The 55,082-nt window shown below is 70.4% G+C and carries 46 protein-coding genes and 5 pseudogenes; 19 read left to right on the top strand and 32 right to left on the bottom strand.

Annotated features, from left to right (window positions below; all coding sequences use genetic code 11):
* Positions 1–131 precede the first annotated feature (131 nt).
* Together D7231_RS37805 and D7231_RS24720 are read left to right on the top strand one after the other, a co-directional pair.
* The gene (locus D7231_RS37805) at positions 132–386 is read left to right on the top strand and encodes a hypothetical protein (protein WP_241999905.1); all 255 of its coding nucleotides are present in this window, start codon (positions 132–134) and stop codon (positions 384–386) included.
* Between the two features lie 531 nt (positions 387–917).
* A complete protein-coding gene (locus tag D7231_RS24720; protein ID WP_120757716.1) occupies positions 918–1,127 on the top strand; it encodes a DUF6243 family protein in 210 nt (69 codons plus the stop codon).
* Between the two features lie 371 nt (positions 1,128–1,498).
* Here the strand turns inward: D7231_RS24720 and D7231_RS24715 are convergent, their stop codons facing one another.
* Positions 1,499–1,888: a peptidoglycan-binding domain-containing protein gene (locus D7231_RS24715; RefSeq protein WP_120757715.1), complete on the bottom strand. Its 390-nt coding sequence runs from the start codon at positions 1,886–1,888 to the stop codon at positions 1,499–1,501.
* Between the two features lie 348 nt (positions 1,889–2,236).
* Between D7231_RS24715 and D7231_RS24710 the strand changes: the two genes are divergently transcribed.
* Positions 2,237–2,713, top strand: a complete 477-nt coding sequence (locus D7231_RS24710; RefSeq protein WP_120757714.1) for a hypothetical protein — start codon at positions 2,237–2,239, stop codon at positions 2,711–2,713.
* A gap of 75 nt (positions 2,714–2,788) precedes the next feature.
* On the opposite strand, the gene D7231_RS37800 is transcribed toward D7231_RS24710, so the two are convergent.
* The 4 genes and pseudogenes from D7231_RS37800 to D7231_RS24695 form a co-directional block, all read right to left on the bottom strand.
* Positions 2,789–3,157, bottom strand: a complete 369-nt coding sequence (locus D7231_RS37800; RefSeq protein ID WP_241999904.1) for a hypothetical protein — start codon at positions 3,155–3,157, stop codon at positions 2,789–2,791.
* Positions 3,158–3,229: 72 nt separating this feature from the next.
* A pseudogene (locus tag D7231_RS38565) lies at positions 3,230–3,349 on the bottom strand (hypothetical protein); the annotation flags it as partial.
* A 43-nt stretch (positions 3,350–3,392) separates the two neighbouring features.
* Positions 3,393–4,298 (bottom strand): annotated as a pseudogene (locus D7231_RS24700) (beta-ketoacyl [acyl carrier protein] synthase domain-containing protein); the annotation flags it as partial.
* A gap of 124 nt (positions 4,299–4,422) precedes the next feature.
* Positions 4,423–8,583 (bottom strand): annotated as a pseudogene (locus D7231_RS24695) (beta-ketoacyl synthase N-terminal-like domain-containing protein); the annotation flags it as partial.
* A gap of 416 nt (positions 8,584–8,999) precedes the next feature.
* Between D7231_RS24695 and D7231_RS24690 the strand changes: the two are divergent.
* Positions 9,000–10,115 carry a serine/threonine protein kinase gene (locus tag D7231_RS24690; RefSeq protein ID WP_120757713.1) on the top strand — a complete coding sequence of 372 codons (1,116 nt, stop codon included), beginning with the start codon at positions 9,000–9,002 and terminating at the stop codon, positions 10,113–10,115.
* A gap of 30 nt (positions 10,116–10,145) precedes the next feature.
* On the opposite strand, the gene D7231_RS24685 is transcribed toward D7231_RS24690, so the two are convergent.
* Both D7231_RS24685 and D7231_RS24680 read right to left on the bottom strand, forming a co-directional pair.
* Complete coding sequence (locus D7231_RS24685; RefSeq protein ID WP_158673819.1) at positions 10,146–11,612, bottom strand: MFS transporter; 1,467 nt, start codon at positions 11,610–11,612, stop codon at positions 10,146–10,148.
* A gap of 26 nt (positions 11,613–11,638) precedes the next feature.
* A complete protein-coding gene (locus tag D7231_RS24680) occupies positions 11,639–13,054 on the bottom strand; it encodes an FAD-dependent monooxygenase (protein WP_120757712.1) in 1,416 nt (471 codons plus the stop codon).
* A 207-nt stretch (positions 13,055–13,261) separates the two neighbouring features.
* Here D7231_RS24680 and D7231_RS24675 point away from each other — a divergent pair, with 207 nt between their 5' ends.
* Both D7231_RS24675 and D7231_RS24670 read left to right on the top strand, forming a co-directional pair.
* The gene (locus D7231_RS24675; protein ID WP_120757711.1) at positions 13,262–14,149 is read left to right on the top strand and encodes a tunnelling fold family protein; all 888 of its coding nucleotides are present in this window, start codon (positions 13,262–13,264) and stop codon (positions 14,147–14,149) included.
* Positions 14,146–14,745, top strand: a complete 600-nt coding sequence (locus tag D7231_RS24670) for a hypothetical protein (protein ID WP_120757710.1) — start codon at positions 14,146–14,148, stop codon at positions 14,743–14,745. The genes D7231_RS24675 and D7231_RS24670 overlap by 4 nt, the downstream gene beginning before the upstream one ends.
* Before the next feature lie 138 nt (positions 14,746–14,883).
* Here D7231_RS24670 and D7231_RS24665 read toward each other — a convergent pair whose 3' ends face one another.
* Complete coding sequence (locus D7231_RS24665; protein WP_241999903.1) at positions 14,884–16,584, bottom strand: IucA/IucC family protein; 1,701 nt, start codon at positions 16,582–16,584, stop codon at positions 14,884–14,886.
* Entirely contained in the window at positions 16,581–17,786 is a 1,206-nt protein-coding gene (locus D7231_RS24660) for an ATP-grasp domain-containing protein (protein WP_120757709.1), read from the bottom strand. Before D7231_RS24660 ends, D7231_RS24665 begins: the two co-directional genes overlap by 4 nt.
* A gap of 181 nt (positions 17,787–17,967) precedes the next feature.
* On the opposite strand from D7231_RS24660, the gene D7231_RS24655 reads away from it, so the two are divergent.
* The 4 genes from D7231_RS24655 (at position 17,968) to D7231_RS38165 (ending at position 21,057) form a co-directional block, all read left to right on the top strand.
* Positions 17,968–18,390, top strand: a complete 423-nt coding sequence (locus D7231_RS24655) for a hypothetical protein (protein WP_120757708.1) — start codon at positions 17,968–17,970, stop codon at positions 18,388–18,390.
* Positions 18,391–18,791: 401 nt separating this feature from the next.
* The gene (locus D7231_RS24650; RefSeq protein ID WP_120757707.1) at positions 18,792–19,670 is read left to right on the top strand and encodes a TauD/TfdA family dioxygenase; all 879 of its coding nucleotides are present in this window, start codon (positions 18,792–18,794) and stop codon (positions 19,668–19,670) included.
* Positions 19,671–20,120: 450 nt separating this feature from the next.
* Positions 20,121–20,597 carry a hypothetical protein gene (locus D7231_RS37795; RefSeq protein ID WP_324197004.1) on the top strand — a complete coding sequence of 159 codons (477 nt, stop codon included), beginning with the start codon at positions 20,121–20,123 and terminating at the stop codon, positions 20,595–20,597.
* 13 nt (positions 20,598–20,610) lie between these two features.
* Positions 20,611–21,057 carry a hypothetical protein gene (locus D7231_RS38165; RefSeq protein WP_277875639.1) on the top strand — a complete coding sequence of 149 codons (447 nt, stop codon included), beginning with the start codon at positions 20,611–20,613 and terminating at the stop codon, positions 21,055–21,057.
* Positions 21,058–21,300: 243 nt separating this feature from the next.
* Here the strand turns inward: D7231_RS38165 and D7231_RS37785 are convergent, their stop codons facing one another.
* From D7231_RS37785 to D7231_RS38560, 6 genes are all read right to left on the bottom strand, one after another.
* A complete protein-coding gene (locus tag D7231_RS37785; protein ID WP_422396757.1) occupies positions 21,301–21,606 on the bottom strand; it encodes an HIT family protein in 306 nt (101 codons plus the stop codon).
* Between the two features lie 119 nt (positions 21,607–21,725).
* Entirely contained in the window at positions 21,726–21,995 is a 270-nt protein-coding gene (locus tag D7231_RS37780; RefSeq protein ID WP_241999901.1) for a glycosyltransferase family protein, read from the bottom strand.
* A gap of 42 nt (positions 21,996–22,037) precedes the next feature.
* Positions 22,038–23,414, bottom strand: coding sequence for a glycosyltransferase (locus D7231_RS24635; RefSeq protein WP_120757705.1), 1,377 nt, complete (start codon positions 23,412–23,414; stop codon positions 22,038–22,040).
* A gap of 314 nt (positions 23,415–23,728) precedes the next feature.
* Positions 23,729–25,795: a hypothetical protein gene (locus tag D7231_RS24630; RefSeq protein WP_120757704.1), complete on the bottom strand. Its 2,067-nt coding sequence runs from the start codon at positions 25,793–25,795 to the stop codon at positions 23,729–23,731.
* A gap of 38 nt (positions 25,796–25,833) precedes the next feature.
* Positions 25,834–26,922, bottom strand: a complete 1,089-nt coding sequence (locus D7231_RS24625) for a decaprenyl-phosphate phosphoribosyltransferase (protein ID WP_120757703.1) — start codon at positions 26,920–26,922, stop codon at positions 25,834–25,836.
* A gap of 342 nt (positions 26,923–27,264) precedes the next feature.
* Positions 27,265–27,615 (bottom strand): hypothetical protein, encoded by a 351-nt coding sequence (locus tag D7231_RS38560; RefSeq protein WP_422396755.1) that lies wholly within the window; start codon positions 27,613–27,615, stop codon positions 27,265–27,267.
* Positions 27,616–27,992: 377 nt separating this feature from the next.
* Here D7231_RS38560 and D7231_RS24610 point away from each other — a divergent pair, with 377 nt between their 5' ends.
* The gene (locus D7231_RS24610; RefSeq protein ID WP_199739445.1) at positions 27,993–28,202 is read left to right on the top strand and encodes a helix-turn-helix domain-containing protein; all 210 of its coding nucleotides are present in this window, start codon (positions 27,993–27,995) and stop codon (positions 28,200–28,202) included.
* Between the two features lie 44 nt (positions 28,203–28,246).
* On the opposite strand, the gene D7231_RS36595 is transcribed toward D7231_RS24610, so the two are convergent.
* From D7231_RS36595 to D7231_RS24595, 4 genes are all read right to left on the bottom strand, one after another.
* A complete protein-coding gene (locus D7231_RS36595; RefSeq protein ID WP_158673818.1) occupies positions 28,247–28,414 on the bottom strand; it encodes an RICIN domain-containing protein in 168 nt (55 codons plus the stop codon).
* Positions 28,408–28,860, bottom strand: a complete 453-nt coding sequence (locus D7231_RS24605; RefSeq protein ID WP_147449802.1) for a hypothetical protein — start codon at positions 28,858–28,860, stop codon at positions 28,408–28,410. Before D7231_RS24605 ends, D7231_RS36595 begins: the two co-directional genes overlap by 7 nt.
* Positions 28,861–29,162: 302 nt before the next feature.
* A complete protein-coding gene (locus D7231_RS24600) occupies positions 29,163–29,573 on the bottom strand; it encodes a VOC family protein (protein WP_120757701.1) in 411 nt (136 codons plus the stop codon).
* 22 nt (positions 29,574–29,595) lie between these two features.
* Positions 29,596–30,306, bottom strand: coding sequence for an NADPH-dependent F420 reductase (locus D7231_RS24595; RefSeq protein ID WP_120757700.1), 711 nt, complete (start codon positions 30,304–30,306; stop codon positions 29,596–29,598).
* 91 nt (positions 30,307–30,397) lie between these two features.
* Here D7231_RS24595 and D7231_RS24590 point away from each other — a divergent pair, with 91 nt between their 5' ends.
* Together D7231_RS24590 and D7231_RS24580 are read left to right on the top strand one after the other, a co-directional pair.
* The gene (locus D7231_RS24590; protein WP_120757699.1) at positions 30,398–31,357 is read left to right on the top strand and encodes a helix-turn-helix transcriptional regulator; all 960 of its coding nucleotides are present in this window, start codon (positions 30,398–30,400) and stop codon (positions 31,355–31,357) included.
* A gap of 581 nt (positions 31,358–31,938) precedes the next feature.
* On the top strand, positions 31,939–33,006 hold the full coding sequence (locus D7231_RS24580; protein WP_120757698.1) for an LLM class flavin-dependent oxidoreductase: 1,068 nt from the start codon (positions 31,939–31,941) through the stop codon (positions 33,004–33,006).
* On the opposite strand, the gene D7231_RS38555 is transcribed toward D7231_RS24580, so the two are convergent.
* On the bottom strand, positions 32,999–33,349 hold the full coding sequence (locus tag D7231_RS38555; protein ID WP_158673817.1) for an NUDIX domain-containing protein: 351 nt from the start codon (positions 33,347–33,349) through the stop codon (positions 32,999–33,001). The two genes, D7231_RS24580 and D7231_RS38555, sit on opposite strands and share 8 nt — an antisense overlap.
* Here D7231_RS38555 and D7231_RS24570 point away from each other — a divergent pair.
* Complete coding sequence (locus tag D7231_RS24570; protein WP_422396756.1) at positions 33,265–34,404, top strand: DUF4334 domain-containing protein; 1,140 nt, start codon at positions 33,265–33,267, stop codon at positions 34,402–34,404. The two genes, D7231_RS38555 and D7231_RS24570, sit on opposite strands and share 85 nt — an antisense overlap.
* A gap of 67 nt (positions 34,405–34,471) precedes the next feature.
* On the opposite strand, the gene D7231_RS24565 is transcribed toward D7231_RS24570, so the two are convergent.
* The 5 genes from D7231_RS24565 to D7231_RS24545 form a co-directional block, all read right to left on the bottom strand.
* Positions 34,472–34,816 carry an EthD domain-containing protein gene (locus D7231_RS24565; RefSeq protein WP_120757696.1) on the bottom strand — a complete coding sequence of 115 codons (345 nt, stop codon included), beginning with the start codon at positions 34,814–34,816 and terminating at the stop codon, positions 34,472–34,474.
* A 120-nt stretch (positions 34,817–34,936) separates the two neighbouring features.
* Entirely contained in the window at positions 34,937–35,806 is an 870-nt protein-coding gene (locus tag D7231_RS24560) for a hypothetical protein (RefSeq protein ID WP_241999899.1), read from the bottom strand.
* Positions 35,803–37,668 carry a GMC family oxidoreductase gene (locus D7231_RS24555; RefSeq protein WP_120757695.1) on the bottom strand — a complete coding sequence of 622 codons (1,866 nt, stop codon included), beginning with the start codon at positions 37,666–37,668 and terminating at the stop codon, positions 35,803–35,805. Before D7231_RS24555 ends, D7231_RS24560 begins: the two co-directional genes overlap by 4 nt.
* Positions 37,665–38,075 (bottom strand): hypothetical protein, encoded by a 411-nt coding sequence (locus D7231_RS24550; protein WP_120757694.1) that lies wholly within the window; start codon positions 38,073–38,075, stop codon positions 37,665–37,667. The genes D7231_RS24555 and D7231_RS24550 overlap by 4 nt, the downstream gene beginning before the upstream one ends.
* A gap of 214 nt (positions 38,076–38,289) precedes the next feature.
* On the bottom strand, positions 38,290–38,661 hold the full coding sequence (locus tag D7231_RS24545) for a winged helix-turn-helix transcriptional regulator (protein WP_120757693.1): 372 nt from the start codon (positions 38,659–38,661) through the stop codon (positions 38,290–38,292).
* A 98-nt stretch (positions 38,662–38,759) separates the two neighbouring features.
* Between D7231_RS24545 and D7231_RS24540 the strand changes: the two genes are divergently transcribed.
* The 3 genes and pseudogenes from D7231_RS24540 (at position 38,760) to D7231_RS24525 (ending at position 41,831) form a co-directional block, all read left to right on the top strand.
* A complete protein-coding gene (locus D7231_RS24540) occupies positions 38,760–39,599 on the top strand; it encodes an SDR family oxidoreductase (protein WP_120757692.1) in 840 nt (279 codons plus the stop codon).
* Between the two features lie 282 nt (positions 39,600–39,881).
* A pseudogene (locus D7231_RS24535) lies at positions 39,882–40,481 on the top strand (DUF5946 family protein); the annotation flags it as partial.
* A gap of 192 nt (positions 40,482–40,673) precedes the next feature.
* Positions 40,674–41,831: an aminotransferase class V-fold PLP-dependent enzyme gene (locus tag D7231_RS24525; RefSeq protein ID WP_120757691.1), complete on the top strand. Its 1,158-nt coding sequence runs from the start codon at positions 40,674–40,676 to the stop codon at positions 41,829–41,831.
* A 437-nt stretch (positions 41,832–42,268) separates the two neighbouring features.
* Here the strand turns inward: D7231_RS24525 and D7231_RS24520 are convergent, their stop codons facing one another.
* The 7 genes and pseudogenes from D7231_RS24520 to D7231_RS24495 form a co-directional block, all read right to left on the bottom strand.
* A complete protein-coding gene (locus D7231_RS24520) occupies positions 42,269–42,868 on the bottom strand; it encodes a hypothetical protein (RefSeq protein WP_147449801.1) in 600 nt (199 codons plus the stop codon).
* A 14-nt stretch (positions 42,869–42,882) separates the two neighbouring features.
* Positions 42,883–45,012 (bottom strand): MMPL family transporter, encoded by a 2,130-nt coding sequence (locus D7231_RS24515; RefSeq protein ID WP_120757689.1) that lies wholly within the window; start codon positions 45,010–45,012, stop codon positions 42,883–42,885.
* Between the two features lie 41 nt (positions 45,013–45,053).
* Positions 45,054–48,371, bottom strand: coding sequence for a polyprenyl diphosphate synthase (gene uppS, locus D7231_RS37775; protein WP_241999898.1), 3,318 nt, complete (start codon positions 48,369–48,371; stop codon positions 45,054–45,056).
* Entirely contained in the window at positions 48,368–49,018 is a 651-nt protein-coding gene (locus D7231_RS24505; RefSeq protein WP_147449800.1) for a hypothetical protein, read from the bottom strand. The genes uppS and D7231_RS24505 overlap by 4 nt, the downstream gene beginning before the upstream one ends.
* Before the next feature lie 475 nt (positions 49,019–49,493).
* Complete coding sequence (locus D7231_RS37770; RefSeq protein ID WP_241999897.1) at positions 49,494–50,000, bottom strand: Tn3 family transposase; 507 nt, start codon at positions 49,998–50,000, stop codon at positions 49,494–49,496.
* A 63-nt stretch (positions 50,001–50,063) separates the two neighbouring features.
* Positions 50,064–52,089: pseudogene (locus tag D7231_RS24500) on the bottom strand (Tn3 family transposase); the annotation flags it as partial.
* Positions 52,090–52,344: 255 nt separating this feature from the next.
* Positions 52,345–53,130 (bottom strand): SDR family oxidoreductase, encoded by a 786-nt coding sequence (locus D7231_RS24495; RefSeq protein ID WP_120757738.1) that lies wholly within the window; start codon positions 53,128–53,130, stop codon positions 52,345–52,347.
* A 108-nt stretch (positions 53,131–53,238) separates the two neighbouring features.
* On the opposite strand from D7231_RS24495, the gene D7231_RS24490 reads away from it, so the two are divergent.
* Both D7231_RS24490 and D7231_RS24485 read left to right on the top strand, forming a co-directional pair.
* Positions 53,239–53,748, top strand: a complete 510-nt coding sequence (locus D7231_RS24490) for a winged helix-turn-helix transcriptional regulator (protein WP_199739443.1) — start codon at positions 53,239–53,241, stop codon at positions 53,746–53,748.
* Between the two features lie 520 nt (positions 53,749–54,268).
* Positions 54,269–55,081 carry a glycerophosphodiester phosphodiesterase family protein gene (locus D7231_RS24485; RefSeq protein ID WP_199739442.1) on the top strand — a complete coding sequence of 271 codons (813 nt, stop codon included), beginning with the start codon at positions 54,269–54,271 and terminating at the stop codon, positions 55,079–55,081.
* Position 55,082 lies beyond the last annotated feature (1 nt).

Genomic DNA, 55,082 nt, shown 5'->3' with positions numbered 1-55,082 from the left:
CTTGCGCCGAAGCTCACGCACGGTCGCCATCAGCCGGGTTTCGCCGCCCGACGGGGCCGGCCAGCGGTCTCGCTCAAGCTCCTCAAGAGAGCGGTCACGATTTACGCGTCGAGTCACCGGCCGATCTAACCATGTCAGATCTCAAACGCGGTCTCAGGGCTCTCCAGGCTGAGGAGAGGCTTGTCCTGGGGGCGGCGTACGTGGTGTCCGGCTATGTGCTGGTGCACGAGTCGGGAGAAGCCTTCATGATCAAGCAACTTCGTCGGCGCGCGTACCGGCCTAGGGAGCTTCTCGGCCTCCGTCGCGTCAGGCTGTACGAAGCACGCCCGTCATGCTTCACCTTCCTGGCAAACAACGGCGTGCCGGCCCGCATCCTCGCGCGATGAGCCGGGCATGGCCTGCACGGGGTTGCGGTGGAGGGGCAGGTGTGAGCCACGCGCTCCACCAGTCGAGGGGCCCTGCGCTGGGTACCACATGGCACAGGTAGTCGATAGCGTCTCGTGCGGTCCAGATGATCCGGGCCAGGGGCGTAGGTGCAGGTCAGGGCCTTGTGGTTCGGGAGTGCCGATGCTGTTGGTGATACGTGTGTAACAGCGCGTGTGGCAGGAATGGCGCGCAGAACCCCCGCCGGCTCGCCTCCATCCGGCTGGGCTCAGCGGAGTGAGGGGGCACGGTCCGTCGGCTGACTGGAAGGAAACGACTGGCTCCGGGCCCTCGCCGAAGGCCCGGCCGACGCCGGGACGGCGAAAACTTGGTGTGCGGGGTCGACGGAACCGGGTAACGTCTTGGTCATGTTCTTCCAGACACCGATTTACGAGTGAGCGCGTGACGGGCCCCTGCTGACGTCCTTCGATGTCGCCGCGCCCGTCCCTCACCGATGAATCCGTAGACCATTTCACCTCATTCCGGGAGAACCCGTGAGCAAGAACATCAACAACCCCGTGGGCATGGGCGGCGGCCAGCGCAAGAAGCTGTCCCGCGCCGAACGGCAGAACAACGGTCCGCACCGCAACCTCGACCGCCAGGGTGCCGCCGACCAGAAGGCGGAGCTGGTGCGCAAGATGCGCGAGAAGGCAGGCGCAGCCGGGGCTGCCGGGCAGACGGGCGACGGCACCGCACAGAGCTGACGCACCGCCGCCGCAGGGCGGCACCGCACGGGGCAGGGCCCGGACCGCGACGCGCGGTCCGGGCCCTGCTGCCGTGCCGGGCATGGCCGATCCCGCTCAGCTCGCGGCCGCGCACCATCGAGTTGCCCGTGCCCAGCCCGGGCGACACCGTCAGGAAGAGCGTGCCGGGCGTCGCCCCCACGGCCGGACAGGCCTGCTGTGCGGTCACGATCTTCCGCCGCCTCAAGCGCTACGCGGCCCGGGTGGTCTTTCGCCTGGTCAAACCCCTGCGGCCATGACCCCGCCTATAGGGGCTGTGTGAGAGACGGCGAAACCCCACCGGTTGCTCCGGAACCGGAACGTACAGCCCGGCCGGGCTGTATGCGCGGTAATCATCCGGGACCGTTGACCCGGTCGCAGGCGAAGCCGGCCACTCGCCAGTGAAGGGCGTCCCGAGTGCGCGGGCCGTAGACCCCGTCGGCCGCCTGTCCCTCCTGAGACTGTGCACGCCGCAGTGCCGCCTGGGTGCCCGCCCCGAAGATCCCGTCTCGGGCGAGATCCTCCCCGTAGCATTCGTTCAGGGAAAGCTGCAGTGCCTTCACCCCATTACCGCTGTTGCCGCGCGCCAGCAGGCAGCTCACGTTGCGATTTGCGGCGGGTATCGTCGTGCTGGAACCGTGGACTGTGGTGTACGAGACACTGGTGTTGCACGTGGGTGTCGCGGCCTGAGCTGTGCCCACGTCGAGCAGTATGGGTGCGCCGGCGGCCAGGACGAGTGCCATGCCGAGCGTCCATTGGCGTGTACTCAAGTCCTTCTCCTCTGCTCAGTTGATGGTCATCAGCCAGTACCAGGCGTTGGGCCCGACGACTCCGTCGACGGAGAGGCGATACCCCGCAGCCAAGCAGCTGGAATGTCCCTGTCTGAAGGGGTGGTCCCGTACGAGGACGTACGAATGCGGGCCCCGGCCGCCGCCGGCCACGCACGTTCCGTGACCACGTACGGACTCGAACACCCTCGTACAGCGCGAGGGCTGCTGAGGCGGACCCTCATGTGGTCGCATCGGATCGTTGTCCCGCGGCGCGGTCATCGTCCATGGCGAGCCTGTGCCGATCCGTCGAAGGGAGTTCCCATGAGCGTCACAAGCAAGCTGGTTGTCGGCACCGCCCTGCTGGGGCTGACGATGGCGGGGTCGGCCATACCGGCCGCAGCGGCTGCCCGGACGGCTGCTGCCCCCTATCCCGTCTGCTACGGCTCCGAGGCGTACGTCAAGAACCAGTACGGTCAGAAGGGGGGCTACGCAAAGACCTCGTGGTGCCTGCGGGGCGACGGCTACTTCGAGACCCAGACCGGTACGAGCTCGGTCAAGGACCTGGTCCGCGGCGACGGCGTCGCAGCGAGCGTCTGGCTGTGGGGTAAGTACCAAGGCGGCGAAAACTTCAAGGTCGAGTACAAGAGGGACACCACCGCTACTCCTGGGGCGACCGGGTGGGGTTTCGACGGCTACCTGAAGCACATGTCGATCTGGGTGTGCTTGGGAAAGAGCAAGCCTGGTACCACCAACGCCTACTGCGCGGAGCTGACCCCGGCGATCCGCTATCCCTGGTGAAAGCGGTTCCTCCAGGCAATGGACATGCTGCCTGCTGCCGGCGGGTGCGTCATGCGCTGACCGCACCCACCGGCATCAGGTGAGCTGCGTACGGGCCAGTCGCGCCTCGGTTCGGGCACGCGTGGCGTCGGCGCTGTTTCCCAGCAGGTCGGCTGCGGCGGCCACCTGGTCAAGGGCCTGTGCAAGCCAGTAGAACGCGTTCAGCCGTCGCCAGATGGCGGCGGCCGCGGTGGCGCGGAGATGAGCGACGCGCGGTCGGCCGGCGGCGAGCTGAGCGTTGCCGATGTTCAGTAAAGTGGCCGCTTCCCCCCACTCGTTCGCACATTCCCGGTAGACGTGCAGACATTCCGCCAGCAGCCGGCGCCCTGCCGCCGGTCGGCCCAGCCGGACCTGCGCGTCACCGAGCCAGCACCGCGCGTGTGTCGCCGACAGCCTGTCGCCCACGCTCAGGCTCAGGCTCTCCGCCCGGGCATAGCACCGGGCGGCCGACGCGTAGTCCCCGCGGGCACGGTGAACGTGGCCCAGCGACCGCGACGCCAGCGATTCGCCGGGCTGGTAGCCGATGAGCCGGCTGAGCCGCTGACTCTCCGCATAAAGACGCTCGGCCTCCGCGAGGTCGCCACGCTCGAAGCAGATGACGCCGCTTCCGTTGATCGCGTACGTCAGGCAGTTCGCATTGTCGATCGACCGCGCCAGCTCGGCAGCGCGCTCGAAGTAGGACAGCGCGGCGCTTGAGGACCACGACGGCCGACCCCTCGCCGATGAGGAGACCGTCGGCGTGCCGGTGGAAGGGGCGGATGCGCTGGCTCGGCGAGAGGGCGCGCAACTGGCTGAAGACGCTCCACAGGGTGATGTCGTGGCAGTGGTGGACCCCGCCGGCCAGCATCACGTCGCAGCGGCCGGTGGCGAGCTCGGCGACCGCCCGGTCGACCGCCACCAGGGACGAGGCGCAGGCGGCGTCGATGGTGTAGGCCGGGCCGCGCAGGTCGAGGCGGCTCGCCGTCCGTGACGCGACGAGGTTGGGCACGAGGCCGGCCGCCGCATCCGGGCTGTCGGCGCCCAGCCGGCGGGTGAACGCGGCCCGGACGCGCTCCAGCTGACCCGGTTCCAGGTCGGGCAGCAGCTCACGGAGGGTGTGCACCAGCTGGTGGGCGAACCCCACGCGCTGGGTGAGACGGGCGAGCCCGGCCCCCATGTAATTGCCGCGGCCCAGCACCACGCCCACCCGGTTCCGGTCGGGCAGCCGCTGCTCGCCGCCCGCGTCGGCCACGGCAGCCGCCGCGACGTGCAGCGCGAGCAGCTGATCGGGCTCGGTGCCGGGCACGGCGGCGGGCATGATGCCGCACCGGGCGGCGTCCACCACGGCGAACTCGTCCACGAACCCGCCCCGCCGGCAGTAGATGCGGTCGGCCCCGCGGGCACCGGCCGGGTCGTAGTAGCGGGCGTCCCACCGCTCCGCCGGGACGTCGGTGATCGCGTCCGTGCCGGCCGTCAGGTTCCGCCAGTACGTCTCCAGACCGGGGGAGCCGGGCAGCAGCACGGCCATCCCGATGACGGCGACCGGCGGCGCCGGTGTGTGCGTCATGGTCACCGGCCCGGGGCGGTGTAGACGACGGCACCGGACCGGACGCCGCCGCGGGACGCCGCCGGCCTCCGGCACCGGCCGCCGCCGCGGGTGCGTGTCCGGCGGGGTTGCGGCGGCGATCCTCGACCGCCGCCATGCCGCCCGGCCCGTCCGCGTGCGCCCCGGCGGCCGCGTGGATCGCGTTCGCCCGCTCGGCGCTCAGGTGCAGCAGGGTGCGGGCGTCCATGACGCCCGCCGCGCAGAGTGCCACGAGTTCCCCGTAACTGTGCCCGGCCGCCATGTCGGGCCGGACGCCGGCGGTTTCGAGGAGGGTGTGCGCGGTGAGGCCGACGATGCCGAGCGCCGGTTGTGCCGCTCGGGTGTCGGTGAGGCGGGCCCGGCGTTCTGCTCGCCGCGCGTCGTCGAAGGCGGCCGGGGGGTGGAGGACGGCGGCGTGGTCACGGCCGAGGCTGAGGTGGCGCTGGAGCTCCGGGAAGGTGATGAAGAGGTCCGCGAACATGCCGGGGCGCTGACTGCCCTGGCCCGGGAAGAGGAAGGCGACCTTGCCGGGGTCCGTCCCCTCCCTCGGTTCCGGTTCCGCGATGTGGACGCCCGGCGCGGGGCCGCCGCCGGCTGCCGGTCCGTCGCCGGTCTCCAGGATCCGGCGCAGCTTGCCCGCGAGGTCGCCGAGATCGGCTGCGACCAGGGCGACCCGGACCGGTTCCCGGCCGGCGTCGGCCGTGCGGGAGGCCGTCAGGGCCAGGTCGCGGAGGTGCCGGGGCCGTCCGGCGGCGTCGTTGGCCTCGACCAGTTCCAGCATCTTCCCGGCGGTGCGGAGGGCGGCGGTCAGGTCGGTGCCGCGGAAGAGGAAGAGTTCTGCGGGCCAGGCGTCCAGGCCGTGCCGCGGGGGCATGCCTGCCGCGTGGGCGGTGAGCACCGCATGGAAGTTGGTGCCGCCGAAGCCGAAGGCGCTGAGCCCCGCGATCCGCTCGGCGGCCGGGACCGCCCACGGCCGGGCCCGGGTGTGGAAGACGAAGGGGCTGTCTCCCTCCCGCCAGCCGGGGCTGGGCCGCTCCAGCCGCGCTGCCGGCGGTGTGACGCCCGTGTACAACGCCAGGGCGGTCTTGACGAGACCGGCCAGGCCCGCGGCGCATTTGGTGTGCCCGATCTGTGCTTTGACGGATCCGAGGGCACAGCTCCCCGGCCGTGCCCCGGCCGCGGTGAACACGTCGTCGAGGGCGGTCATCTCGGTGCGGTCGCCGACGACGGTGCCCGTACCGTGGGCCTCGACCAGCCCGACGTCGGCGGGTGAGACGCCGGCGTTCCTGTAGGCCCGCTCCAGGGCGGCGCGCTGGCCCTGCGCAGACGGCGCGGTCAGGGTCCGTGCTCTGCCGTCGCTGGAGCTGCCCACCCCCTTGACCACGGCGTAGACGCGGTCGCCGTCCCGTTCGGCGTCGGCCAGCCGCTTGAGCACCACGCAGGCCACGCCCTCGCCGAGGACGGTCCCGTCGGCAGCGGTGTCGAACGGGCGGCACCGTCCTGTCGGCGAGAGTGCCTGCACGGAGGAGAAGAGGGCGTAGTCGGCGATGCTGTTGTGCAGGTCCGCACCGCCGCACAGGACGAGGTCGCTGCTGCCGGTGACCAGTTCCTTGCACGCGGAGTCGAGAGCGGCGAGGGACGAGGCGCACGCCGCGTCCACGGTGTAGTTCGCCCCGCCCAGGTCGAGGCGGTGGGCGATGCGTCCGGAGACGACGTTGGCCAGGATGCCGGGGAAGGAGTCCTCGGTGGGCGTGGGCAGTTGTTCCGCCAGGCCGGGCGGGACCGTGCCGAAGTAGGAGGGCAGGACCGCGCGCAGGGTGTAGGCGTGGGACAGCTCGCCTCCGGACTCGGCGCCGAAGATCACGGAGGCGCGGGAGCGGTCGAAGGGCCTGCCGCTGCCGCTGTCACCCTTGCCGCTGCCGGCCCGGCCGCCGTCGCCGTACCCGGCGTCTTCCAGGGCCCGGCGCGCGGCCTCCAACGCGAGCAGCTGCACCGGCTCGGTGCTGCCCAGGGACGTGGGCGGAATGCCGTAACGCAGCGGGTCGAAGGGGATGCGCGGCAGGAACCCGCCCCACTTGGAGACGGTGGCCGCGCCGTGGTGGAGGGCGGGGTCCCAGCGGTCGGCCGGCACCTCGGTGACGGCGTCGGCGCCGCTGAGCACGTTGGCCCAGAAGGCGGCCATGTCGGGTGCGCCCGGGAACATGCAGGCCATGCCGACGACGGCGACGTCCAGCGGCCGGGAGACGGCTGCCTCGGACGCCTCCCCGGACGATCCCTCCTCGGACAGGCGGCGCAACTCCTCGGCCCGCCGCTCCAAGTGGTCTGCGGCCCCTTCGGTCACGGCACGGTGCAGCGCTCCGACGGTGGTGACGCCGGAGCGCAGCGCCGCGACGTCCCCGGCCATGAACAGGCCCTCGTGGAACTGCCGGTCCTCGCCGACCGGCACCAGTTCTCCGCCGGGACTGCGTTCGACGCCCCTGCTGGCGAGCCGCAGCCGTCCGACGTTGTGCCGCTCGAGGCTCTCCCAGCGCTGCCGTGCCGGTACACCCTGCGCCTGGAGGCGCTCCTTGAGCGCGCCGAAGTCCTCCGTGACGGGGGTCGTGAGGCACCGGGTGGCGTGGCCCGGCGCCGTCTCCAGCAGGGTCGTGCGGTGCGCCCCCAGCATCTGCCGCTGGAAGAGCGGCTGCACGGCGTCGCAGGCGACGGCCTCTGCTGTGAACAGGTAGGCCGTCCCCATCAGCAGGCCCACCGCGACGCCGCGCCGGATCAACGGGGCGGCCATGGCGGCGACCATGGCGGCGGACCGTTCGTCGTGGATGCCGCCGGCGAAGAACACCTCCATGCGGCCTTCCCGCGTACCGGCTGCTTCCCGGGCGGCCCGGCCGCCATGCCCGTCCAGGAAGTCCGCGAGCACCGCTGTCTGCGCCTCCCACAGCGGGAAGCTGTTCCGCGGCCCCACATGACCGCCGCACTCCGCGCCCTCGAAGACGAACCTGCGGGCTCCGGCCCGCAGGAACTGCCGCAGCAGGCCGGGCGAGGGGACGTGCAGGAACGTGGCGATCCCGGCCTCTTCGAGGGCGGCGGCCTGGGCGGGCCGTCCACCCGCGATGACGGCATGGCTCGGGCGTACCTCCCGGATGACGTCGAGCTGGGCGCCCCGGATCTCGTCCGGGGCGAAGCCGAGCACGCCCACGCCCCAGGGCCGCCCGGCGAGGGCCGCCGCGGTGTCGAGCAACACGGCGCGCGCCCGGTCCGGCGGTGCCAGGGCGAGGGCGATGAAAGGGAGCCCGCCCTCCGCGGCCACGGCGGCGGCGAACGCGGGCCGGTCGCTCACCCTGGTCATCGGGCCCTGCGCGACGGGCAGCCGGATGCCCGACGCCCGGGCCGACACCGAACCGGGACGCAGTGCCGAGGCGGCCGTGCCGTCGTGCAAGCCGTCCTCGACCGCCTCCGTGAGGCCCCGGACGGTCCGGGCCACGGTCTGCCAGCGGTCGGCGAAGACAGAGGCCAGAAAGCCGTCCTGACCCACCGGCAGGCGCGCGGCGCGTGGATCGCGGCGCAGCAGCTCCCGGTGACCGTCGACGACGGTGGTCTCCGAACCGTCCATGGCGCGGATCTCGGCCGCCGCGCGCCCGTCGAGCCCGGACTCGGCCAGCAGGGCGAGCTGGCTGTCCAGGACGACTCCGGCCGCACCGCCGGCGACGGCCGCCGCGGCGGTCCGCGGTCCGATGCCGCCACAGGCCCATACGGGGATGGTCACTCCCGGCTCGCCGAGCACCTGCTGGAGGAGTACGAACGTGCCGACCGGGCCGACCCGGCCGCCGCTCTCACCGCCCCGCGCGATGAGGCCGTGCGCCCCGGCCCGTACGGCGGCCAGGGCTTCCTCGACGGTAGTGACCTCGACCAGCACCCGGTACGCGCCGGTCGTCTCGCGGACCGGCCAGTCCGCCCCCGTGCCGAGCACCACCGTGTGCGGTGCGGCCCCGTCCCCGGCAGGCCCCGGGACGAGATCGGCGGGCGCGAGCCGGCACCCGGCGGTGACCCGCACGCCGTACCGCCGGCCCGCGGTCCAGCGGCGAACCTGTTCCAGCTCCTCCCCGGCCCGCCGGCCCCCCGCACCGAGGTCGAGCACGCCGAGGCCGCCGGCCCGGGTGAACGCCGCGACGAGTCTGGCGTCGGGCTCGCCGAAGGGGCTGATCCCGATGAGCACGTCGCGGAAGGACGCATCGGACACGCAGACACTCCTCTGCAAGGGGAGACCCGGCATTCCATGACAGCCCCTGTGAGGCGTCTGCGGCAGAGCGCACGCAGGGTGCGCACGCGCGCATGAGGGGGCACACCTGCGTGAGCGTGCTTCTGGGTTGCGGCACGGGGCCGTGAGGCTTGGCTTACGAGCAGGCCTGCGGGTGGCGAATCCGCCCGGACCGCTCGGACTCCGACCGATCACTGCAATGAGCTTCTGCCCCGTGCTCTCATGAGTGTGGTCGCGTCGCGACGGCCGGCCCGGTGCTGATCACGGAATTCGTGGCGCCGGCGGCCTCTGCCGGCCTGAGCTCCCGCGCCGCTTCGTGAGCCCCGGCCTGCCCCCTCGTGATACGGCCGGGTGAACGCCAGACTGGCTCTCACCGCTTTCCCTCCTTTGAGGAGTGGGCTGCACAAGGCGTACACCAGGGGGGAGAGACGATGAAGGTCGTTTCCTGGAACGAGTGGGATCCGCTGAAGCACGTCGTCGTCGGCCGGGCGGACGGCACCATGGTGCAGGCGCCCGAGCCGGCTGTCGTCCGGGACTGGCCGGAAGACGGTTTTCCGCTCGGCACGTACGGGCCGCTGCCCGAGGGAATGACGGCGGCCGCCAACAAGCAGCTGGACGACTTCGCCCGCATCCTCGAAGGGCGCGGCATCCGGGTCGACCGGCCCCGGCCGCTGGATTTCAGCCGGCCGGTCGCCACCCCCGAGTGGTCGCAGAAGAGCATGTTCGGTGCCATGCCGGTCCGCGATGTCCTGGTGGTGATCGGGAATGAGCTGCTGGAGGCGACGATGTCGTTTCGCAGCCGCTGGTTCGAATACCTGGCCCACCGGCCGCTGATCGAGTCCTGGTTCCGCGCGGACCCGGGCATGCGCTGGGAGGCCGCCCCCAAGCCCCGACTGACCGAGGCGTCGTACCGGCCGGGTTTCTGGGACGAGTACGACGCTCTGCCGTACGAGCAGCGGATTGCCCGCGTCAGGGCCGGGGAGCTGGTGCTGACCGAGGCCGAACCGCTCTTCGACGCCGCCGACATCGCCCGCTGCGGCAGGGACCTGTTCGTCCAGCAGTCCCTCGCCACCAACGCGGCCGGGATCCGCTGGCTCCGGCAGCACCTGCCGGAGCACCGCGTGCACGGGGTGACGTTCGGGAACGAGCACCCCATGCACATCGACGCCACCTGGGTGCCGCTCCGCCCCGGTCTCGCCCTGCACTGCGCCGAGCGACCCGCCGAAGAAGATCTGCTGCGGTACTTCAGGGCCAACGACTGGCAGGTCGTCCAGGCCGCCGCTCCCGGGCGCACGAGCCCGCCGCCGCTGTCCGCGTGCAGCCGCTGGCTGTCGATGAACGTGCTGGTCCTGGCCCCCGGGACGGTCTGCGTGGAAGCGAGCGAGACCGCGCAGATGGAACAGCTCGACCGGCTGGGCTTCGAGGTCGTGCCCGTGCCGTTCTGGGACGTGGCCCCCTTCGGCGGCGGACTGCACTGCGCCACGCTCGACGTCCACCGCGAAGGCGTGCTGGAGGACTACTTCCCCAAGCGATCCGGCAGGTTCTGAAGGCGGAGGCCGGTGTCCGTGGCGCACGGACTAGGTGATGCGGTCACGTCCGCTCGTGTCGCCTGCTCGTCTGCTCGTCAGCGCGAAGGCCATAGCAACAGTGAGCAAACCCAGTAAAGCAAGGGCGAGTGGGGTGCCCTGTGGTGCGCCGAGCGCGTCGCAGGCCGATGTCCCGCAGGTCCGGGGAGGGTGCCCGACCAGGGCGAGTGCGGCTCCTGCCGCCGCCGGCCCCGTCGCGCCGCCGAGCATGGCGAACGTCGTCGCCGTCGCCGCCCCTCGCGCAGTGCCGTGGGGCGTGCGGCCGCGGCTGATCACGGTCATGGCGGCGCCGTTGGCCAGTCCCAGGCCGCTTCCCACGAAGGCGCACGCGCCGCTGACCAACCACAGGGGCATGGGGTGCCGCTGTCCGGAGCCGCTGATGAGCATGCCGGCCGCGACGCACAGGAGCCCGGTTCGCATGAGGGGTGCGCCGTCCCGGTGCTCACCGGTCCGCTTGACGGCCAGGCGCGCGGTGAGGACGGCGGGGGCCGCGGCGGGCAGTGCGACGAGCGCCGCCGAGAGCGGACTCAGACCGTATGCGCGGGTCAGAGTGAAGTACGTGAGGAAGGTGAAGGCGGAGTTCGCGCCGAAGAGTGCCGGCAGGACGAGCAGGGCTCGGCGCGTGACCGCCTGCCGCAGCAACCCGGCGTCCAGAGCACCCTGGGGGTGACGTCGCGTCCGGAGGACGAGAAGGCCGGTCAATGTCGCGGTCAGCAGCCCGGACGATGCCTGTACCGGTGCGGAAGCGGTGACCGTCGGAGCGGTCAGCGTGATCAGCGCGGCGACAGCGGCCCCCGTGCACAGGGCGATTCCGACGACGTCCACAGCCTGCCGGGGCGATGTCGGTGAGGGTCCGGGGCCGCCGAGCGCGTGAAGGGCGCAGCCCGCGCTGACGGTCGCGAGAAGGGTGAGGGCGCCGAAGGTCGCCCGCCAGCCCAGCAGGCTGGTGAGCAGGCCACCCAGTACCGGCCCGAGGCAGGCGGCCGCGGCGGCGGTGGAGACCCACCCCGCGACGGCATGCGGCTCGTTCTCCGTTCTCCTGCGCAGGGTGAGCAGCAGGGTGAGGCTGACGGGTGAGAGGGCGGCGCCGCCGGCGCCCTGGACCAGTCGGGCGGCGATGAGGACGGCGGTGGTGGTTGCCGCAGTCGCCAGCAGGCTTGCCGCGGCGAAGGTGACCAGGGCGACGAGCAGGATACGGCGGGCACCGTACCGATCGGCGAAGTGGCTCACCCCGAGTTGCAGAGGGCCGCAGGTGAGTTGATAGGCGGCGGCGAACCACTGGGTCTGGACTGGCTTCATCTCCAGGTCGGCCGCGACCGCGGGCACGGCCGCCGTGACGGAGGCGATGGCGAGCGCTCCGCAGAGCAGTGCCGCGTGGCAGGCGAAGGGGGCGAGACACGGTACGCGGCCGGGCGTCGCCGTCCGGGCCCGGGAGTCGTCCGGTGGGCCGGGACTCACAGATCCGGGATGCACAGATCCGGGACTCACAGATAGTGCCCGTCCGGAAGGACGATGCACGGCTGCCGGCCGGCCGCGGACCGGACGGTCACCATGGGCATCGTGATGCCGGGCGCTCGGGCATCCGGCGTGCCACGGGTGGAGGTCAGGTGCACATGACGGCCTGCTCTGAGGGCCTCGAACAGCCTGCCGGGGGCGGTGGTCGCCGCGGCCAGCAGCGGTACATCGGGGGCCGGCGCGCCGCTGCGGACGCATGTGCCGCGCCGTGCGGCGCTCCCCGGCAGGCCGGCCAGGCGAGCGGCGAGGCGTCGCCGGGGGAGGGGCGGGCGAAGGGCGGTGAGGACGACGGCGCGGAGTGCGTGCCCCCAGGGCGAGGGCAGCGCGTTGAAGTGGAGCATGGCGGCGGTGAGGCGCATGACGTGGGTGGCGGAGCGACGCCGTTCCTCGGCGTAGGCATCGAGCAGCACCTCGTGGCGGGGCTCGGTGACCGCCGCCGCGAGGCGCCATCCCAGGCTCATGGCGTCGGCCAGGCCGGTGTTGAGGCCCTGGCCGCCGGTGGGTGGGTGGACATGGGCGGCATCGCCCACCAGCACGACGCGGTGGCGCCGGTACCGGGCCGCGTGGCGGTGCTCGCAGCGATAGCGGCTGAGCCACTCGACCTCGTGCAGCGCGAGCTCGCGGCCCGCGATCCGGTACAGCAGCGCCTGGACCCGGGCCGCGTCGGGGGCGTCGGCCCGTGCGTCACCGGCCTCGGGGCGGCGGTAGGGGTAGAGGATGACGCGCCACCGTCCGTCGCCGAACGGCAGGAGCAGCACCATGCCGTCCGGCCCCCATCGGCTCCACGGCTGTTGCGGCTCGAAGTCGAGCCGTGCGTCGACCGAAATGACGTCGTAGGGGTGCACGGTGTGCGACGCGGCTATGCCCGACAGCCGGCGCACGGCACTCCGCGCGCCGTCGCACCCGGCGATGTAGTCGGCACGGATCCGCCGCACACCGCCCGCACGCCGGACGGTCAGCTCGGCGCCTTCCTCGTTCTGACTGATTCCGGTGACTTCCGCCCCGCGGGCGATGAGCGCGCCGTTCTTGAGGGCGTATTCCTCCAACAGCGCTGTGGTGCGGTGCTGAGGCAGTGCGAGCGCATAAGGAAAGGGGCTGTCCAGGGCGGCGAAATGCGCGACGGACCCTTCGGAACCCAGGGGGTAGTGCTGGTAGCGGTGCCCGTGGGCGAGAAAGGGTTCGGCGATTCCGCGCATGTCGAGGAATTCCAGGGTCCGGGAGTGCAGGACGAGTGCGCGGGTCGCCTGCGACAGCCGGGCATCCCGTTCGAGCACGACACAGCTGATTCCCCGAAGGCCCAGCTCCCCGGCCAATTGCAGACCGACGGGTCCGCCGCCGACCACGGCCACCTGAACCGCGTCGGGCAAGGGCGTGGCGTCGGCCATACAATGAATTCCTTTTGTGTGTCCTCCCGTTGACCGGTCCAGGCTGACATCCGCCACCGCACGTGTCCAGACCGGCTCGGAAAGGCCGATGGATTCACGAGCGGTAGGATTGTCCTACTTACATGTGACCCGTTGACCGACCGAGAGGCTCCTGCGAAGGTGACTCCGGCACGTTCGCGCTCTCGTCGTCCAGCCGAACGGAGAACGATGGGCCATTCCATCGGCGATCACGCCTACGGCGAATGCGGAATCGAATTCCTCCTCGTGGACCGGGCCGGCACCCGGCAGCGGGTACGCCGGTTCCGGGCAGACGTCCGCCTGCTGATGGACCACCCCGAGGTCTACAGGGACGGAGACAACACCCGTCTCATCCCCGTGAGTTCGATCAGCAACTCCGTGCTGGCGATCGGCGCCCAGCACGCGGCGTCGGAGCCCGAATCGTATGCGCTCGCGCTTGCCGAGCGCTTCCTCTCCGCGACGACGCGCGTCCGGACCGCCGATGTGCGCCTGACCTCCTCCGAGTTCTCCCCGCTCCTGTCCGACCCGCCGACAACCCCGGCCCAGCACTTCTCCGCCCCCGCCCGCCACCAGGATCACGTTCACCTCACGCTCCCGCGTCACGGCGAACCCGCCGTACGCAGCGGCCTGCTGAACATGGAACTCTTCGCGACCGGCGGCGCGACGTTCACGGGCTTCGCCCGCGACGCCTACACCACCACACAGGCCGTCACCGACCGGGTCTTCGGCGCCCGGATGAACGTGACCTGGCGGCACGCCGGGACGGGCACCGACCACCGCCAGTGCCGTGCCCGCGCCGAACAGGCCGTCGTCAAGGCCTTCGGCGAGCACACCAGCCGCTCCAGCCAGCACACCTTCCACCACTTGGGCGCCGCCGTGCTGGACGCCTGCCCGGAGGTCGCGGAGGTCCGCGTCGAGGGAGCCCACCTGACCCGCGGCCTGGTGGACCTGGCCCCGTTCGGAGTTGCCAACGAAAGCCGCGTCTACACCGCGACGGACCACCAGCAGAGCACCGTCACCGTCACCATTCACCGCACCGCACCCGAGAACCAGGGACCGAGGAAAGGGACCGTGTGAACACCACAGGACCGCGCAAACCCCACGGACTCGCCGCGGTGGTCGCCGTCATGGCGGCGACGCTCACGCCCACCGCCCAGACGGCGCATGCCGACGACCGGCCGACCGGCGCCCTCCTGACATGCGCCGGCACCGTCGCCGCCTCCTACGCACCGGGACTGACCTTCACGCCGAGAGCCACCTCCGTCACGTCCCGGGCAGTCGTCGGATGCCCTCTCTCGACGGACAGCAGGTTCACTTCCGCGACCTTCGGCGGAGACTCCACCGGCGCCTTGTCCTGCCTCCTGGGGCCCGCCGGCGGCACCCTCACCTTCCACTGGGGCAACGACGAGGGGGAGCGCAAGGGGAAGATGTCCCCCCACCACGGCGACCCCGGCGGCACGACGTCGACCGCCTCGATCCACAGCCTGGCAGCCGTACGGCCGAATGGAAACATCGTGACCGTGAGCACGGGGACCATCACCGACGGCGTTTTCAAGGGGGCGGCCGTCGTCACCGAGGTGACCCTGCTCGCCTCCCGGCAAGCCGCCTGTCTGACCCCTCAAGGCCTCACCTCCGCTTCCGGCCCCACCACGGTGACCATCACCCGGGTCTGAGCAGGAGCTCGTCCCGGAGCCCACCGGTCACCTCACGAGTCCCGCATCACCGGAACCGAGGAGGAGTTGCTGGTCAGCAGGTGGTCCGTCGTGTGTACCGCGGACTTGGACAACATGCTGTGGGCCGGGGGACGGTGGTCATGCCGTCCGCCCTGAATCGGTGGGGAGCAGGTAGTTGGGCCCGTCGACGTAGAACTTGTTGATGTCCACGGCCCCCGAGCGGTTCTTGCTGAACAGCGTTCCGGCGGTGACCATCGCCTTGATCGGCAGCCGGGGCGCCTTGAGCACCCGGGCGCGCAGCACCGCGGCCGGTCCCGCGGGAAGCCGGTCGACGGCTTCGGTGAGCCGGTCCCGGAGGAGCCCCAGCCAGGTGTCCAACGGGCCCCGGCCGCGTTCGGCCAGTTCGAAGGCGAGGGCAGCCGCACACAGATGAACGGTCACGGTCGTGAACAGGTCTGCCAGCGGGCCGTCGTCGGTGACGAGGACTCGGGGGTCGGTGAAGCCCAGCAGGCCGGCGGCTGCCGCCTCGCCGATCCGTGCGGCAAGGCACGCAGGGTGTACGCGTGGCCCGTCGTTGTCTTTGAGCAGCAGCCGCATCCGGGGGAGGCCGCCGTGGCCGTCGAGGACGATCGAGGTGTTCTGCTGGTGCGATTCCAGCGCGATGCCATAGGAGAAGAGGGTGGTGTGCCAGTCCAGCAGCAGCCGGAGGTAGGCGTCGAGCAGCGCGACCGCCGAGCCCTCATAGTGGCATTCGGCGAGCACGTCGACGACGGGACGGCCGTCGGGGCAGGTGGCCAGCAGGGCGGCGACCGGAACCACATGGGCGTCGTCGAGGCCGGGCGGGTAGCGGCGGACCAGCGCGGCGAGCAGTTCGTGGCCGGCGCCGAGGTGGGTGCGTTCATCGGTGAACAGCACGGCGTCGGCGAAGCGGGGCTCACGGGCCGCGATCTCCGCCACCAGTCGCTGCCCGCACTCGCCGCCGGGCAGGACACCCGGTTTGATGGTGCGCCGGTTGAGTAGTCCCAAGGTGGAGGTGGCCAGGGGAAGTTTGATGTGGACGCCGGGGTCGTCGACAACGGCGACGGTCCGCATGGACAGCGTGGGGACCACGGCCGGCCACGTCGTCTCGGCGAGCCGCGCGCTGCCGCCGAGGCCGGCGGCGGTGACGGCCTCGGCGAGGGGGCCCTCGGCGGTGAGCGGGTGGACGGGCAGCGCCAGGTACCCGTCGCCGGGCCGGGCCAGGCCGAGGGAGGCGGGGGCCGGCCACCAGTGCGGCAGCCGGGCCCGCCGTCCGAGGGTCAGCGCGTCACGCGGCAGAACGAGCCAGCGCAGGCCGAACACGGGCCGGAATTCCGGTGCGTATGCGAGGAGCTGACGCTCGTCGAGACCGTTGCGCACCCGACCGGTGGGGTAGACCGGATGGTCCCGGAAAGCGGCCAGCGCCTCGAATGCGAGGGAACCCCGCACCCCCGTCCACTCCTCCACGGGCCCGTGCTCCTCGGCCAGTCTCGCGACCACGCGCGACCGCTCCCGCCGCTGCAACCGGACCGTGGCCACAGCCTGGTCGCATTCGGCACGGAAGGCGTCGAAACCCGGTAGATCCCGCTCGGCCACGCCCTCGCGCAGCCGGTCCAGTACGGCGCCGAGGCCGGGGACCGGGCGAACCCGGATCTCGCACTGGAAGCCGTCGGGACGTACGGGAATGTCCGCCTCGGGAAGGACGAGCCAGTCGCCGTCGGGCCGTCGCTCGACGACCGCCCCGGGGCGCAGGTCATACGGGTCTTCCCGCAGCAGGGCGCCGAGGGCCCGGGCGAGGACTTCGTCCTCCTCCGCCGTCACACGATCTCCCAGCGATGGGCGGCGAGGAACGCTGCCACGACACGTCCGATCCGGTCCTGGTCGGGTCCGGTGGCCCGCATGACGCCGAGGTGGTCGCGGTCGGAGTGGTGAAGGGGGTGCTCCTCGCCGATCTTGCGCTGCGGTCGGTAGACCAGCCGTACCCCGTCCCGGTCCCACTCCACGGGCCCCGGTGCGGACGTGAGGGCTCCTGCGCGCTCGGCATGCACGGTCTCGATACGGAGCAGCCGCCCCGCTCGCCGTGCGCCGAGGTCGGCCGGGAGCGTGTGGCCGAGGTGGGTGCCGAGGATGTGCTCGAACAAGGGGATGTCGAGCGCCTCGGCGAGACCGAGGTCGGCCTGGTCGCCGGCGGAGCGGTAGTTGACTTCGATCACGCGGACCCGCTCGCCTTGGACCACGAACTCTGTGTGGCAGGCGCCGAACCCGACACCGAGGGCCTCGAGCCGTGCGACGACCTGCTCCACGTGCGTCCGGGGCGGCGCAGGCAGCAAATCCGCGCGCCGCAGGACGAAGTGCGGTGGCACGACATCCACTTCATGGAAGGAACCGAGGATGTGCAGGGCGCGTCCGTCCCCCAGGGTCTCCAGGGTGTGCAGCGGCCCCCGCAGGTAATCCTCGACGACCAAGGGCAGGCCGGGCCGCCGGGACCACACGTCCTGGCAGTGGCGGAGCAGTTCCGCGCGGTCCTCGACCAGCTCGGCGTCCTCACTGGCCACCCCTTCGCGGGGTTTGACCACACTTGGAAAGGGAGGCCGGACATCCTCCGCATCCCCGGGCCGGGTCAACTCCGCGCTCCATACGGTCTCCAGCCCCGCCTCGGCGAGGGCCCGCCGCATCTGCGCCTTGTTCTTGGTGAGCAGTGCGGCCCGCCAGCCCTTGCCCGGCAGGCCGAACCACTCGGCAGTGAGCGCCGCTTGCACCTGGAGGTGGTCACTGTTGGTGAACACGGCCTCCGGCCGGCGGTCGAGCGCCGCGATGCGGGCGATGACCTCGCGGAAGTCGCGTACCTCGCAGGGGACGATGTCGATCCGGGGCCACGCGTCCCCGCCGCGTCCCTCGTAGGCCCGTCGGTGTGCTTCGGGTGCGTCGGTGAGCAGCGTGACGTCAAGCCCCAGCCGGGCGGCAGCCGGGAGGTAACCCTCGATGACGGAGTCGGTTGGGGGCAGCGCCAGCAAATACAGCACGGGGGAACTGTAGAACCGGCGCCCGCCATGTCAATCCCTCTGCTCAGCCAAGTAGTTGGCCGGACGCGCGCCGCGCCGACCCGGTCCGTTCGCCCCGTAACCTCTGCCGCATCTCACCGTTAGGCGAACAGTATGAGGAGCAGATCATTCAGCTCCATATCCCGCTGCTCAAGGAGACCCCATGTCCGTACGGTCCTGGTTCGGTACCGCGGTCCTCGCCGCCGCCACGGTCCTGTCCTGCACGCAAGCCGCCTCGGCCCACGGGGAGCACGGCTCCCGCGAACCTCATACGACGCGCCTCTCCGCCCAGAACGCGAACGCCAACCTCTTCCCGCCCTCCATCGGCGCGAGGGCCTTTCTGTCCGACGCCGAGACCGGCAAGCCGCTCGGGGGCAAGCGTGTGGAGTTCACGACCCCCGACGGCAGCGAGATCTGCCGCGCCGTCACCAGCGCCGAGGGCGAAGCCGCGTGCATCGGACCTCTCCGCCTGGGTACGGCGAGCGCCGGCACTCTGACCAACGGCTACGTCGCCACCTTCCGAGGCGACGAGCAGTACGGGGCGTCGCACGCGTTCGGCACAGTGGGCCTGCTGGTCCGCCCCTGAGACGCCTGCCCTCATTCCAGCCTTCCCGTCTTCCCGGAGGAAGCACGCCCTCTCCCGGCGAGGGGCCGACGATGTCCCCCACCAGCGGAAGCAGCTGGCGGGCAAGCGGGTTGGCGGCCGCATCGCCCGCGAAGGCGTCGACTCCAGCGAACAGTTGGGGCGGCACTGTTCGGCGATCAGCGGACATCGCAAGGCCGGCGAGGAGTATCCTCTCTACCGGTCCGGCTGCGACCACCTCAGTGCCATCCCGACCACCGGGGCCGACGAGCATCGCACCGAACGCGCCGTGGCCGCCTTCCTCGCCATCCAGCGTTGGGAGATCACATGACCTCGCCCTGGCGTGTGTCTGGTCGATCTAACCGGCGGTGACAAAGGACCGAAAGACCGGAAGGAGCCCGCTGATGGACACACCGGTTGCGGCCGCGGGACCCTCCGCGTGGCAGGGCGCGACGCTGGAAGAACGGGACTGGCTGGTCCCGTTACACCCTCCGCTGCTCGCCCGGGCACCCGGGAGTGCCACCGGCGACGCGCCCTCAGGCCGGGATAGTGCCGATCCCGTGGCCCGGGCCGCGCAGTGCCTGAGCCATGGTCCCGGGCTGGCGGTGGTACGCGGCCTCGACCTTGACACGTTGACCGATGAAGAGTGCGTCGAGGTCTGCCGGCGGTTCATGGCACCGCTGGGCGACGTGCGCCCTGTGAACCCGGACCACCCGGGCGACAACCTGGTGACGGATGCGGCCCCCGCACCCGCGCCCCCGGCACGCGCGCACCACCCCGGGGAAGAGCTGACCCTGCACACCGACCGGGCGAAATTCCCCGGACCTCCACGGCTGGTGGGCATGCTGTGCATCCGCCCGGCGCGCCACGGCGGCGAATCGGTGCTGGTGAGCGGCCACGCCGTACACAACGAACTACTCAGGTCCCGACCGGATGTCCTGCCTGACCTCTACCAGGACTTCCACTTCGGCCGGGGGCCGGACTTCGAACACATCTACCCCGTCTTCCGGCGCAGCGCCGGTCGCCTGCGCGTGCAGTACAACCGATACTGGATCACCCGCGGCCAGCAAGAGCACGGAATCCCGCTGTCCACCGCTCAGGTTGCCGCTCTGGACGCCTTCGACGAGGCCCTGGCGCACCCTCGCATGGCCCTGCGCGTGCGGCTCCGCCGTGGTGACCTGCTGCTGGTGGACAACATGGCCGTCCTGCACGGCAGGACTTCATTCACCGACCCGCCCCCACCGCACGCCGGCCGCTGCCTGGTGCGGGTGTGGGCCGACTGATCCGTTCTTCAACTCCCAGTGTCGAATGCGTCTCGAACCAGGCCGCATTACCTGGACGTTCGTCGGACGTTGAGGCGACCTCCGCCCGCGGCGGCCAAGCCGACGCCGTGGAGTTTCACAGGAACAGGGCGGCGCGTAATGCCTCGCCCCTCCTCGGTGCCTGGGAATTGTGGTCAAATATCACGCCCGCATCAGCAGCGATGCGAGAGTGACAGCTGCTTCGCAGGACTCGGCGGTCTTCTCGTAGCGGGTTGCGATGCCGCACCATTGACTCCGGAGTCGTATCCCTTGTCGCCGATGACGTGGGCGGGCCGAGTCCGGGGGCGCCCACGTCATCGGCGGGGTATGCGGATCGCGTTCGTCACTTAGGTGAACTGGGTGCAGTCGTTGACGCCGTGTGCGCGGGCCGCTTCACGTACGCCGTCACGTTCTTCCTGAGCGGTTGATGCCGTGACCACTGTGATCGTCGGATCGCGTGCCAGCCGTCTGGCCAGGGCGCAGGTGCGGGAGTGGCTGGGCCCTGTGCGCGTGAGATCCCCCCACGTGAAGTTCACTCAGCGGATCATCCTCGAAGGCGGTGACGAGGACCGCCAGACCACTACGCTCGCTGCCGTCGCCGAGACAGGCGGCGGCAGCGCCTTCTCTACCAACCAGGAATCGGCCCTCCTGGAGGGCGCGGTCGACGTCATCGTGCACTCCCTCAAGGACCTGCCGACCTCCATGCCCGAGGGCCTGGCACTCCTGACCACCCCGGCCCGGCGGCAGGGCGCACGCGACGCCCTGTGCTGCAATTCCCTCGCCGATCTGCGCAAGGGGGCGCGAGTGGGCACTGGGGCGCCACGCCGGATCGGCCAGCTCCTGGCCCTTCGACCCGATCTTGAGATGGAGCCGATCCGCCCCACGGCTCGGAAGGCTCCGGGGCGCTGACGCCCTCGATGCCGTGGTCCTCGCCGCGGCCGGCCTGAACCGTCTCGGCCTCAGTAATGCCATAAGCGAGCACCTGCCCCTCGACACCTTCCCTCCGTCTCCCGGACAGGGCGCCCTGGGCGTCGAGGTCCGTGAGGGCAGCGAGGCTGCCAGGCTCCTTGCGGACACCGGCAACCACGTCCTCGACGCGGAGGTAAGAGCCGAGCGGGCCTTGCTCGCCGTGCTCCACGGCGGCTGCTCCGTCCCCATCGGGGCGTACAGCAATGCCCACCGCGACGGCACCCTGACCCTCTCCGCTCAGGTTTCCGCCGTGGACGGCAGCCGACACGTCACCGCCAACGCCTCCGGCTCGGTGCGTGACCCCGAGAAGCTCGGCTGTCGGGTCGCCGAGGAGCTCCTCGACCAGGGCGCGGAGGTGATCCTCTCCGCAGTCCGCCAGAGGCCGCCGGCGGCCCCGTAGGAGTCGACCACAGCCCCACCGCCCCGGGATCACCGGGCGCATGCCAGTCCGGGAGCGGGGGCGCCTGAAGCACTTGCTGCGCGAGCAGGGATCACCTGGCGCAGCGCAAGCTACGGGGGAGGGGGATCTTCTCTATGAGTACTTGTTCTGGTTACTAACAAGAATCCCTGATGCTCCTACGCCCGGTGCTCCGACGACTGGCGAACCGACGGCTGATAACCCGTCTTCGGTGCCCGACGAGGGCTAGGCCGATTCGAGCTGATGTCCGTACGTCACGTGAATGTGCAGGTGCTCCGACTCCTGATAGCTGCCCAGGTTGGCCGTCACACGCGCAGCGCCATGTTCCTCCTGCACCCTGGCCGCCACGTCCCGGGCGACCGTGAGCACCTTCAGGAGCAGCGCATCACCGCCTTCGCCGAGGTCGACGAGCGAGGGCGTGTGCTGCTTAGGCATAACCACAATGTGCACCGGGTGCGAGGGGTGCGTGTGCTCGAACGCCAGCACCGCATCGGTCTCCGCCACCACCGTGACGGGCGTACGGCCGCTCAGGGCCTCGTCGCAGTAGAAGTCGCTCCCGGGCGGCGCCCCGCCCTCGCCCTGGACCGCTCCGGCCGCGACGGGGGCGGCGGAGAGAGCGGCATCAGTCCGCCGCGAGGGGTGAAGCCGGCTTAGGTGTGGAGATCTGTAAGGGGCTGGTACTTGTCCTGCCAGCCGCGGGCCGCGAAGTAGGTCTCCAGGTCGTGGTCGTGGGTGAAGGAGTGGCGGACCTGGCGGCCGGCCTCGCCGGGGGCGATGACGATCGCGATCTCGCGCTCTCCGGCGGCCACGCATTCGGCGACCGCGTAGGCGAGTACCTGCCTGTCGAGGACCGGCAGCATGCACTTGTTGATCGTTTTGCCGATGTTTTGAATGGTCGCGAGGAGGGTCCGGCCGAGCAAAAAGAGAAGTGTGGCTCGTCCGGCTGACCGGTAGCTCCACCACTAGGATCGTGCGTGGCGGCGGGGCGAGTCGCCGTGGGCCCGCCGTGGGGCCGTAGACGCCCCGCTTGTAACGGGCGCCTCCACCGCACGTTCGGTCTTGGTCCAGTTCCTGCGCCGGGTGACGATCTGCCACAAGGCACGCCAACTGGCCGCGAATCCGAGGTACATGCACACCATGACGGCGGGAGACCAGCAGACCGCCTTCCAGACGGGCAGGTCGTCGGTGCGACGCCAGTAGAGCAGCGTCGAAACCAGGTAGGCGGTGAAGGGCAGCGACTGCCAGGCCAGGACGTTCAGCCACACTGCTCCGGGCACGAGGCGGGGCATTCCGGCGCTGTCCCCGTACAACGCACGCACGACCGCGTAGTGCTGGAGGATCGAGGCGGGCAGGGTGACGAGGTACGGGGTGAGCAGGTAGCCGGTGAGCTCGACGCGGCCCGGGAGGCCGACGGCGGGCCGGGTCCAGAGTTCCGGCAGGCGTCTGATGGCGCTCATGTGGCCGTGGTACCAGCGGGTGCGCTGGCGCAGCAGGCGGCGTGGGCTGGTCAGTCCCTGCTGGGAGACGAAGGCCGTGGTGGTGGAGGTGACTGCCCAGCCCCGGGCCGCGAGGCTGATGCCCAGGTCGAGGTCCTCGGTCAGGGAGTCCGACCAGGGGTACGACCCGATGCTGTCGAGAGCGGAGAGCCGGCTGAACTGGCCGTTGCCGCCCATGCTCACCGTACCGGTGGCCATCCGGCCGAACTGGGTCAGCGCGCTCAGGGTCCAGAACTCGAGGTCCTGCAACCGCAGTGCCCAGCGATCTCTGTCCCGGATGCGCACCGCCAGCTGGGCCCCGCCCACCGTCGGGTCCGCGAATCGCCGCGTCACCCGGCTCGCGGCACCCGGTGTCATCCGGCCGTCGGCGTCCAGCACACAGACCAGTACCCGACTCGCGTCCAGGCCGTCCCTGCTGGCGTGCTCGCGCACCGTGCGCAGCCCGGCGTTCAGGGCGGCGCCCTTGCCCTGCCGCGCGGCGGGCAGCGCCCTGCGGACCAGGGTGACACGGTCACCGCCGACGGCACGCACGATGCGGGCGGTGGTGTCGTCACTGCCGTCATCGACGACGACGATGCGTACCCCCGGCTGTCCTTCGAGCAGGCAGCGCAACGTGTTGGCGATGACGCGCTCCTCGTTCAGGCAGGGAACGAGGACGAAGAGGCTCCAGCCGGCGGGAAGTGCTACGGACCGCTCGTGCGCCAGCCTCAGCTGCCCGCGCAGTGAGCCGTCGGCGCGGCGGGCGAGGGCGATGCCCAGGGCGAGGAGCGAGATGTTGTAGACGCCCGTGAATACGGCGAGCACGACGGCAACGTACTGGGTGATCGTGTCCAGTGCGGCCACGGGTGCCTCCCTGTGGGCGCCGCCCGGCCTCGGCGTGTGACCTCGCGGGTGGCACCACCTTTTGGTGCTCCGGCCCGATCTTTGGGCTACCCGGGTGAGGCGCCGGATCCACCCCACTGCCGGCTCGGGGTGGTGCGCGGACGCCACCTACGCACTCGGCCGCACTCCGGCGCACGATGCGCGCCCCGGGCACAGCGGTCTTGATCGGTACTGGGGCCGGCGCGAAGCGCATGGGCCCGGCCGCTGGTCATCACCACCGGGCAGCACGGCCCGGTGGTCCGCCCTCCGGGTACGGGGCTGCGGCACCCGTCCGGTCATGTTCCGGTCGCCTCTACCTGTCCACCGGGCAGGGGGAGCACCTTGCTCGGCCGACGACTGGCTCCGGCAGCGGGGAAGCTGCCGAGCTCGTACAGGTCCGCACCAAAGATCCGCTGATCGGGCTGGTTCACGACACGAAAGTGCGTGGAATCGTTGAGCACCGCCGAAGCCAGTTGCCGGGCAAAGCCGCTGTTGTCAAGGAGGACGTAGCGCGCTCGCGCTGCGTGCATCTGCTGTGCAAGTTCGTCCACGGTCGTCGGGTTCCCCAGGACGGCGGTGCGGCGCTGGAGCCGTGAGCCGATCAGTGGATGCACGAAGGGCTGTACGTGGCTCTGAAGCAGTGCGATGACGGAGCCATCAGGGATCTTTGCCAGCGCGTCGTAGCCGAACCAGGGCCAGATCTTGGCAGCGGCATCAGGGTGTTCAGCCAGATCGATGACCGTAGGCAAGGGGGTGAATGGCTGGCCGTCGGGGCCATGCACGGTCCGGTCCTGCTGTGTGGTGATCGGCAACGCCGACTGTCCCCACCAGGACGAAAGCGCCAGGATTCCAGCCGCGGACGCTCTGACACCTATGGCCAGCAGTCGTGGCAGACATCTACCGGCACGGAGTCGCGACAGACGGGTAAGAGCGTAGGCGGCCAGCGGTAGGAGCGTGCCGACGCTGGTCAGGACATACCGCCCCCACCACGAAGCGGGGCTGACAACCATCCCCAGCACCGCGGCAAAGCCGAGAACGCGCCCGGGGCCGCGCCGCTGCGGGCTGCGCAACCAGAGGACCAGGCCGGCCAGAGCGCCCGGCAGGATCAGCAGCAGCCATGCGGGCCCCAGACCGCCGAGGCGGATGTCGTAGCCGACGTAGTGGGTCCGTAGGCCGTCTGCCCATGAGGTCCAGGACTGCGAGAGCTTTCCGGCGCCGCGGAGCGCCGCCGGCACGTTGTGGCCGATCACAAGCTCTTCCACCGAACCGCGGCCCGGAAATCCCAGCAGGCTCACTGGGTAGAAGGGGCTTCCGTACGCGATCCAGGTCCGCAGATACCACCACGAGCCGACCGCCAGCACGGGCAGGGCACATGCGACAACGGCTCTCCTGGGGAGACCTCTCCGGAGGGCCCTGCGGTCCTGCAGCCGCAGGAGCTGGGGGAGAATCACGAGCGCGACCAAAGGCAGGATGATGAGGTTGCTGGTTTTGGAGCCGATCGCGAGTCCGGTTGCCACCCCGGTCGCTGCCGTGCGCACCAGAATTTGCCTTCGTGGCCTCGCCGCCAGTGCGGCCTCGTTCAGTCCGGCCGCCAGGCTGAGCGCCCCCAGAGCGAGTGATGCGGAACTGGCGTCCACATAAAGGGTGTTGGCTTGCGCGAACACCGCAGGAGTGAGCAGGAACGTGCAACCGGCCAGGAGGGCATGGCTTCGGAGAGCGCCCAGTCGGCGGGCCAGCGACAGGACGCTGAACCCGCCGAGCAGGTAGCAGGGCAACTGTGCCAGCGGGGCGTACTGGACGGAGTGCAGGTAGACCGACGGCCAGGCCGCGACGAGTTCGACACCCATCGGATAGGTGTCGGCCCAGAGATTCTCAGGGGTGTGCACGAGCCGACCGGCCTGGACCCACTTGTCGGGCCCGACCAAGTGGTACATCAGTCCGTCGTAGTCTGCGGCGGGCAGGTGCAGCGAGAGCCAGGCCCGCAGCCCGTACACCGCTGCCACGACCAGGAACACCAGTGCTGTCACGGGGTGACGCCAGGTGTGACGTACGGTGAAGCTCATGCAAGCGCGGAGCAGCCGGAGGTTGGCCCGCACCCGGCACGGCATCCCGGGTCGGCCCGGGGCCGGTGCCAGGCCCCAGCACAGCACCGCGTACACCGCAGCCCCCACCGTGAGGGGGACTGGACGATAGCTGCCGAGCAGGCCGCCGACGCCGAGGCTGACGAGAGTGAAGCCGGCGAGCGCACCGGCGATGAGCAGCACCGGAAGATCATGAGTGCGTACGGGGGCCTTCGCTCCGAGGACGGCGCAGGCGCCGAGACCGACGAAGACGATGCTCATCGCCAGCAGCCACGCGTTCACAGTTCTCTCCTCCGGGGTTCAGCAGTGGCCGGGGTGCGTCACACCCCGGCCACCGCACAGCCGTAGAGTGCCGCCCAGATCAAACCGATCACCATCAGCGGCCGGTCACCGAGGACCACATCCTCCGGGGACCCGGCGGTCGCGCGGTCGGTGAACACCGCGTAACGGAGCACGGACAGGACAAACGGAACGATCGACAGCTGGCGCCACGGGAGAGTGGCGGCGGGGGCTGGACGCGCGAACGTGGAACCGTCCAGTGCCCACAGGCAGTAGCCCGCCAGAGTCAGGCCGGCCGCGAGCTGCCAGACGAAGCGCAGATAGCCGGCGGTGTAGGTGGCGAGCAAGGCGCGGGTGGCCCCTCCTTGATCCTGTGTCAGCCTGCTCTCGGAGTAACGCTTTGACGCGACGATGAAGAGAGCCCCGAACCCCGCCGTGATCAGGAACCAGCGCGAGATCGGGATACCGATGGCCAGACCACCGATCATGGCGCGCATCAGGAATCCAGCGGCCACCAGCACGAGGTCGACCACCAGCTGGTGCTTGAGGACTGTGCAGTAGGCGACCTGCAGTGTGAGGTACACGCCGATAACCACCGTGGTCGGCGCATTGCAGAACTCCGCTGCCCCTGCCATCACTGTGGTGGCGAGCAGCGCACTCGTGGCGCACGCCACCGGCGGCCTCACGATTCCGGACGCGATGGGACGGTGGCGTTTGCGCGGGTGGGCGCGGTCGGCCTCGATGTCCATCACGTCGTTGAGAAGGTAGACGGCTACGGCGGCACCGGTGAACAGTGCAAAGACAATCCCCAGTTGTCCGGCTTCCACCGGGGAGCCGAGCCGCCCTGCGGCCACCGGCGCCGCAAGCACCAAGGCGTTCTTCACCCACTGGCGAGGCCGGGCGGCACGCAGAAGGCCTGCGGCCGGCTGGAGACGGGGACGTGAGACGGGCGCCCGGTCGACGGCCTGCGCTTGCAGTGGCTCAGGCGTCGGCTCGACGGGCTGGTCAGGGATTGCCGGCAGATTCAGCAGGTTCTCAGAACCCGTTGTTCCATCGAGCGGTTCGTCCGGCGGTCGAACGGGAATACCCGGTGTTGCTTCGATCGGGTGATCTTCCGGAGGCCTGGACATGAGGACAGAACCTCCTGAACAGCACGTGGGGGCGAAGCCGACCAAGCAACAGGAGGCCGATTCTCGCAGTCGCCCGCGCTGGTGTCTGCGGAGTCCAACTCGGCGGCCCTATCGTGTGATCGCCTCGCTCGCGCGAACGGCAACGCCGAGCGGTGCCGCGGCTGCCGCGCCGACGTCGCCCCAAGGGGGAGCGGCGTCGCGGGCCCGCCTGCCGTACGAGCCGATTGCCGCAGGTCAGGGCGGATCGGTGCCCCGGCTTGTAACGTTCGTGGATGTACATGACTCTGACTCGGTGAGCCCCGAACGGGGCTCGGGGCCCTTCCGGGCCCCTGCACCGCGGCGCTACTTGCTCCGCAACTTCCCCAGTGGGTCGGGGTCTTCTTCCCGTGCGGTGGCCACAGCCTGCCAGCTGGTGTCCTCGGGGTGGAGGGCGCTGCGCAGGAAGGCGGTGATGAGGTGCTGGATCAGGGCGACACGGGCAGGGCTCTCGTCGGTCGTCTCGGCGACCTCGTATCCCGGGATGCCGCCGAGCGAGTGCTCGGCCTCGAACAGCGTGAGGAGGCTCTTGTTTCCCGGGCTGTAGGTGTACGGGTCGGTGAACCAGTCCGGTCCGCGCGTGGACAAGTGGGACTGGTCGTTGTCCCCGGCGACGATGAGGGCCGGTGCGGTCATGGTGTCGAAGGACGGTTTCATGAACGGGAGGTTCTCGGCGGCGAACGGCGTCAGGTCGTCGCCCCAGGCCGGCCAGGTCGATCTTCCCGAAGCGCGCCGGGATCGTGTCGATGCCGATCCCGGCGATGATCACCGCGCCACTGACCCGTGGGCCGGCCTGCAAGGCGATCTCGGCGGCCAGCCAGCCGCCGAAGGAGTTGCCGATCACGGTCACCGCGGCGAGGTCGAGCCGGTCGAGCAGCGCGCCGTACGCCTGGGCGAGGGCGGTGACACCGGTCAGGCCCGGGGCCTTGGGGGGTGCCGGAGGCTGCCGGCCGGGACGGGGGTGCTCATTGTCGTATCCCTCCGTGCACTCGAGAAGATAAGGAACTTTTTCGTTCGGCTCGTTGGCCGCCCGTATGGCCGACCGCGGACTGATCGAGAGGATCCCCGGCCCGGGCCGCGCCGTACGCCACCGGCTCACCGACGAAGGCGCCCGGCTGCGCACCGAGGGCCAGGTGATCATGAAATCGATCCTCAGAGAGTCGTTCCACGGCCTGGCCCAAGCCGAGCTCGACAAGCTGGGAGCGCTGCTGAACAAGGCGCTCGGCCCCGACCCGGTCGGCTGAGCGGTCCCGGCGAATGAGCGACCCCGACGCAGACCGCTGCGGCATCAGGCTTCCGGCACCCAGATCTGGCGCTCGCTGGTCGAGCACTTCTCGACCGTGACCTGCCCGATGCTCCCGTCCGGAGCGGTGAGGCACAGGTGCGTGGCCTCGTTGCGCAGCCGGACGTGGCCGTTCGGGTCGGTCTCGGCCCGGTACCGATCGGGAACTACCACCACAACTGTGCGTCGACATCGGCGCAGGGCTGGGCGCGCAGGTCGTCCATACGGCCGGTGGCGGCCAGGCACAGAGATCCCCACAGCGCGTTGCGCCAGCGCACCGGCCCGCTGTCAAGGTCCGTATCCGTGTCCGATGCGCCGTCTTCGTCGCGTAGCGCGGCCGGCTCTTCGGGAGCCCACTGGGCCGCGGGATTGCCGCAGTCCATCGTGGAGATCTTGAATCCGTCGAACGGGTTGGCTCCCGGGCACTGATCGTCGTCGGCCGCCGCCGCCCTGCGGCCGGCGGGATCGGGCTGGGCGCCGTTGGTCAGGGCGAAGGCTTGCGCTTGCGGGTCCGCGACGCGCCGACCGGGCGTGAATAGCAGGTCCCGGTGAGATCCCGTACTCGCGAAAACAGGCGTCGGCACATCGGGGAACGACCGTCCATAACCCAGCACGGGCACCCTCGTCCCCATCCCGGCACGGGAAGAACAAAGGTTCCGACTCCGCCCGGACCCTCAAGATCCGACACCCTTACGGTGAGCCGGACCTCGCGCCCGGCCCCTGCCTGGATGCCGATGAACAGCTCACGGCCCGCACGCCGGTCCACCTGGCCACTGCGGTGACCGGCCCGGTCGCCGTTGGTGAACGTCGCGAACGCCCAGCCGCTGGTCACAAGCACAAGGGCCCAAAGGTCATCAGAGACCCATCGTTGCGACAGACCAATACCGGTGAGGAGAGATCGGCCGCACCGACCTGACGGGGGTCAGTGGGCGCTGTGGATGCAGAAAGGCTGGTCTGAGGGGTCGAGGAGGACGGTCCAGTGCTTTCCTCCGGGCTGGTGGCCGGGCTTGGTGGCGCCCATCTCCAGCAACTGCTTCTCGGCCGCTTGGGCGTCGTCGAAGACGAGGTCCATGTGGAAGGGCAGCTCCTGCTCCGGCCAGTCGGGAGCGGTGAAGGAGGGGGAGGTGTAGAAGAGGTACATCGCCCCGTTCACGTGGAAGGCGAAGGCGACCTCGTTCCCCTCCTCGTTCGGGAAGGCCTGCGTGACCTTCGTACCCAGGGCGGTGGCGTAGAACTCGGCGAGCTTCCTGCCGTCACGGGCCCACATGGCCTGGCACATGATCTTGCCGGACAGGGGTGCGGTATGGGGGTGGGGGTGGGTGTGGCTGGTCATGGGGGAGTTTCCTTTCGCGGGGTCAGCGGATGACTTTGATGCCGAAGTGGGTGCCGAAGCCCAGGGCGAAGCCGATGGCGGAGTGCATGTGGGCGTACATCTCCATGCCGCGGGCAGCGACCAGGGGGCCGAGGTCGAGGATGTCGCTCCAGCCGTAGGCGGTGAGCAGGTCGGTGACGGCCTGCTTGGCGTCGGCGTTCTCGCCGGCGACGAACATGGTGTGTTCGCCGCCACCGATGGACTTCGGGTCGACGACGGTGGCCTGCTCCTGGGTGACGAAGGCCTTGACGACCTTCGTGTCCGGCAGCGCGCGCTGGATCTGCTCGGCGAGGCTGTCGCTGTCGCACGGGTCGAGCGTGGGCATCACGCCCCAGGGGGTGGGCCAGGGGTGCTCGATCTCGGGGTTGTAGATGAACGGCACCGCGTAGTCGACGAGCGTCTTGCCCGCCAGCTGCTCGGCGGCGGCCGAGAGGGCGGCCACCGCGTTGCGACCGTCGATGCCGTTGATGACCAGCTCCGCCCGGTCGGCGGCGTCCGCGAAGGTGTGCAGCGCGATGCCGGGGTGCCCGGCGAGCCAGGATCCGAACGGCGGGGTGCCCATCATGTCGGGCTCGGTGCGCGCGAGGGTGGCTTCCGGGTCGCGGGTGCCGACGTGGACCTCGTGCCCGAGCCCGGCGAGCTTGGCGATGTGGGCGCGGGCACCGCCACCGGTACCGAGAACAGCAATTTTCATGGGAAACCTCCCGTTTTGTTCTTGCAGACGCTTCCACACTAGGAGGACTTCAGGACAGCAGGTGTCCTTTGACGCGGGCAGAGTGGAATCCATGACGAGCGACATGACCGCCCGCACCCTGCGGCTGCTGTCCCTGCTGCAGACCCGGCGCGAATGGTCCGGCGCCGACCTCGCCGACCACCTGGGCGTCACCGTGCGCACGCTCCGTCGCGATATCGATCGCCTGCGCGAACTGGGCTACCCGGTCGACAGCTCCCGCGGACACACCGGCGGCTACCGCCTGTCCTCCGGCACCGGCCTGCCGCCCCTCCTCCTCGACGACGCCGAAGCCGTCGCCGTCACGGTGGCCCTGCGCACCGCCGCAGGTGGTCTGACCGGCATCGAGGAGAGTGCGCTACGGGCCCTGGCCAAGCTGGAGCAGGTGCTGCCCCGCCGCCTGCGCGGCCAGGTCACCGCCCTGCAGACCTCCCTGGCCGGCATCACGTGGGAGTCCCGCGGGCCGCGCGCCGATCCGGCCCTCCTGGCTGCCCTGGCTGTGGCCTGCCGCGACCACGAGATCATCACCTTCGATTACGCCGATCGCCAGGGCACGACTACTTCGCGCCGGGCCGAGCCCTGTCACCTGGTCGACTCCGGCGGCCTGTGGTACCTCCTCGCCCACGACATCGGCAGGGACGACTGGCGAATCTTCCGCCTCGACCGCATCACCGACCCCGCACCCACCGGCCGGCGGGTTCCACCGCGCGAGATCCCCGGCGCCGACCCCGCCGCCTTCGTCGCCGGCCGGCTGTCAGCGGCCCCGACCCGCTACCGCGCCGTCGCCACCGTCCACGCCCCGGCCGACCGCATCCGCGCCCGCACCCGGTACCTGGCCACCCGTATCCAGCCCGTCGACGAGACGTCCTGCCGCGTAGACGCCTCCGACGACCACCTCCCGCGTATCGCCCAGACCCTCATCGGCCTCGACACCGACTACACCCTCGACGCCGACCCCGCTGTCCTCACCTACCTCCGCGCCACGGCTGAGCGCACGCTGCACGCCGTGGGCTGACCTTGCCCCGACACCACCGCCGTTGCACCGGCACCGAGAACCTGGAGCAGGCCCTGGCCCGCCCCGTCCGCGAGCTACGCCGGCGTCTTCGTCGGCATCCCTGGCCGGCGGTTCTGAGCGCAGGGCAGTGGTTGAGGAGCCGGGGCGGGCGACGTGCCACCTCCTGCCAGGTGCGGGCCCGTGCGTACTTGCTGACAGTGCGGCGGTTCAGGCCGAGCTCCCGGCCACGGAGCTGTGGCTCCGACCAGAACGGGTCAGGGCCCGCACGGCCTCGAAAAGCCGTCGTGCGTGACGCCCGGCTTGTGCGCGCGGTGGTGTTCTCAACGGACTCCACGACGGGTACGGGGGAGAGGTCTCGCTGATCGGAGGCAGCGTTGCGGGCAGGCATCCGCGGTGCGCGGAGGCGATGTCCTGAACCCGGCGGGAGAGGACCTGCCAGAGGTGAAACGGGGTCTCGTTGCGTCAGGCACGGTCCCCCCGCCCTGCGAGGCCACAAGATCACGCGACTTTCCAACGGCCCTTGCGCCGGGACCTGCCATGCTGGGCGGGTTCGATTCACTCCTCACACCTTGGAGGTTTTGATGCGTGCAGGAGTCGTTGTCGCCGCGCAGCCCGGTGTGGAGGACCTCGCCGTGCGGGCCGAGGAGTTGGGCTTGCACAGCTTCTGGGTCAACGACAGCCCGATGGTCCACGGCGACCCCTTCGTCGCCTTGAGCCTGTGCGCGAAGGCCACCAGCCGCATCAGGCTCGGCATCGGCGTGACCTCACCGGCGCTGCGCTCGGCCCCGGCCGCCGCGAGCGGGCTCGCCAGCCTCAACGCCTTGGCACCGGGCCGGATCATCTGCGCAGTCGGCACCGGAAACACCGCTCGGCGCACCCTGGGCATGCGGCCGACCACGGCGGCCAGGCTGGAGAACTTCACCGTCGCACTGCAGGACCTGTGCGCCGGACGGTCGACCGAGTACCGCGAAGGTGACCGGGTCCGCGACATCCGGTTCCTGCACGCCGGGGCGCACGTGAACACCGCCGCCCCGATCGAGTTCGTCGTGGCCGCGCTGCTCGGACCCAAAGCCGCCGCCGTCGCCGGCCGCCGCGGTACCGGCCTCATCTCCTTCGGCCTGCTCGACCCCACCGCCTGGCACGCGCTGCACGACACCCGCCGCCACGCCGCCCAGGGCACACCCCGCGACCCCGACTCCCGTACGGACTCCTACGTGGTGACTTCGCTCCACCTACTCGACGAGGAGGAGGACCCTCACGGCGACGCGGCCCGGGACGCGACGGGCCACCTCGTCCTGTCGCTGCTGGCCTTCGCCGCCGACACGGCCGCCGACACACCCGCCTTCGCCGAGCAGCTCGGCCCCGAGGAACGCGAGGCGGTACGGCGGCTTCTCGACCGGCGCGGCACTACCGCCACCGCGCCGGACCGGCACACCAAGCTCTACCCCAACTACCTCGGACGCATCGCACCGCAGGACCGGGACCTGGTTCTGCCCTCGCTGATGAACACCCTGGCCCTGGTCGGCACCCGCGACGACCTCCTCGCCCGCATCACCACCCTGGAACAGGCCGGCGTCGGCGAGCTCCTCATCCAGCCGGTGACCGACCCGCCCACCGAGATGGCCCTGCTCGCGAAACTCCTCACCTGAGCTGACCCGCCCGCCGCACGTCCTTGACCCGCACACCAACAAGATGGCCAAGACTTTGCAATCGCCCTGCCCTCTCCTCCCAGCACTCACGTTCCGCACACTGCCTCGGCGTCTCCCCGGCCTCCGCCTCGCCACCCGGGATGATCCGGCACCCCGTCTTCGCGTGGGGGCGGCGGCCGTGCCGGGAGCGGCGGCTTGGAGCGCGAGCGCGGCGAAGGCGGTGGTGACCGGGTTGGCGAAGAAGTCGCCCTCCGGCGACTGCTGGTCCGCGATCAAGCGGGCGGTACGCAGGGCGCCCGTGTGATTGCCGAAGGACGCCTCCACAAGGGCGTGCGCCGCCCACAGCTCGACCCGGTTCCAGCGCTTGAGCCGGCCCGGGTCGGAGACGGCGGTGGAAAGCCCGGACTGGTCGCGCTCTGGCAGCACAGCATGCATCGGACGCTCACCGGAATGCAGCGCGAGCGCGAGGCCACCGAGGCGGTGGCCGCCGGCGGCAGGATGCCCCGGCTGACGGACTACCTACGCCACGGCGCCCGGACCATCGGCGTCGAACAGCAGGTCACCGCCCTGTGGGCACTCATGGACGACGCCCCCGGGATCGCACTGCACCTTCCGGTGCTGCGCGGCGCCTTGCGCCACGGCGCGATCGCGATCCGCCTGCTGAATGACCTCCGCGGCCATCACCGGGAACGGACCGAGGGAAAGGCCGACGCCCTCGCGATCGGCCTGAGCGCGCCCGAGGCCTACGACCGTGCCGAAGCGGCCGTCGAGGCCTGCCGCCGGGCTCTGGCCCCACTTACGGCAACCGCGTACGTTCCTGCGGTGGCGCTGGAACGGGTGATCCTCTGGCACAGCCGCATGTACCACCGCTTCGACCCCGTACGCCCGGGCCGCGCAGCCGACGCATTCCGGCTTCCGAGGAAGGAGCCGAAAGCGGACATGGAACAGGAAGCAGACATGGAACAGGAAGTCCTGGACGCCATCGCTTCCGGAAGGGAGTACGAACCCACGAAGCTGGCGGAGCTCTTCGACCGCCTCGAACCGGTCGACGCCACGCTGCTGACCGGCACATGGAAAGGCGACGGGTTCGAATTCACCAGCGAGAACGCCGTACTGCTGGCACAAATGAGGTGGTACGGCAAACGGTTCGTCGATGCCGGGCATGTAGAGCCGCTGCTGCGCCTCGATGAGGACGGACAGGTCTTTTCCTACGAGGAGAGGGGACTCGCCACACTGCACGAGGTCGTCTTCCGCGGCAAACCGTCCGCGGCGATGGTCTACGACCAACTGCCTGTCATCGACCACTTCCGACGGATCACTGACGATGTCCTGCTGTGCGTCATGGACAAGAAGGGTGATCCCGCAGACTTCTACTTCCACCTCACCCGCGTGCCGTAGTTCTTTGCGGCAACGCCCGGGAGGCAGTGAGTGGCGTTCGACGCTCGCCGTACCTCGGCGGTGGTGCTCAACCGGCGATCGGGGATTCGGTGGTGAAGAGGAAGCGGGTCAGGGAGCGGTCGAGGAATTTCTCCTCGTCGGCGGCGACGGTCGTGGTGAAGATGTCCGAGGTGAACCAGCGGGTGGCGTCGGCGATGTCGTCGAACCAGACTTCGACGACGCCGTCGTAGTAGGTGCTGCGCAGGCCGGGGACCTCGTCGTCGGTGGGTAGGAGCAGGACATGGCGCCGGACCGGTACCGATCCGTCCGTCACGCTCGCGATCAGCGGCAGGTGCTTGTGCGTCCAGTACTCCACGAACTCCTCGTGGGTGAGGTCCGCGCGCCGGGTCAGGAAGATGCTGATCTTGATCACGGGGACTCCTCAAGGCAGGTTTGACTTTCCTGGGTAACTCCTATGCCATCCAGGTGACTTGATCCGTGGCCGGGGCGATGGCGTAGAGCCCGATACGCAAGGCCGCCCAGGGCTCGGCGGTCAGGGGCGTGGCCGCGTCGGCAGGTAGTACGGGCGGGTGTGAGCGGCCACCGGGGGAGACTGGTACGTCCAGGCGCCGACAGCCGGTGCTCCGGCGCCGAGGACGGCGCTGATGTCCCGGCCGAGGTCGCTGTCCGCGGCATGGACCGCCAGCCGTGTGCGGCCGGAGTGTTCGGGGGTGGCGAGGTCGTACCAGCGGTACGGTTGGTAGACGTTCATGGGGCCGGCGAGGAGACGTCCCTCGCGGTCGGTTCCGTAGCCGGTGACCGGGGCGGAGCTGGCGGCGACGGCGGTGAGACCGTCCAGCTCCGCCGTGACGTCGAGCAGCGGCCTCGTGTCCTTCTCCAGAGTGTCGTCCGGGCCGATCGTGGCCGTCTTGCACCGTACGGTCCAGATCTCGCCCGCGGGTCCGTTGAGGGACGGCAGGCCGACCTCGAACCAGCCGGGGTGCTTCGGCTCCGCGTAGAGTTCGCGCCCGGCTCTGATGGCGAACGGGTTGTCGCACAGGACGTGGATGCGGGCGATGCCGAGCAGCTTCGTCTGGTCCCAGCCCTGCGCGTACTGGGCGTAAGTCAGCTGCGGAAGACGGCCGCCCTCGTCCGACGGGAACGCGATGATGTTGAACTCGATCTCCTGGGTGATGCCGCCACCGAACGCGTACTGGGCGAAATACAGCTGGTAGTTGAGCGAGACCAGCGCCCGCCCGTCCTCGAAGGCCGCCGCGGTCAGATCCGGGTGGTGTGCGGCGAGCAGCTTGCGGACCGGGTCCGGGTCGACGAGCCAGTCGATGCCGACCTGGTGCAATGCTCCGTAGTGAAAGGGGAGCCGGAAGGGGTCGGGCACTGGTGGCAGAGGCATGGATGCGGTCACGTCGAGGCTCCTGGGGTCGGTGACGGCTCGTTGAGCGCGCGGGCTGCCGGGGGCACGACGAGGGAGGCCGGGCGGTCGCGGGCCGCCAGGTCCGCTTCGATGCGCTCCGCGCTGCGCAGGGCGAGCGCGGCCATCGTCAGCGTCGGGTTGGAGGTGGCCACCGAGGGCATGCTGCCGCAGCCGATCGCGTACAGGCCGGGGTGGTCCCAGCAGCGCTGCCAGGCGTCCACCACCGATGTGGCGGGGGAGTCGCCCATGATGTGGGTGCCGGCGGCGTGGCCGGCGCCGCGGTAGCCGTACGTGCGGCCGCCGCGCTCGAAGCGGCCCGGCCAGGCCGCCACCGGCGTGTAGTCCGTGTGGTCCTCGGCGCCGAGCAGCGCGAAGATCTGGTCGGAGACCGCCCGGGCCGCCGCCATCCCCTCCTTCACATGCTCGTCGAGGTCGTAGGTGACGAGGGGGCGGGGCAGGCCCAGCGGATCGCGTTCGTACGGGTGCAGGGTGACCCGGTTCGCGGGGTCGGCGCCCTGTTCCATCTCGAACTGGAGGGTGAACTGCCGGCGGATCCGGTCTCCGACCGCCCGCCGCAGCTCCGTCCCGAAGAGGCCCCGCTCGGTGAGGAAGTGGTGCACGTCGGTGTCGACGGAGCCCTTCGCCCAGGCCCATCCCCACGCCCCGAGTTCGACGCGGAACGGCGCCCGCAGCCGGCGAGCCGCGCCGGTGCGGAATCCCTCGAAGCCGGAGACCGAGCCGGGGCCCCGGTAGGGCCCGGCGTCCTCGGGCAACAGGCCCCAGGTCAGGAGGACCGGATGGTCCATCAGATTGCGGCCGACCTGATCGCTGCGCCCGGCGAGCCCGGAGAGGAGCAGCAACCGGGCGTTCTCCACGGCGTGTGCGGCGAGCACGATGACATCGGCGTGCGCGACGGACACCTCACCGGCGTACGAGTGGTACTCCACGCCCGTGGCGCGCCCCCGTCCGTCGACGAGCACGCGGCTCACCACGGACCGGTCCCGGAGCGTCACGGTCGTACTCCAGCGCCCCTGAGTCTTGAGCGGGGTGTACTTCGCGTACGAGGGGCAGTGCGGGACGCAGCTCGCGTTGCCCACGCACCGGCTGTCCGGAGCGGGCCGCCCGTGCCGCCCGCGCGGCACGTAGCCGCGGCCGCCGTCGTACCGGGGGTCCGGAACGCTGTTGCGCGCGTGCGGGGTTCCGACCACCCTCAGCTCGACCTCGTCCAGGGTCACGGGGTCCTTGACGTGCCGCCCGTCGAGGCGGGCCGCGAGGAGACGGTCCACACGCGAGGCGGGCAGGGCCCGCATGGGGAACACGTAGTCGTCGGGGAAGGGCAGCCCGACGTGCTCGCGCTGTTCGTCGGCATCGGCTGCGACCCCCAGCTCCTCCTCGGCCGCCCGGTAGTGGCGCTCCAGTTCGGCGTAGGTGAGCGGCCACCGCCGTCCGTACCCGAAGGACTCGGTGTCGAAGTCCTCTGGGAGCATGCGCGGCGCGAGGCCGGTCCAGACGTTGCCGGTGCCGCCGTTGACGCGGAGGTATCCGCTGGCGTATGGGAGAGGGCCGTCCTGCCGCAGGTGGCCGACGGCCCGGAAACCAGGGGTCCCGTCCGTGCCGGAGAGGTCCGTCACCTCGGGCCAGGGGGCTGCCGGACGGGCCCGGTAGGGGGAACCGGGTACCTTGGCGGCGGCCGTCAGGTAGGTGGTGAGCGGGTCGGCGGACGGTTCGTGGCCGCCGGGAACCCCGGCACCCGCCTCCAGGACCAGGACCCGTCGGCAGTGCCGGCCGAGCCGGTGCGCGACGAGCGAGCCCGCGACGCCGGCGCCGACGACGATCACGTCGTACCGCGTCACCGGCCGCTCCCCCCGATCGCGTTGCCCGAGCCGGACCCGTCGTGCGCCTCGCCCCAACTCCCGTACCCCCCGGGATCCGTGGCGGGAGCTTTGAGACCGGCCGCCTTCCACACCAGGGCCTCGGCGTAGGCGCGCGGGGACACCACGATCGGCGGAGGCCCCGGCCAACTGCCCGTGTACCAGAGGTACGTCACCGCTCGTGCCGCTTCCCGCAGCTCGCCGTCCACGGCATCGTCCGGCCCCCGCAGCTCGCGCAGAAGCCGCGCGTACCGCTTCGCGCCGAGCTCTTCCGCGGCGACCGCCCGGTACGCTTCGGTCAGCCCGGTGGCCTCAAGGGCCACTCCGTCGAATCCGGTCAGTCGTGCGGACAGGGCGGCGAAGCGATTTAAGTCGTCTGCGAAAGGCACGCGGGCATCGGTGCCCAGCTGCCCGCTCGTTCATGCTTCGTATTCTTGGAAAGGCTTGTTCGCGACTCCGGGCACGCCCGGATCTTGTCTCGGCTGCCGGCGCCCGTGCCGGCCGTGGCTCAGGCCCTCCTCCTGACGGATCAGCGGACCAGGTCCTCGGGCCGTGGGGTGCTCGCTCACGCTGGATGTGCCTTCGTGGCCGGGCGCTACCACGCTATCCGGCGTTGCGCGGGGACAGCCGCTGTGTAATCCGGTCGAACAACTCCGTGAGCGGCTCACCGATGTCCCGCCCGAACTCGGTCAGCCCGTAGGTGACCTGGGGCGGCGTTGCCGGCTCGACCTCCCGCCAGACCAGGCCGTCCTGGACCAGCGCGCGCAGCGTCTGGGCGAGCATCTTCTCGCTGATGCCCTGGATGCTCTCGCGCAGCTCGTAGAACCGCAGGTCGTTGCTCCGCAAGGAGATCAGCACCCAGACGCCCCACCTGCTGGTCACATGGTCGACCACATCCCGCGCAGGGCAGTCGGTGTGAAACACGTCATACCGCACTCCCGCCTCGGGCTGTCTGGGCTGCGCGCTTCCTGTCATGTGGGGAGCTTACCTAGAGGTATGTCCTTACCAGAAGTTAGCCCACTCCCTAGCGTGAAGGCCACCGAGGACCGAGGACATCGAACAAGGAGCTGATCATGATCGTGGTGACCGGGGCTACCGGGAACGTGGGACGGCCGTTGACGCGGGCGCTGGCCGAGGCGGGCCGGCAGGTGACGGCGGTTTCACGACACGCGGCGGCAGTGCCGGACGGTGTCCGCCATGTGGCGGCCGACCTGGCCGAGCCGGCCGGTCTCAAGCCCGTGCTGGCCGGGGCGGAGGCGCTGTTCGTACTGCTGCCTGGTGACATGCACGCTGCCGGAGCCGGCCCGGCCTCCATCATCGCTGAAGCTGCGGCCGGCGGGGTTCGCCGGATCGTCCTGCTCTCCTCGCAGGGCGTGGCGACCAGGCCCTTCGGTCCGACGCGGATCGCGCTGCGCGCGGTGGAGGGCGTGTTGCGGGAGTCGGGTCTCGAATGGGCCGTCCTGCGGCCGGGCGGTTTCGCCTCCAACGCCCTGTGGTGGGCCGAGTCCATCCGCACGCGGCGGGTCGTCGCCGCCCCCTTCGGCGACACCGGGGTGCCGATCATCGACCCGGCGGACATCGCCGAGGTCGCGGCGGCCTGCCTGCTGGATGACCGGCACGCCGGCGGCGTCTACGAGCTGACCGGCCCGGAGGTCATCACGCCGCGCCGGCAGGCGGAGGCCATCGCCGCGGCGCTGGGCTCGCCGGTGCGGTTTCATGACCTGACCCGCGACGAGGCCAAGGCCGCCATGGCCCGGAGCATGCCGGCGGAGCTCGCCGAGGACACCCTGGACATCCTCGGTTCCCCGAACCCGGCCGAGCTGCGCGTCAGCCTGGACGTCCAGCGGGTCCTCGGCCGTGCCCCGCGCGCGTTCTCCGACTGGGCCGCCCGCAATATCGCCGCGTTCCGCTGAGACCGGTCGGCGCGCCGCTGTCGCTGCTCGTCGTGCCGGCGATCCACCGCCGGTAGCCGAGGAACCCGGTCCGAAGTTGACGTCGGCGTTACGGCCCGGGACCGACACTCCAGGTGTCTCACTTCGTGCGCTGCTCATTCAGCGGGCTGACGACGGCGCGAACGATGTCGTGGCCGATTTGCTGACGCAGGTCCGGAACGGAGTGAACCCGCAGGTGTCCCCGATGCCACCGGACCGTACGAAGGACCGGGCGCCCCCCCCCGCTGCCGAACACGGAGATGTGGTGTCTTGTTCGACCGCCTGCTTGCGTTGGACCATTCCCGGCAGGAGCCGTGGGGTCCTCTGCACGCGGTGGTGGTCGCGTGCTTCCTGCTCCAGCACCCCGCCCGCATGCCGCCCAGGGACCGGCCGGTGTACTGGGCACTGCTGCACGTCTACCTTGCCGGCGGCCTTCCCGCCGTTCAGAAGGAGACGGCACGACGGGTCCGCCTCAACTCTCACTGCCGAAACACGCGAGTGCCGTCCGATGACCTGCCACCGGGAACGCCGGAGTTCCCCGGCGTCGCTCCGTCGCTCGCATGGGTCGTCACCATCGCCGATGTCGCACTCGACGGCAGCTTTCCCGCGCGCGGCCACGCCGAGCGCGTGGCGCAGTGGGCGAGGGCGACCGTCGATGCGGGGGTGACTTCTGGTACGGACACGGCCGGCTCAGCGATTTTGCCGAGTTGGCCCGAGCCCCGGCCGGATGCGGACATACGCGGCGACGGGCGTTCCTGGTGCCGCGGGGTTGAGCACGAGGCGGTATCCGCGGATGACTCCTGCTCGCTCCAGGCGCTGTACCCGTTCGGTAGCCATGGCATTTGCCTGCTTTTGTTTCGATAATGGCGGTGTGAAGGTCCCCCACCGGTCCGGACAGCCGGTGACCCCGCTGGGGTGCGGCACGAGCCGCGTCCAGCGGCCTTCACGAGCCCGCTGCGATGGGCCGCCCGGCCCATCCGCCCGCCGTCGTCCCGGGCGGGTCGTACATCACGACCTGCCCAGGCCACCCTCCCCCTTGCCTTCAAGAGGTGCGTCATGAATGTCCCCTCCGGCGGCCAGGTGCTGCCCTGCTCCCGGCATCTCTTCGACGTCCCCGACCATGTCGCCTACTTCAACGTCGCGAGCATCGCACCGACGCTGCGCACGGGCCTGGCCGCGGGGAACGACTCCATGCAGCTACGGGCTCAGCCCTGGAAGATCAGCGCGGACGACTGGTTCACCGCAGCCGAACAGCGCCGGGCTCTGTTCGCCGCCCTCATCGGCGCAAGCGCCGATGAGATCGCCCTGATCTCCGCTACCAGCTACGGCATGGCCACAGCGGCCAAGAACCTCACCGCACGTCCGGGCCGACGCGTGCTGGTCCTGGCAGAGGAATACCCGTCAGGGATCTACAGCTGGTGGCGTTTCACCGAACGCACCGGAGCCACCATGCTCACCGTCGCCCGCGGCCCCGGCCGGACCTGGACCGAGGCCGTCCTGGACGCCCTGGATGAGAGGGTTGCCGTTGTCTCGGTGCCGCAGGTGCACTGGACCGACGGGGCGCTACTGGACCTTGAAAGGATCGCCGAAGCGGCGCGGGCAGCAGGAGCCGCGCTGGTCATCGACGCAAGCCAATCCGCAGGGGCGATGCCCCTCGACGTTGCCGCCCTCCGGCCCGACTTCCTGGTCACCGTCGGCTACAAGTGGCTGCTGGGGCCGTTCGGCCTCGGCTACCTGTACGTCGCCCCGGCCCACCACGACGGCCTGCCGCTGGAAGAGAACTGGATCGTACGCAAGGACGCACAGGACTTCGCCCGGCTCGTGGACTACCGCGAGGCGTACCAGCCCGGAGCACGACGCTTCGACATGGGCCAGCGAACCGCCTTCGAGCTCACCCCCATGGCCACCGCCGCCCTGGAGCAGCTGACCACGTGGACCGTCCCGAAGATCGCCGCCACCCTGAACGCCACCACAGCACGCATTTCCGCTGCCGCTCAGGAGCGGGGACTGGCCGTCTCCGATCCCCGCGGCCCTCACATGCTCGGCATCGATGTCTCCGGCCGCACGCCACAGCACCTCTTGACCATCCTCGGCAATGCTGACGTCCACGTCTCAGTCCGGGGATCCGCACTGCGCATCAGCCCTCACCTGCACACCAGCGAAGGCGACATCGGCAAACTCATCACCGCACTCGATTCCGCCCTCGGCCGATGAGCTGATACGAGGTGCCGACAAAAGGCGTTGGTGCATGACGAGGCAGGTGACCAGGCCGAGGCCGACGCCGGCCAAAGCGATCAACACCGCCAGAATCGCAGCCACCTCCTCGATCGTCCCGGCATCGTGCCGCTACCGCTCCTTGTGCGCTGATGCCGAGTGCGTAGGCATCACAGGAGCCCCTACCCCGGCCGACTCAGAGGTTCCTGTCATGGCTGGCAGCTGTCTGGTGGATCAACAGGTTTCAGGTCGGCTGGTGGCACCCCGGTGTGGGCGCGATGGAGCCGGGCATGCCCAAGGCCCGGCACCCGCACTACGGCGACCGACACCGACCACCGGGGCTGGTTGGTGTCTCACCGGAATACGCCGGGAACGTGCCGTGGAGGTTGTGGCTCCGCCGGGTGTGGCCTCCGCTCTACCCACTCATGGCAGTGTGCTCACCGCAGGAAACGGAGCGTCCCGGTGCCGTGCAGGGAGCGGAGGCCCGAGCTTGTGCACGCGGTCACGTCGCTGGTCGGGGTGATGCTCCCTGCCGCGTGAAGGTGGGCCAGGGGGCCGCGGGTGACCTCGCCGGCCAGGAAGGAGTCCGCGGGGTTATAGCTGTTCACCGAGCGGAGGGTGGGCTTGAGGGTGGACGTGCCAAGGCTTCGGCCAGAGCGGTCGTACCAGGTGATGGCCGCGGAGCCGTTGATTCCTGATGCTCCGCCGCAGCTTGCCTGTCCTGTGCCACTGGCCTCCCCGCTGCCGGTGCGCAGCTGAGCGTACTTGCCGTCCGGCGAGGTGCAGTCCGTCAGTTTGAGGCTCCCGGAGACCTTGGTGGTTCGTGGCTGGAGGGTGAGCTTCGGGGTGAACGTGATGGGGTGGCCCGGCACTGTGTGGAGGCGGCAGCGCAGGGTCTCTGCCGCCTTGTGCTGGATGGTGGATGCGGGTACAGACGCTGGTGCCGATGTGGCGAGCGCAGTGAGGGCCATCAGGGTTGTGGCGGCGGTCTTGATGGCGCGGGAGACCTTGGTGGGGCGGGACCTGGGGCTGGGCACGGTGGGGAGGGTGTTCACTGGTGGCTTCCCTGGTTGTGGGCGGTGGTGGGTTCGGCGCTGGGCGAGGCACTGGCGTATCCGGTGCCCGCGCGCTGTTCGGGTACGTCGTGGGGAGGCGCGTCCGGCGGGGGAAGCAGCCGGTTCAGTGGGGTCGGCAGCCACCAGTTGCGGTGTCCGAGCAGGCGCATGAGGGTCGGTACGACGACCATGCGGATCAGTGTGGCGTCGAGGAGTACGGCGGTGGCGACCAGGAAGCCCGTCTGCCGGAAGTCGTCGCGGTGGGTGAGCATGAGTCCGGCGAAGACGGTGGCCATGGTGGTCGCGGCGAGGGTGATCGGGTGGGCTGTCTCGGTGAGTCCCCGTGCGACGGCCGTGCGGCAGTCGCCGGTGGCCCGGTAGTGGGTGGTGATGCGGTGGACGAGGAAGACCTCGTAGTCCAGGGAGAGGCCGAAGACGATGGTCGCGGCCAGCAGGGGGATGGCGAGATGGATCGGGTCCGTCGTGTGCTGGGTCGTCCAGGCGAGCAGGCCGAAGGATGCGGCGAGGGACAGGGCGTTCATGGCGATCGCCTTGAGCGGCAGCAGCAGGCTGCGGAAGGCCAGCAGCATGAGCAGGAAGGCTCCGGCCAGGACAATGACGGTTACCTGCCGCAGCGCGGGGCGCAATGCCTGGTGGAAGTCGGCGAGTTGGGCGGCCGGGCCGGCGGTGAACGCCTGTTGCCCTGGGGGGAGGGAGCGGGCGGCGAGCGACCGGATGTGGGCCGCTAGGCGCTCGGCGGGTGGATGGTCGGCGGGGATGCGGTCGGTGATGGTGACTATGGTCAGGTCACGGCCGTTGTCGAGAGCCGCGGACGCGGTGATACGCGGGTCGGCGTGCAGGGTGTCGATCAGGTCAGTGGTGTCCACCGGGCCTGCCGATGGCGTGTGCGGCAGGGCAAGCAGGGTGACGTTTGCCAGGCCGTCTTGTTCCATCTGCGCGAGGCCGCGGCCCGCGTCGGTGTCTGCGATGATGCCGCGGTTCATCTGAAGGCCGGTGCGCAGGGTACCGGCCGGGGCTGCGGCGAGGAGCAGGACTGCTAGGGCGGCGAGCAGATGGGGCCAGGGCCGGTCCATCAGCCGCCGTGCCCAGCGGGCCCAGTGTTCCTTGCTGTTCGCGCGGTCCCGGCGGCGCACCCGGCCCCGGTCCAGCAGCGCATCGAGGCGGGGGAGGACGGCGGGCAGCAGGGTGGTGGCTGCGGCAGCGGTGACGACGGCGGTGAGCGCGGCGACCAGGGCCGCCGTGCGGGCGAGCGCCAGCGGGGTGACCGCAAGTGCCGCGCTGGTGACGGCTACTGCGGCGGCGCACCACAGTACTGCGTGTCCGGCGGACTTAGTGGCGCGGGCGGTGGCCAGGCGTGGGGAGAGCCCGTCGTTGCGCAGGGTCCGGTAGCGCAGCAGGAGCAGGAGGGCGTAGTCGAGGCCTAGTCCGAAGCCGACGGTGGTGGCGACGGTCACCATCAAGCTGTCCACGTCCAGTATCAGGGCGAGAGCCGCCAGGGCTCCCGTGGTGACGAGAACGGACGTGGCGGCCGTCATCAGGACCACCAGGGCGGAACCGGCGGATCCCAGTCCGACGATGAGCAGGAGCAGTGCGGCCGGTACCGTGGCGGCCTCCGCGTATCTCAGATCGCGCAGGTCCGCCTTGATCTGCTCGGTGAAAACAGGAGTGGTGCCGGTGAGGGCCACCGTGACCTGGCGGTGGGAGGTCGCCGCCACTGCCTTGCCGGTCGCCGAGCGAAGTTCGGGGAGCAGGTGCTGACGTGCGTCGTTGCCGCCCGTGATGCCGATGCCCAGGTAGGCATGGTGCGGGTCGCGGCCTTCGGCGTCCGGTACCGGAACGATGTGTCCGGTACCGGGGACCATGGTCGCCGCCTGGGCCGCTGCGGCGACCGCCCGTTGGTACGGTTCGCTGTCGGCCGTGAGCGTGCGGGAGTCGAAGGCGAGGGAGACCTGTTCGGTGCCGAACGCGGGCATCCCGCGTGCGATGAGTGTGGTGGCCCGGGCCGAGGAACTGCCCTCCACCTCCACGACGGCTCCCTGTACGTGCGTGAGCCCGACCGGCAGTACCAGACAGGCGGCCAGAACGAGGATCACCCACACGGCCACGCACCACCGGCTACCGCGCGTCCCGCCACGTACCACGGCCGTCACCTCTCTGCCGCGGCTGGGTCGCCGCCCGGCCCCGTGAGTGCCGGCGGGCGTGGTGCCGCGGGCACGGTGCCGTAGCGGCGCTCGCGGCAGCCGTAGGAAAGCATCGTCTGCCACAGGTCCCGGCGGTCCACGTCCGGCCAGTAGATGTCGGTGAAGTGGAGTTCGGCATATGTCGTCTGCCAGGGCAGGAAGTTGGAAATGCGGCGATCACCGCCGGTGCGCCACAGCAGGTCGACGTCGGGCGTGTCCGGGTACGGCAGGTAGCGGGCCAGGAGGTGTTCGGAGACATGGTTCGGGTCGACCTCGCCGGCGACGGCGGCTCGGGCGAGGCCGGCTGCGGCGTCGGCGAGTTCGGCGCGGCCGCCGTAGTTGAGGCAGATGGTCAGGGTGAGGGCGGACTCGTCCATGCTCTCGTGCTCGGCCCGCTGCAATGCGTCGACCAGGTCTTGGGGCAGTCCCTCGGGGCTGCCGGCCCAGCGCAGTCGTACGCCGTCGGCCTCGAAGTCACCCGTCCCCTCCGCGGCCAGCTCGAACAGGTTGGCGATCTCCGTCGGTGACCTCTGCCAGTTTTCGCTGGAGAAGGCGTATACCGTCAGATATTGCAGCCCGATCTCCAGCGCGCCGTGGACGACATCGCACAGCGCGGTGCGTCCCGCGCGGTGTCCTTCATGACGGGGCAGTCCGCGCTCGGTGGCCCAGCGGCCGTTGCCGTCCATGATGACCGCCACGTGACGTGGCATGTGGCTGGCCTCGATCAGCGGAGGCCGCACGCCGCTGGGATGCGGGCGTGGCCCGGCAGTGCCGGCACGCGCTGCGGGCTGCGGCAGGATCATGGCCGTCTGTGCCGGGAGACGCGTGGGCGTACGGGGGACGTCGAGCGGAGCCAGCTTCCAGGCTACGGCCGCTTGGGCGCGGGCGGTGGCGAGGATCCGTGTACGGGTGAGCGGCCCGAGGTCCGGGCTGGTGTGCAGCAGTCGGGGCCCGGCCCGTTCGACGGCCCTCAGCCGGGCGAGGAAGAGGTTGCTGACGGCGCGGAGCAGGATGGTCGTGCCGGGGTGCAGGGCGGTGAGCGCCGGCGGCTCCAGTTGGTGCCGGGCCCTGGCGACCAGATGTTTGATCAGGGCCTTGGTGTGCGGGGTCCAGCACCGCTGAAGCAGGCTGGCCGGTTCGACGCTGAACTGTTCGACTGCCTCGGTGGGCAGTTGCAGGACGCCCCGGTCCAGGTCGGCGGCGAGGTCGACGAGGGTGTCGGTGAGATAGACACCGTCGAGGAAGCGAGCCAGATCGCGGTGGTGCTGGGGCCGGACGAGGGCAGAGAGTCCCGCGCGGTTGAGCAGAGTCAGGCACTGGCTCGCCCAGGTGACATTGCTGTGCTGCACACGGGCGCTCCAGTCCTCCCAGGCCACCGACTGACGGCCGGCGGCGTCGGCCTCGATGGCCGCGTACGAGACGTGCAGGTCACGCGGATCGAGCTGCCACCGCCAGAACGTGTCGACGATCGCCCGCCGGTAGGGATCACTGCTAGTGGCCCCTCTTAGCTCCTCCTCCAGATCCCTCGTCCATGCCCTCATCCGCGCAGCCCGCTCGGCTGGGGTGCCGTCCGTGGAGTCGATGATGTTGTCGGGCACACTGAGCGCGGTCCACAAGGCCCAGCACGCGGGCCGCAGCGCGGTGGGCATGAGCCGCATCAGCGCGTACTCGGTCGGATTGGCGGCCTTGCAGAACCTGCCGCATGCCGCATAAGCGGCCCGCAATACAGGGTCGTCGATGGCGGACTGAGCCAAGGTGCCGGGCAACGGCAGCTTCCTCCAGGGACGAGCGGACGAACAGTCCGACGGGGTGGGTACTACGGGGACGGGACCCGGGCTTCGGCCCCGCTCGGGCGCGTGGTCGTGATCGGACGCATGCCTGGGCCCCGGCATGCCGCTGCGCTCGGGCGGGGCCGCCGGGCGTGCGCGTCCCCAGGGCATCTGGGCGGGCAGGAGACGGAGCACGGACGGCAGTACGCGGATCAGGACCCGCGGTGAGAACAGGGGCCCCAGCCCAGTGACCAAATGCGCGACGCGCAGGCAGGCCCGGGTGACGGTGGCGTCCCGTTCCATGGCGGCGCTCAGGGCGCTGCGCGCGAGGTCGGCCAGCCACAGAAACGGGGACCGGCGGCACCCGGACTCGTACGGCAGCACATCGGATGTGCGGGTGGCGATCCATGGCACGGTCAGCACTCGTGCGGCTCTGCGGTAGAAGCGCCGGGGCAGTCGCGCGGCCCCTTCACCGAGACAGTCATGCAGGGCCTTCGCCTGGAGCGCAGCGACCGACATGCCGTGGGACAGGGTCGGATTGGTGCTGCACATCGCGTCGCCGATGACGACCAGCCCCTCGGGCGGTCTGGGCAACCGCTCATACCGGCGGCGGACAGTCTCCGGAAACCGCATGCGGACGGGGTCGTCGAGAGGCTCGGCGTTCACGACGACCCGCCGGATGCACGGGTCGCCCAGAGAACAGGCGAAGGCTGTGAACGCGTCGGCGGCCACCGGCGGTTCATCGGAGAGGACACCGGCCAGGGTGAGGCTCCATCGATCGCCCTCCTCAAAGTAGAGAGCCGCACCCCGGGGCCGTTCCGGCGTGACATGCCGTCCGATGGCCAGAACACCGGGCAGGTGGTGTTGTTCGCCGCGGTAGTGCCGGGTCGCGTAGGTGACACTCACGCGTACCCGGTCCTCACGCGGCGGCCGGTGTCCCAGCTCCCGCAGCCACAACGGAGTGCGGGAAGCACGCCCCGAGGCGTCGACCACCAGATCCGCCCGCACCTCCAAGCCGGGCTCCGGGCTGCCGCGACGCAATGCGCGCACCCCGCTGATCCTGCGGCCGTCGGGCGACGGCAGCAGGCCGACGACCTCGTGCCGGGGGAGTATCCGCACGCCGGGAAGGGCCGCGACGCGGGTGCGTACGCAGCTCTCCAGCAGCGTGCGGCTCATGGTCAGACAGGCCAGATCCGAGGGAGCGCGCCGCGCCGGACGTCCGTCGAAGACCCACATGCCATCCCGTTGCGGGTCGGCCAGCGTCGCGCCCATGGCGGCCAGTTCCGCCGACAGCCCCGGGAAGAAGGACTCCAGCACCTCCAGTCCCCGGGCCAACAGCCAGTGCGTGTGCCGGGCCTGCGGCACCCCGACACGATGGACGGGGGTGGTCGGCAAGGTATCCCGGTCGACGACCAGTACTTCTTCGTGGGTGTCGGTCAGCGCGCGGGCGGCCAGCAGTCCCGCCATGCTGCCGCCGATCACCACGGCCCGCGCGGGCCCGGCTGCCGTCGTCATGAGGCCGGCAGCCGGGAAGTACACCGCCGCCACAAGCTGAGCACCGTCGGCACCATGAGAGAGGCGAAGTAATAGATCAGAGCGTAGCCGCCGACAATGGCGGACGGCTGGGCGGCAACCGACAGAAGGCCGGTGACATCATGGGAGCGGTAGGCCACCATGCCCGTGCCCGTCGCCATGACGTCGTGCGGAACCGTCACCACGACGATCGCGGGAATCCGGTCGGCCGTCTCCCGGTGACGGCACAGGGCCAGGAGCACGAGGAACCACAGGACACCGACCGTGTCGGTGCGCTCGCTCAGAAGCAACTGCCAGCCTGCCCACAGCCCGACTCCGGCGAGCGCGCAGCCGAGCAGGAGCCGACGGGGCAGCCAGGGCGGCAGGGAACGGGCCACCACAACGACTGTCAGAAAGATGACGGCATGCAACGCGGGCAGATAGACGGGCAGGTTACCCAGGCGGTAATCCCAAAGGCTCAGCCATCGGGTGGCCGCGACCTCCACCACAGAGGTGATCAGGGCGACAACCAGGACCTGGGTTCGGACAAGGACGTTCTCCCGGACAGCGAGCCATCCGGCCACCACCGCGCCAATCCCGAGGGCCAGGGCCGGCTGGCCCCGCGGCCCCAGCGGGTCCACCAGCCCCACGGCCGCGGAGCAAACGGTCATACCGCCGAGCGCCCACAACAGATCAGCGCGGCCCCGGCAGAGCCGGTCACCGGAAAGGGGCACCCACCCGCCGGTGCGGACAGGGCAAGGCGCCTCGCCACTGCCGACCGGACCCTGTACGCGGGAATGGCCCGCAGGGCAGGACACGTCACCATCATCAGCCGTTGACACGAGACCACTCCCCACACCATAGGAACGAAACCTCGCGCAAAGAGACACTCTGTATGAGGGTGCCCGGACGACGCACCCGCCTGTACGGTCATTGCCATTCACTGGATGCACCCGCGCTCCGGTGACATCGACGCTGCCGGTGCGTACGCCACCGACAAGCAGCCAGGCAATGCCAACTCCACCCCCGGGTACCAGCACCCTGGCCGGCCTGCACGGCCAACTTGCTGTCCACCGCCGGTCCCGGTCGTCGCCGACTTCCTCGATCTGACCGCACAACTCCGCCTCACGCTGCCAGCCGCAGCTGCCCGACCGCCTGCCCGACCGGGGGCTCCATGTCGAGGTGCCACGTTCCCAAGCGGCGGGTCTTGCAGGTGGTGTAAGGGCTGGTGGCGGCCAGGTCCACCGGGTCGATCTCCCAGCCCTCGTCGATGAGGTCGTTGACGACCTTCGTGATGTCCACGGCCGTATGGAAGATCAGACAGTTCGCCAGCAGCTCGTGGAATTTAATGATCTTCTCCTGGTGTACGGGGTCGTTGTCCTGGATCACGTCGGAGGCGAACATCAGCCAGTTGCTGAACTTGCGGAAGGCTTCGACCTTGTTCGTCATCGACTGGATCGACTCCCGTAGCTCGGGTTCCGACAAGAACCGCAGGAGCACGATCGTGCGGATCACGCGCCCCAGCTCGCGGTATGCCTGGTAGATGCGGTTGCGGCGGGACTCGTTGCCCAGGCGCCGCAGCAGCGTGGACGACGACAGCCGGCCCTCCCGGATCGAGAGAGCCACGCGCATGAGGAGTTTCCCGCATCCCGCACGGGATGAAGTGGCTGAACAAGGCGATACAGGTGTCGGAGACGTGCCTGAGCGAGAGCCCGCCAAAGCCCCCATAACGGATGCGGGACTCGGCCAGGAGGTTGTTCTCCCACGTGTCGTACTGGGAGCCGTCGATCCCGGCCTTGCTGACATCACCCCACACGTGCGCCACGTCGAGCCGGATGAACATGTCGATCACGTCCGCCGAGGCGGCGTTCAGCTTCTCGGCGGTGATGTGCTGGTTGCCGGCCAGCGAGATCTCGTGCAGCGATACCTGGCCGCGCATGTGCCGTGCTACCTGCGCGGGACCGGCGTTCGTCCCGTAGGTGAAGACCGTCCAGCAGTAGCGGGCGAGCTTGTTGCGGATCTTCGGATCCGGCCCCGAGGCAGGGCCGAAGTGCCGCCACCACTGGATCCAGTACGCCGTGCGCGCCAGCATGTCCAGCAGGCTCCACTCCGGCAGCCGACGCAGGATCTCCGCCTCCAGATCCAGAGCGGACTTGCGCCGGTCCTTGCCCTTGCGCGGGCTGAGCACGATCTTCCCCGACGCCGCATCGATCGTCAGATCCGCGTTATCCGGGTACCCGGCGTCCACCTTCGCCGCCACCGCCGTCAGCTTCTGCCGCAGCGCCGCCGTGAACGCCGACGCCGTGGCCGGCAGCCCGGCCTGCTCGCAGTACCCCGCTACCAGCGGCTCGCACTCCTCCCACGACAAAAGCTGGTCGTAGAAATTGGTGTACGACTCCGACCCCAGGACCGCCACGTCCCCGCTGCGGACCTCCTGGACCAGACAGAACAGGGTGCACACCTCGAAGTGCCGCCGGTTGATCTTCCCCTCGCGGGCCTTGTCGAGCAGGACCTTGCGGTGGCTCTTGAAGTGCCGCCACATCAGCGGGAAATAGTTGTCGCCGTGGTGCGCGGAGACCAGCTCGTGGTCCTCCGACAGCTTCGCCAGGCCCCCGGCCTCCTCCAGCTTCTCCAGCACCGCCTTCCCGCACGCGGCATGCACCGCGTTCTTCTTGCGGGAGCCGGTGGGCAGGGTGACCGAACCGCTGTCGAAACCGACCGCGCCCTTCGCGGCCTCCAGCACCTCACCGAGCACCGCGAGCAGCCACTCGGACTCGGCCCGGTGCCGCTGACGGATCTTCTCCAGGTCCTCCTTGGCCTTCTTGGTGATCCGCGCCATGCGCATGCACAGCATCGTCACCAGCTCGTCCCGCGCCCGCACCTTCGCCATGTGCAGCAGGCACACCAGCAGCGCCGTCCGCTTCACCACACCGACCTTGCCCAGCTCGGCCGCATCCAGCACCCGCGCCTGCCCGGCGAAGTGCTCCACCTTCGCCGACGGCACCCCCTCAAGCCAGTCCGCCGTCGGCCCCAACAGCTTCAGCCTGTCCGGATAGGCCGGGTGCTCGCGCAGATGGGACACCGACGGCGCCTTCGCCGGCCGCTTCAGCTCATCGAACCGGCTCCGCGATCCGGACACCACCCGCAGCAGCCCCAGCACCCGAGCGGTGCGCGCCTCATCGACCCGCCCGGCGATCGTCTCGAAGAACCCCGTGTTCACCTCGGTACGGATCGCCGAGGCCAGCGCATCCGGCGTCGTATAGCCCGGCAGCTCCAACCGCTTCCGCACCAGCGTCTCCAGCGCCACATTGATCAGGTCCGCCGGATTGTCCTTCGCCTGCACCGCCTCGTAGATCGCCGCCGAAGCAACCGCGCGGGCCTTCTCCTTGTCGCACTCCACACCAAGCCGCTCACGCACGAAGTCACGCTGCCGCGCGGCCGTACGCACCGAGTCGTGCAGCGGCAGCACATCCTCCTCCAGCCCCGGCAGCCCGCGCACATGCCCGACCACCAGCTCCGGCACCTCGTCCAGGTCCGGGAAGTACCCCAACTTCTGGAAGCCCTTCAGCAGCACCACCAACGCCGGCAGATGCTCCGGTGACCGCGCCTTCCCCCGCGCCCACGCCACCTCGGACGCGCCCGGAGCGAACGAGTCATGCAGCCCGCGACAAGTGATCGTGCGCTTGAACCGCGGATACGCGGTACGTTCCACCGACGCCATGCGCCGCATGATCCCCACCGCTCACCCGCACCGAGCACACCCCGCAGCCACCGCAGAACCCGTCACGAGCCCTGTGGCCAGGGAAGACACCAATCGCCAAGGCCACACGGCTCATACGAAGAGCATCCAAACGGGCGACCAGCCGACGAGGCCTTCGCGCCAGGTCGTCAGCGCCGAACCCTACGGCACGTTTCTGCCGTATTCCGGCTGGCCTCCTGGTTGGCGTGCATGACGCTCCTGATGGTCGTGGCGGGTTCAGACGGTGGGGGTGGTGCCGCCGTCGATGACGTGTTCGGCGCCGACGATGGCCGAGGCGCGGTCGGAGACGAGGAAGGCGACGAGTTCGGCGACTTCCTCGGGCTGGTTGGGGCGGCCGAGCGGGATGCCTCCCAGGGAGTCCATGAGCCGGCCCAGCGCCGCTTCCTGGGTGATGCCGGCGTCGTGGGCGATCCGGGAGACGAGGCCGTCGGCGGCCGAGGTCTGGATGAAGCCGGGTGAGACGGTGTTGACGCGGACGCCGTGGGGAGCAACCTCGTTGGCCAGTCCTTTGCTGTAGGTGGTCAGGGCTGCTTTGGCGGCGGCGTAGGCCAGGGTTCCGTTCCATAGCGGCATGCGGCGCTGGATCGAGGTGACGTGCACGATCGTGCCCTTGCCGAGGGCGATCATGTGCGGGAGGAGGGCACGGTCCAGGCGGACGGCGGCCAGAAGATTCGTGTTCAGCTCCCTGGCCCAGTCGTCCTCGCCCAGGGCCGCGAACCCTCCGGCCGGAGCCTGGGAACCGCCGAGGGTGTTGACCAGGATGTCGACGCCTCCCGCGCGGGCGTCCACCTCGGCGGCCACGTGGGAGGCGCCCTCGGCGGAGGAGAGGTCGGCGGCGATGAAGCTCTTCTCCTCCACGTCGACGGGGCGGCTGCGGGCTGTGACGAACACGGTCGCACCGGCCTGGGCGAGGCGTCGGGCGATGGCGGCTCCGGTGCCCTTGGTGCCGCCCGTGACCAGAGCGCGCCGGTCTTCGAGGGATTCGCTGATGGATGTGGTCATCGTGCGTTCCGTCTCCGGGCGCGGGTACACGAGGCGCCGCTCCCGTCTCGACTGCTAAAATAGAAGCTACTAACTTCGATTTTAGCAGCAAGTGAGGGGGTGGTCGCCTTGGCGAGCCGGATCAGGCTGGAGGACCGGGAGTGCCCGCTGTCCACGACGGTGGAACACGTCGGCGAGTGGTGGACCCTTCTGATCCTTCACGACGCCTTCGACGGCTACACCCGCTTCGACCAGTTCCAGGAGAGCCTGGGTATCTCCTCCAGCATGCTCACCACCCGGCTGAAGACCCTCGTCGCGGACGGCCTGCTGGAGCGCCGGCCCTACCAGACCGGCCCCGTCCGGCACGAGTACGTCCTGACCGAACTCGGCCGGTCCCTGCGCCCGGTGATCGTCGCCCTGGCCGCGTGGGGCAATTCCCGCCTCAGGCCGACGGAGCGCAGCATGATTCTCGTCGACGCGCGCAGCGGCGAGGAGGTCGAGCCCGTCGTCGTCGACGCCAAATCCGGCCGCCGGCTCGACGACAGCACCGCCTACGTCTTCACCGCGGGCCCTGCGGCCGGCGACGCGATGCGCATCCGCTACGCGACGCGGCCGGCCATTTCCGCGGAAGAGGCGTAAGCCTGCCAGGGAGAGCCTCTTACGGCTACGGCCTCGCGCGGGGCCGGGGGCGTGGGGGTACGGGGGTGCGGGTACGGGTCGTACGCGATCGGCCTGGCGACACCGGCTTGTCGCCGGCATCACGCTTGCCAGTCCTCCCCGGTGTATGCGTACGTAGGAGGGGGTTGATGCTGGCGGGCGCGCGGATTCAACTGTGGACAATTCCGTGGCGAGCCCAACTTGCCGGCGGCCGTGTGCCCTTCCCCGGCAAGTGCTTGCCCGAGGAGGCTCATCCGCTGCCCGGCTCGTCTCTATGATCACGCGTATGACATTCCAAGATCACGCAGGGGAAATAGCGCCGGAAGGTCCTGCGCGAGGCACCGGCCGGCGCCTGCTTCAGCCGGCAGCAGTCATGCGACGCAGATCCGGCCCGGCCATCGCCCTCGCTGTTCTGGCCTGTGTTGTTCCCGCCCTCACAGCAAGTGCTCCCGCCTCCGCGAAGGCCGACGGGCTCCCGGCAGTACAGGCGAGGCCTACGCCATTGGTCATCGCGCATCGCGCGGGTACCGGGGACTTTCCCGAGAACACCCTGCTGGCCATCACCGAGTCGTTGAAGGCCGGCGTGGACGGGGAATGGCTGAGTGTGCAGGCGACCAGGGACGGTGTCCCCGTGCTGTACCGGCCCACCGACCTGTCGGCGCTGACGGACGGCTCCGGCCCCGTCTCGGACAAGACGCAAGCCGAGCTGGCCGGACTGAACGCCGGCTACGGCTTCAAGGGCCCTGACGGCTCCTACCCCTACCGGGAACGCCCCCTGCGCATCCCTACCCTGGCCGCCGCCCTGGAGGCAGTGCCGGCGGGCAAACAGATCTATCTGGACCTCAAGCAGGCACCCGCCCAGCACGTCGTCGACGCGGTGACCCGCCTGCTCGACGAGAAGAAGGCGTGGGACCGCGTCAAGCTGTATTCCACCGACGCCGAGGTCACCAACCTCCTCAGCCGCGTCCCTGGGGCGCAGGTAGCCGAGTCGCGCGACGCCACGCGGCAGCGGCTCGCCGAAGTCGCCCTTGAGCACACCTGCAAGAACACGCCCCCGGCTGGTTCCTGGGCAGGATTCGAGCTCAAACGCCAAATGACCTTGCAGGAGAAGTTCACCCTCGGCACGGGAGAGGCCGCCGTCACCGCGCAGCTGTGGACCCGCGACTCCGTCGCCTGCTTCCGCTCGCGGTCCGCCGACACGCCGATCGTCATGCTCGGCGTCAACACACCGGCTGACCTACGCGTCGCCACCCGCCTCGGCGCCACCGCTGTTCTTGTCGACTCCCCCCGCACCATGCTCCCGCCGCACCGGTAGC

It is taken from the genome of Streptomyces klenkii (genome assembly GCF_003626645.1).
Taxonomy (GTDB): Bacteria; Actinomycetota; Actinomycetes; order Streptomycetales; family Streptomycetaceae; genus Streptomyces; species Streptomyces klenkii.
Note: the sequence above shows the minus strand (reverse complement) of the source record. Positions and strands in the feature narration are given on the sequence as shown.

Coding starts and splice junctions, on each gene's coding strand:
- D7231_RS24655 (WP_120757708.1), top strand. CDS start 17,968: ATGTCCGTACGGTCCTGGTTCGGTACCGCGGTCCTCGCCGCCGCCACG.
- D7231_RS38560 (WP_422396755.1), bottom strand. CDS start 27,615: ATGAAACCGTCCTTCGACACCATGACCGCACCGGCCCTCATCGTCGCC.
- D7231_RS24710 (WP_120757714.1), top strand. CDS start 2,237: ATGAGCGTCACAAGCAAGCTGGTTGTCGGCACCGCCCTGCTGGGGCTG.
- D7231_RS24545 (WP_120757693.1), bottom strand. CDS start 38,661: ATGACAGGAAGCGCGCAGCCCAGACAGCCCGAGGCGGGAGTGCGGTAT.
- D7231_RS24625 (WP_120757703.1), bottom strand. CDS start 26,922: ATGTCCAGGCCTCCGGAAGATCACCCGATCGAAGCAACACCGGGTATT.
- D7231_RS24540 (WP_120757692.1), top strand. CDS start 38,760: ATGATCGTGGTGACCGGGGCTACCGGGAACGTGGGACGGCCGTTGACG.
- D7231_RS24650 (WP_120757707.1), top strand. CDS start 18,792: ATGGACACACCGGTTGCGGCCGCGGGACCCTCCGCGTGGCAGGGCGCG.
- D7231_RS24680 (WP_120757712.1), bottom strand. CDS start 13,054: ATGGCCGACGCCACGCCCTTGCCCGACGCGGTTCAGGTGGCCGTGGTC.
- D7231_RS24675 (WP_120757711.1), top strand. CDS start 13,262: ATGGGCCATTCCATCGGCGATCACGCCTACGGCGAATGCGGAATCGAA.
- D7231_RS24580 (WP_120757698.1), top strand. CDS start 31,939: ATGCGTGCAGGAGTCGTTGTCGCCGCGCAGCCCGGTGTGGAGGACCTC.
- D7231_RS24610 (WP_199739445.1), top strand. CDS start 27,993: ATGGCCGACCGCGGACTGATCGAGAGGATCCCCGGCCCGGGCCGCGCC.
- D7231_RS24600 (WP_120757701.1), bottom strand. CDS start 29,573: ATGACCAGCCACACCCACCCCCACCCCCATACCGCACCCCTGTCCGGC.
- D7231_RS24690 (WP_120757713.1), top strand. CDS start 9,000: ATGAAGGTCGTTTCCTGGAACGAGTGGGATCCGCTGAAGCACGTCGTC.
- D7231_RS24715 (WP_120757715.1), bottom strand. CDS start 1,888: ATGGCACTCGTCCTGGCCGCCGGCGCACCCATACTGCTCGACGTGGGC.
- D7231_RS24595 (WP_120757700.1), bottom strand. CDS start 30,306: ATGAAAATTGCTGTTCTCGGTACCGGTGGCGGTGCCCGCGCCCACATC.
- D7231_RS24590 (WP_120757699.1), top strand. CDS start 30,398: ATGACGAGCGACATGACCGCCCGCACCCTGCGGCTGCTGTCCCTGCTG.
- D7231_RS37805 (WP_241999905.1), top strand. CDS start 132: ATGTCAGATCTCAAACGCGGTCTCAGGGCTCTCCAGGCTGAGGAGAGG.
- D7231_RS37770 (WP_241999897.1), bottom strand. CDS start 50,000: ATGCGCGTGGCTCTCTCGATCCGGGAGGGCCGGCTGTCGTCGTCCACG.
- uppS (WP_241999898.1), bottom strand. CDS start 48,371: ATGACGACGGCAGCCGGGCCCGCGCGGGCCGTGGTGATCGGCGGCAGC.
- D7231_RS24495 (WP_120757738.1), bottom strand. CDS start 53,130: ATGACCACATCCATCAGCGAATCCCTCGAAGACCGGCGCGCTCTGGTC.
- D7231_RS24525 (WP_120757691.1), top strand. CDS start 40,674: ATGAATGTCCCCTCCGGCGGCCAGGTGCTGCCCTGCTCCCGGCATCTC.